The 57,671-nt window shown below is 55.1% G+C and carries 47 protein-coding genes (2 of these 47 only partly in view); 27 read left to right on the top strand and 20 right to left on the bottom strand.

Annotated features, from left to right (window positions below; translation table 11 throughout):
* A protein-coding gene (locus tag DZE2538_RS18230; protein ID WP_038916931.1) for an AbrB family transcriptional regulator crosses the window boundary here: on the top strand, positions 1-162 show its final stretch. The gene continues 897 nt to the left of window position 1, outside the view; only the last 162 of its 1,059 coding nucleotides appear in the window; its start codon lies beyond the left edge, outside the window; its stop codon occupies positions 160-162.
* Here the strand turns inward: DZE2538_RS18230 and rarD are convergent.
* Together rarD and DZE2538_RS18220 are read right to left on the bottom strand one after the other, a co-directional pair.
* Positions 118-1,041: an EamA family transporter RarD gene (gene rarD, locus DZE2538_RS18225; RefSeq protein WP_038916930.1), complete on the bottom strand. Its 924-nt coding sequence runs from the start codon at positions 1,039-1,041 to the stop codon at positions 118-120. The two genes, DZE2538_RS18230 and rarD, sit on opposite strands and share 45 nt — an antisense overlap.
* A 101-nt stretch (positions 1,042-1,142) precedes the next feature.
* Positions 1,143-1,613, bottom strand: coding sequence for a thioesterase family protein (locus DZE2538_RS18220; RefSeq protein WP_019845840.1), 471 nt, complete (start codon positions 1,611-1,613; stop codon positions 1,143-1,145).
* A 224-nt stretch (positions 1,614-1,837) separates the two neighbouring features.
* Here DZE2538_RS18220 and pldA point away from each other — a divergent pair, with 224 nt between their 5' ends.
* The 3 genes from pldA (at position 1,838) to rhtC (ending at position 5,454) form a co-directional block, all read left to right on the top strand.
* Positions 1,838-2,707: a phospholipase A gene (gene pldA / locus DZE2538_RS18215; RefSeq protein WP_023640955.1), complete on the top strand. Its 870-nt coding sequence runs from the start codon at positions 1,838-1,840 to the stop codon at positions 2,705-2,707.
* Positions 2,708-2,890: 183 nt separating this feature from the next.
* Positions 2,891-4,735: an ATP-dependent DNA helicase RecQ gene (recQ, locus tag DZE2538_RS18210; RefSeq protein ID WP_038917222.1), complete on the top strand. Its 1,845-nt coding sequence runs from the start codon at positions 2,891-2,893 to the stop codon at positions 4,733-4,735.
* 95 nt (positions 4,736-4,830) lie between these two features.
* Positions 4,831-5,454 (top strand): threonine export protein RhtC, encoded by a 624-nt coding sequence (gene rhtC, locus DZE2538_RS18205; protein WP_019845837.1) that lies wholly within the window; start codon positions 4,831-4,833, stop codon positions 5,452-5,454.
* 58 nt (positions 5,455-5,512) lie between these two features.
* Here the strand turns inward: rhtC and rhtB are convergent, their stop codons facing one another.
* Positions 5,513-6,133 (bottom strand): homoserine/homoserine lactone efflux protein, encoded by a 621-nt coding sequence (gene rhtB / locus DZE2538_RS18200; RefSeq protein WP_019845836.1) that lies wholly within the window; start codon positions 6,131-6,133, stop codon positions 5,513-5,515.
* A 113-nt stretch (positions 6,134-6,246) separates the two neighbouring features.
* Between rhtB and pldB the strand changes: the two genes are divergently transcribed.
* Both pldB and yigL read left to right on the top strand, forming a co-directional pair.
* Positions 6,247-7,239, top strand: coding sequence for a lysophospholipase L2 (pldB, locus tag DZE2538_RS18195; RefSeq protein WP_038916929.1), 993 nt, complete (start codon positions 6,247-6,249; stop codon positions 7,237-7,239).
* A 52-nt stretch (positions 7,240-7,291) separates the two neighbouring features.
* On the top strand, positions 7,292-8,101 hold the full coding sequence (yigL, locus tag DZE2538_RS18190) for a sugar/pyridoxal phosphate phosphatase YigL (protein ID WP_026358029.1): 810 nt from the start codon (positions 7,292-7,294) through the stop codon (positions 8,099-8,101).
* Here yigL and glpQ read toward each other — a convergent pair.
* Together glpQ and glpT are read right to left on the bottom strand one after the other, a co-directional pair.
* Entirely contained in the window at positions 8,080-9,168 is a 1,089-nt protein-coding gene (glpQ, locus tag DZE2538_RS18185) for a glycerophosphodiester phosphodiesterase (RefSeq protein ID WP_038916928.1), read from the bottom strand. The two genes, yigL and glpQ, sit on opposite strands and share 22 nt — an antisense overlap.
* A gap of 153 nt (positions 9,169-9,321) precedes the next feature.
* Complete coding sequence (gene glpT / locus DZE2538_RS18180; RefSeq protein WP_023640950.1) at positions 9,322-10,671, bottom strand: glycerol-3-phosphate transporter; 1,350 nt, start codon at positions 10,669-10,671, stop codon at positions 9,322-9,324.
* A 300-nt stretch (positions 10,672-10,971) separates the two neighbouring features.
* Here glpT and glpA point away from each other — a divergent pair, with 300 nt between their 5' ends.
* The 4 genes from glpA (at position 10,972) to DZE2538_RS18160 (ending at position 16,340) form a co-directional block, all read left to right on the top strand.
* Entirely contained in the window at positions 10,972-12,615 is a 1,644-nt protein-coding gene (glpA, locus tag DZE2538_RS18175; RefSeq protein WP_016942904.1) for an anaerobic glycerol-3-phosphate dehydrogenase subunit A, read from the top strand.
* Positions 12,605-13,855, top strand: a complete 1,251-nt coding sequence (gene glpB / locus DZE2538_RS18170; RefSeq protein WP_038916927.1) for a glycerol-3-phosphate dehydrogenase subunit GlpB — start codon at positions 12,605-12,607, stop codon at positions 13,853-13,855. The genes glpA and glpB overlap by 11 nt, the downstream gene beginning before the upstream one ends.
* The gene (glpC, locus tag DZE2538_RS18165) at positions 13,852-15,054 is read left to right on the top strand and encodes an anaerobic glycerol-3-phosphate dehydrogenase subunit GlpC (RefSeq protein WP_038916926.1); all 1,203 of its coding nucleotides are present in this window, start codon (positions 13,852-13,854) and stop codon (positions 15,052-15,054) included. The genes glpB and glpC overlap by 4 nt, the downstream gene beginning before the upstream one ends.
* A gap of 581 nt (positions 15,055-15,635) precedes the next feature.
* A complete protein-coding gene (locus tag DZE2538_RS18160) occupies positions 15,636-16,340 on the top strand; it encodes a pirin family protein (RefSeq protein WP_038916925.1) in 705 nt (234 codons plus the stop codon).
* 59 nt (positions 16,341-16,399) lie between these two features.
* Here the strand turns inward: DZE2538_RS18160 and DZE2538_RS18155 are convergent, their stop codons facing one another.
* The gene (locus tag DZE2538_RS18155) at positions 16,400-16,840 is read right to left on the bottom strand and encodes a hypothetical protein (RefSeq protein WP_023640946.1); all 441 of its coding nucleotides are present in this window, start codon (positions 16,838-16,840) and stop codon (positions 16,400-16,402) included.
* A gap of 536 nt (positions 16,841-17,376) precedes the next feature.
* Here DZE2538_RS18155 and gntR point away from each other — a divergent pair.
* Complete coding sequence (gene gntR, locus DZE2538_RS18150; protein ID WP_028085704.1) at positions 17,377-18,375, top strand: gluconate operon transcriptional repressor GntR; 999 nt, start codon at positions 17,377-17,379, stop codon at positions 18,373-18,375.
* Between the two features lie 8 nt (positions 18,376-18,383).
* Here gntR and DZE2538_RS18145 read toward each other — a convergent pair whose 3' ends face one another.
* Both DZE2538_RS18145 and DZE2538_RS21060 read right to left on the bottom strand, forming a co-directional pair.
* The gene (locus tag DZE2538_RS18145; protein WP_023640944.1) at positions 18,384-18,902 is read right to left on the bottom strand and encodes a gluconokinase; all 519 of its coding nucleotides are present in this window, start codon (positions 18,900-18,902) and stop codon (positions 18,384-18,386) included.
* A 107-nt stretch (positions 18,903-19,009) separates the two neighbouring features.
* The gene (locus tag DZE2538_RS21060; RefSeq protein ID WP_155242667.1) at positions 19,010-19,153 is read right to left on the bottom strand and encodes a hypothetical protein; all 144 of its coding nucleotides are present in this window, start codon (positions 19,151-19,153) and stop codon (positions 19,010-19,012) included.
* Between the two features lie 56 nt (positions 19,154-19,209).
* On the opposite strand from DZE2538_RS21060, the gene gntT reads away from it, so the two are divergent.
* Positions 19,210-20,526 (top strand): gluconate transporter, encoded by a 1,317-nt coding sequence (gntT, locus tag DZE2538_RS18140; RefSeq protein ID WP_019845826.1) that lies wholly within the window; start codon positions 19,210-19,212, stop codon positions 20,524-20,526.
* A gap of 107 nt (positions 20,527-20,633) precedes the next feature.
* On the opposite strand, the gene DZE2538_RS18135 is transcribed toward gntT, so the two are convergent.
* A complete protein-coding gene (locus DZE2538_RS18135) occupies positions 20,634-21,227 on the bottom strand; it encodes a YhgN family NAAT transporter (protein ID WP_019845825.1) in 594 nt (197 codons plus the stop codon).
* Between the two features lie 198 nt (positions 21,228-21,425).
* On the opposite strand from DZE2538_RS18135, the gene asd reads away from it, so the two are divergent.
* The 3 genes from asd (at position 21,426) to cspE (ending at position 23,774) form a co-directional block, all read left to right on the top strand.
* A complete protein-coding gene (asd, locus tag DZE2538_RS18130) occupies positions 21,426-22,526 on the top strand; it encodes an aspartate-semialdehyde dehydrogenase (protein WP_023640941.1) in 1,101 nt (366 codons plus the stop codon).
* Between the two features lie 243 nt (positions 22,527-22,769).
* Positions 22,770-23,189, top strand: a complete 420-nt coding sequence (gene nikR / locus DZE2538_RS18125) for a nickel-responsive transcriptional regulator NikR (protein WP_038916924.1) — start codon at positions 22,770-22,772, stop codon at positions 23,187-23,189.
* Between the two features lie 372 nt (positions 23,190-23,561).
* The gene (cspE, locus tag DZE2538_RS18120; RefSeq protein ID WP_012768004.1) at positions 23,562-23,774 is read left to right on the top strand and encodes a transcription antiterminator/RNA stability regulator CspE; all 213 of its coding nucleotides are present in this window, start codon (positions 23,562-23,564) and stop codon (positions 23,772-23,774) included.
* Positions 23,775-23,962: 188 nt separating this feature from the next.
* On the opposite strand, the gene DZE2538_RS18115 is transcribed toward cspE, so the two are convergent.
* On the bottom strand, positions 23,963-25,648 hold the full coding sequence (locus tag DZE2538_RS18115; RefSeq protein WP_038916923.1) for a sensor histidine kinase: 1,686 nt from the start codon (positions 25,646-25,648) through the stop codon (positions 23,963-23,965).
* A 380-nt stretch (positions 25,649-26,028) separates the two neighbouring features.
* Between DZE2538_RS18115 and glgB the strand changes: the two genes are divergently transcribed.
* The 5 genes from glgB (at position 26,029) to glgP (ending at position 35,470) form a co-directional block, all read left to right on the top strand.
* A complete protein-coding gene (glgB, locus tag DZE2538_RS18110) occupies positions 26,029-28,212 on the top strand; it encodes a 1,4-alpha-glucan branching protein GlgB (protein WP_023640938.1) in 2,184 nt (727 codons plus the stop codon).
* On the top strand, positions 28,212-30,182 hold the full coding sequence (glgX, locus tag DZE2538_RS18105; protein WP_038914774.1) for a glycogen debranching protein GlgX: 1,971 nt from the start codon (positions 28,212-28,214) through the stop codon (positions 30,180-30,182). The genes glgB and glgX overlap by 1 nt, the downstream gene beginning before the upstream one ends.
* 14 nt (positions 30,183-30,196) lie before the next feature.
* Positions 30,197-31,483 (top strand): glucose-1-phosphate adenylyltransferase, encoded by a 1,287-nt coding sequence (glgC, locus tag DZE2538_RS18100; protein WP_023640936.1) that lies wholly within the window; start codon positions 30,197-30,199, stop codon positions 31,481-31,483.
* An 82-nt stretch (positions 31,484-31,565) separates the two neighbouring features.
* Positions 31,566-32,999 carry a glycogen synthase GlgA gene (glgA, locus tag DZE2538_RS18095; protein ID WP_016942920.1) on the top strand — a complete coding sequence of 478 codons (1,434 nt, stop codon included), beginning with the start codon at positions 31,566-31,568 and terminating at the stop codon, positions 32,997-32,999.
* 23 nt (positions 33,000-33,022) lie between these two features.
* Positions 33,023-35,470, top strand: coding sequence for a glycogen phosphorylase (gene glgP / locus DZE2538_RS18090; protein ID WP_019845126.1), 2,448 nt, complete (start codon positions 33,023-33,025; stop codon positions 35,468-35,470).
* An 87-nt stretch (positions 35,471-35,557) separates the two neighbouring features.
* On the opposite strand, the gene glpD is transcribed toward glgP, so the two are convergent.
* The gene (gene glpD / locus DZE2538_RS18085) at positions 35,558-37,057 is read right to left on the bottom strand and encodes a glycerol-3-phosphate dehydrogenase (RefSeq protein WP_038916922.1); all 1,500 of its coding nucleotides are present in this window, start codon (positions 37,055-37,057) and stop codon (positions 35,558-35,560) included.
* Between the two features lie 343 nt (positions 37,058-37,400).
* On the opposite strand from glpD, the gene glpE reads away from it, so the two are divergent.
* Positions 37,401-37,721: a thiosulfate sulfurtransferase GlpE gene (gene glpE, locus DZE2538_RS18080; RefSeq protein WP_019845128.1), complete on the top strand. Its 321-nt coding sequence runs from the start codon at positions 37,401-37,403 to the stop codon at positions 37,719-37,721.
* An 81-nt stretch (positions 37,722-37,802) separates the two neighbouring features.
* Here glpE and DZE2538_RS18075 read toward each other — a convergent pair whose 3' ends face one another.
* From DZE2538_RS18075 to rbsK, 4 genes are all read right to left on the bottom strand, one after another.
* Positions 37,803-39,098: an MFS transporter gene (locus DZE2538_RS18075; RefSeq protein WP_038916921.1), complete on the bottom strand. Its 1,296-nt coding sequence runs from the start codon at positions 39,096-39,098 to the stop codon at positions 37,803-37,805.
* A gap of 5 nt (positions 39,099-39,103) precedes the next feature.
* Positions 39,104-39,583: a NanQ anomerase/TabA/YiaL family protein gene (locus DZE2538_RS18070; RefSeq protein WP_038916920.1), complete on the bottom strand. Its 480-nt coding sequence runs from the start codon at positions 39,581-39,583 to the stop codon at positions 39,104-39,106.
* A gap of 101 nt (positions 39,584-39,684) precedes the next feature.
* A complete protein-coding gene (locus DZE2538_RS18065) occupies positions 39,685-40,605 on the bottom strand; it encodes a dihydrodipicolinate synthase family protein (protein WP_038914770.1) in 921 nt (306 codons plus the stop codon).
* A 55-nt stretch (positions 40,606-40,660) separates the two neighbouring features.
* The gene (gene rbsK, locus DZE2538_RS18060) at positions 40,661-41,872 is read right to left on the bottom strand and encodes a ribokinase (protein WP_019845132.1); all 1,212 of its coding nucleotides are present in this window, start codon (positions 41,870-41,872) and stop codon (positions 40,661-40,663) included.
* Between the two features lie 278 nt (positions 41,873-42,150).
* Between rbsK and glpG the strand changes: the two genes are divergently transcribed.
* The 4 genes from glpG to malQ all read left to right on the top strand — a co-directional run bounded on the left by glpG (position 42,151) and on the right by malQ (position 48,492).
* On the top strand, positions 42,151-42,975 hold the full coding sequence (gene glpG, locus DZE2538_RS18055; protein ID WP_019845133.1) for a rhomboid family intramembrane serine protease GlpG: 825 nt from the start codon (positions 42,151-42,153) through the stop codon (positions 42,973-42,975).
* A gap of 130 nt (positions 42,976-43,105) precedes the next feature.
* A complete protein-coding gene (locus tag DZE2538_RS18050; RefSeq protein ID WP_012768014.1) occupies positions 43,106-43,864 on the top strand; it encodes a DeoR/GlpR family transcriptional regulator in 759 nt (252 codons plus the stop codon).
* A 44-nt stretch (positions 43,865-43,908) separates the two neighbouring features.
* On the top strand, positions 43,909-46,326 hold the full coding sequence (gene malP / locus DZE2538_RS18045; RefSeq protein ID WP_038916919.1) for a maltodextrin phosphorylase: 2,418 nt from the start codon (positions 43,909-43,911) through the stop codon (positions 46,324-46,326).
* 12 nt (positions 46,327-46,338) lie between these two features.
* Complete coding sequence (gene malQ, locus DZE2538_RS18040; RefSeq protein ID WP_038916918.1) at positions 46,339-48,492, top strand: 4-alpha-glucanotransferase; 2,154 nt, start codon at positions 46,339-46,341, stop codon at positions 48,490-48,492.
* A 104-nt stretch (positions 48,493-48,596) separates the two neighbouring features.
* On the opposite strand, the gene nfuA is transcribed toward malQ, so the two are convergent.
* Both nfuA and gntX read right to left on the bottom strand, forming a co-directional pair.
* On the bottom strand, positions 48,597-49,172 hold the full coding sequence (nfuA, locus tag DZE2538_RS18035; protein ID WP_023640930.1) for a Fe-S biogenesis protein NfuA: 576 nt from the start codon (positions 49,170-49,172) through the stop codon (positions 48,597-48,599).
* Positions 49,173-49,228: 56 nt separating this feature from the next.
* Complete coding sequence (gntX, locus tag DZE2538_RS18030; RefSeq protein WP_038916917.1) at positions 49,229-49,948, bottom strand: DNA utilization protein GntX; 720 nt, start codon at positions 49,946-49,948, stop codon at positions 49,229-49,231.
* A 94-nt stretch (positions 49,949-50,042) separates the two neighbouring features.
* On the opposite strand from gntX, the gene bioH reads away from it, so the two are divergent.
* A complete protein-coding gene (gene bioH, locus DZE2538_RS18025; protein ID WP_038916916.1) occupies positions 50,043-50,816 on the top strand; it encodes a pimeloyl-ACP methyl ester esterase BioH in 774 nt (257 codons plus the stop codon).
* Positions 50,817-51,434: 618 nt separating this feature from the next.
* Positions 51,435-51,917: a hypothetical protein gene (locus DZE2538_RS20965; protein ID WP_152486149.1), complete on the top strand. Its 483-nt coding sequence runs from the start codon at positions 51,435-51,437 to the stop codon at positions 51,915-51,917.
* 104 nt (positions 51,918-52,021) lie between these two features.
* Here the strand turns inward: DZE2538_RS20965 and DZE2538_RS18015 are convergent, their stop codons facing one another.
* The 3 genes from DZE2538_RS18015 to DZE2538_RS18005 all read right to left on the bottom strand — a co-directional run.
* The gene (locus DZE2538_RS18015) at positions 52,022-54,361 is read right to left on the bottom strand and encodes a Tex family protein (protein WP_038916914.1); all 2,340 of its coding nucleotides are present in this window, start codon (positions 54,359-54,361) and stop codon (positions 52,022-52,024) included.
* A gap of 168 nt (positions 54,362-54,529) precedes the next feature.
* Positions 54,530-56,239 carry a bifunctional ornithine lipid synthase OlsF gene (gene olsF, locus DZE2538_RS18010; RefSeq protein ID WP_023640924.1) on the bottom strand — a complete coding sequence of 570 codons (1,710 nt, stop codon included), beginning with the start codon at positions 56,237-56,239 and terminating at the stop codon, positions 54,530-54,532.
* A gap of 149 nt (positions 56,240-56,388) precedes the next feature.
* A protein-coding gene (locus DZE2538_RS18005; RefSeq protein WP_038916913.1) for an LTA synthase family protein crosses the window boundary here: on the bottom strand, positions 56,389-57,671 show its 3' portion. Its footprint extends 751 nt past the window's final position; 1,283 of the gene's 2,034 nt are visible here — the last part of the coding sequence; the start codon falls outside the window, past its right edge; the stop codon is at positions 56,389-56,391.

Here is a 57,671-nt window from a genome sequence, read left to right as displayed (position 1 = left end):
AGCCCCGGCGGGCTGGATTCTATCGCTATTATTGCCGCCGGTAGCCGGGTGGATATCGCGTTTGTGATGGCGCTGCAGACGATGCGCCTGTTCACCACCCTGATTTTCAGCCCGATCTTATCGCGTTACATCTCGCGTCACGCGGAGGCTGGTGCGGCGTAGCCGCCGCTGCGTATAGAGCGCATCGAGCGTAAACACGCCGAGTGCCAGCCAGATGAACGCAAAGGTGACCAGCCTGTCTGGTGTGATGGTTTCACCGTAGACCAGTATCGCCAGCAGGAAGGTCAGCGTCGGTGCCAGATACTGAAAAAAGCCTAGGGTAGACAACCGCAGGCGTACGGCGGCGGCGGTAAACAGCAGCAGCGGCACCGTAGTCACCACGCCTGACGCCATCAACAGCAGATTGAGCGATAACGGATTTTGACTGAATTGGCTGGTGGGGGAATCGGCCAGCCATTCCAGATAAACCAGAGCCGCAGGCAACAGCCATAGCGTTTCAAACAGCATCCCGGTCTGGCCGTCGATGGCGATCTTTTTACGCAATAAGCCGTAAACGCCGAAGCTGAAGGCCAGGGTGAGCGCAATTACCGGCAGTGAGCCGAGCACCCACAACTGTACCAGTACCCCGCACACCGCCAGCAGCATCGCCAGCCATTGTGTCGGACGAAAGCGTTCGCCAAGGAATAGCATTCCCAGTAGCACGCTGACCAACGGGTTGATGAAATAGCCTAAGCTCGCTTCCAGCATGTGGTTATGGTTGACTGCCCAGATATACGTCAGCCAGTTACAGGCGACCAGTATGGCGGTAATCGCCAGCAGCAATAGCTGACGCGGCTGACGGCAGGCATTACGCACCGCACCCCAGTTACGGCACAGGGTCAGCAGCAACAGCATGAAAAAGAATGACCAGATAATCCGGTGGCCCAGAATTTCATTAGCCGGTACTTGCCTGATTTGTTTGAAATAAATTGGGGCAACTCCCCAGAGGATATAGGCACCAAGGGCGAACAGAACCCCCTGGCGGTGTTGTGGCATGCTCATTGATAAGAAACCAGTCACCCGCGAATGAAAAATCCAGTGTACCGGAGCACAACGCGGGTGTCTTGTTACCGTGCGCCGCTGAGTCTCCTGTCACGGTGTGTTTAACCCACAATATAGGTGGCGATAGCACTGGCGATATGCGAGTGTTTTTCATTGTGCAGCTCAGCCCGCGCGACGGCGATTTTATTTCCGCCACGTAGCAAATGACTGGTCAGGGTAAAGTGTTCGCCACGACCAGGCCGCAGGTAATCCACCCGCAGGTCGATGGTGCCCATGCGTGAAAGCCGATGCTGTAACTCCTGTTCGCTCAGGGTGTCATGGCGCAATAACGCGCTGCCCACACACACCAGCCCTGCCGCCACATCCAGACCGGCGGCGATCACGCCACCGTGCAGGATCTGCTGCAATGCGTTACCCACCAGCTTGTTCTGATGGTTAAAACGCAGTGTCACTGCGTCCGGCGAAAAGGCGTCCAGCGTGAGGCCCAGTTCCTGATTGAACGGCATCTGATAGATAAAAATGTCGCTGACACGCTGACGTATCCTATCCTGAGTGAGCGGTGTAGTAGGCATGTGTGAGTCCTTAATAACGATAACACCGGTAGGGTGGTTAATTTTTATGTCTTTATTGGTTAATAAGTTGTTATTTTAGGCGGCGTTATGGTTTCTTGCTACTGGCGGTGATTATAAGAACAGGATAACTGCGCAAACCGGATGCGCTGTGTACACTATCCGCCGCGAATTCAGTTCGTTATTGGGGCCACTTATCTATCACGATCCTTTGGGAGATGACGTACATGTATAAATCAGGCGGGGTGGTGGTTGCGCTGATGCTGGCGGCGACGGCGCAGGCGCAGGAGGCTCGCGTTCAGGAAATTCATGATGCGCCAGCCGTACCGGGCAGTATTATCGCCGGTTTGCTGCAACAGCATGATACGCCGTTTATTCTCTACCCGTATGAAAGCAACTACCTGCTTTATACCTACACCAGCGATATCAATAAGCAGGCGATTGAGAGTTACAACTGGGCTGAGCATGCCCGTAAGGACGAAGTGAATTTCCAGATAAGCCTCGGTTTTCCGCTGTGGCGTGGCATCGCCGGTGATAACTCACTGTTGGGTGCATCCTATACTCAGCGCTCCTGGTGGCAGATGTCCAATAAAAGCGAGTCTTCCCCGTTTCGTGAAACCAACTACGAACCGCAATTATTTCTTGGCTGGGCGACCGATTATCGCTTTGCTGGCTGGACGCTGCGCGATGTGGAATGGGGATTTAATCATCAGTCCAATGGACGTGCTGACCCGACTTCGCGGAGCTGGAACCGGGTCTATGCCCGCCTGATGGCGCAAAATGGCAACTGGCAGGTTGATGTGAAACCCTGGATTCGTTTGCACGATAGCGAAGATGATAACCCGGACATCATCCGCTACATGGGCCATTACCGGGTGCGTGTCGGCTACCGTTGGGGCGATAGCGTTTTCAGCGCCGAAGGGCGTTATAACTGGAACAGCGGTTACGGCAGCGGCGAGATAGGCTGGAGTTATCCGATCACCGATCATGTGCGTTTTTATACCAAGGTGTTCAGTGGTTACGGCGAGTCGCTGATCGATTACAACCACCGCCAGACCCGCTACGGCATTGGTGTGACGCTCAATGACATGTTGTAGTCAGGCCAGTCTGCTTGCGAGTATCGCTGCGGGCCGTTACAGAAAACCCGGCAACAAACGTTGCAGTTTTAGCGGGTGGCGCTGAAAATAGCGGCGGTTTGTTTTTCCCGGCTTGTTTTCCAGCCTGTGTTTTTCCCAAAGCAGTGACTAACTTTTTTCAAGGCAGTGAATAACGGTGAAGGCGTGTCTACGGCAGATGTATTGAATGCGGACGTATTGAGTAAAGAAATGCTGGCGATGCAGGTACTGCGCGAAACCTTCGGCTACCAGCAATTCCGACCGGGCCAGCAAGACATTATCAATGCCGCCATCAACGGGCGCGATTGCCTGGTTATTATGCCGACTGGCGGAGGGAAGTCGCTGTGTTATCAGATCCCGGCGCTGGTGCTGGATGGGCTGACGCTGGTGGTATCGCCGCTGATTTCCCTGATGAAAGATCAGGTCGATCAATTGCAGGCCTACGGCGTGGCGGCGGCGTGCCTCAACTCGACCCAGAGTCGTGAACAGCAACAGGCGGTGTTTAACGCCTGTCGTTGTGGTGAGCTGAAGCTGTTGTACATTGCGCCGGAACGCCTCTCGACCGACGGTTTTCTGGACCAACTGGCGCACTGGAATACGTCGCTTATCGCCATTGATGAAGCACACTGTATTTCCCAGTGGGGGCATGACTTCCGCCCGGAATACCGCGCACTGGGGCAGATTAAGCAACAATGCCCTACACTGCCGATTGTGGCGTTGACCGCGACCGCCGACGACACCACCCGTCAGGATATCGCGCGGTTGCTGGATTTACGCGACCCGCTGGTCAATGTCAGTAGTTTTGACCGACCCAATATCCGTTATACGCTGGTGGAAAAATTCAAACCGCTCGATCAACTGTGGCTATTTATACATGGGCAGCGTGGTAAAAGCGGCATCGTGTATTGCAACAGCCGGGCGAAAGTCGAAGACCTGTGTGCCCGGTTGCAAAACCGTGGGCTGAGTGTCGGCGCCTATCACGCCGGGCTGGAGAACGAGCGCCGCGCGCAGGTGCAGGAGGCGTTTTTGCGCGATGACCTGCAGGTGGTGGTAGCTACCGTCGCATTCGGGATGGGGATCAATAAGCCTAATGTCCGTTTTGTGGTGCATTTCGATATTCCGCGCAATATCGAGTCCTATTATCAGGAAACCGGTCGCGCGGGTCGCGATGGGTTGCCCGCTGAAGCCGCACTGTTTTATGACCCGGCGGATATGGCCTGGTTGCGCCGTTGTCTGGAAGAGAAACCGGCGGGGATGCAACTGGATATTGAACGGCACAAGCTGAATGCGATGGGGGCGTTTGCCGAAGCGCAAACCTGCCGTCGTCTGGTGCTGCTCAATTATTTTGGCGAAAACCGCCAGCAGTCGTGCGGTAACTGCGATATTTGCCTTGATCCGCCACGGCGTTATGACGGACTGGTGGATGCGCAGAAAGCCTTGTCCTGTGTTTACCGGGTGGGGCAACGGTTTGGTATCGGGTACATCGCCGAAGTGCTGCGTGGTGCCAATAATCAGCGTATCCGCGAATTCGGTCACGATAAATTGCCGGTGTATGGCCTGGGGAAAGACAAAACCCAGGAGCAGTGGGTCAGTATTTTGCGTCAGTTGATTCATCTGGGCCTGCTGGCGCAAAACATTGCCCATCATTCCGCGCTGCAACTGACCGAGTCAGCGCGGCCGGTATTGCGCGGTGAAGTGCCGTTGCAACTGGCGGTCCCAAGGGTGAGTAGCCTGAGTAAGCCGCGTGCCAGCCAGAAAAGCTACGGCGGCAATTACGACCGCAAGCTGTTCGCCAAGCTGCGTAAATTGCGTAAATCCATTGCGGATGAAGACAATATTCCGCCATACGTGGTGTTCAGTGACGCCACGCTGTTGGAAATGGCTGAACTGTTGCCGGTGACCGCCAGTGAGTTGCTGGCGGTCAATGGTGTCGGGCAGCGAAAACTGGAGCGATTTGGCGTCCCCTTTATGACGCTGATTCGGGATCATCTCGATAACGGCGACGACTGATATGTGTCGGGTTTGCCTGTCGGCAGCGTTATTGGCCGGGGCATCGCCTTTTTCTGCATCTGAACGTTTTCTGTCTCTGAAAAAAAGGATTGCTCATGTTGATGTTGTTTCTCACGGTGGCGTTGGTGCATTTGATTGCACTGATGAGCCCAGGGCCGGATTTCTTTTTTGTCTCCCAGACGGCGATGAGTCGTTCTCGTCGCGAAGCGCTGATGGGCGTACTGGGGATTACGCTGGGCGTACTGGTATGGGCCGCTATCGCCTTGCTGGGGTTGCACCTGTTACTGGAGCGCATGGCGTGGCTGCACCGCATTGTCACCGTCGGCGGTGGCTTGTATCTGTGCTGGATGGGCTGGCAACTGCTGCGCTCGGCGTTGCGTAAGCGTGCTCATCAGGAGGATGACACCGTCGAGGTGGCATTGCCGCAGCGGGGTAAGACCTTTATGCGCGGGCTGTTAACCAACTTGTCTAACCCTAAAGCGCTGATTTATTTCGGTAGTGTGTTTTCGTTGTTTGTCGGTGATGACGTGGGGGCGGCGGCACGCTGGGGCCTGTTCACGCTCATTTCACTGGAAACCTTGCTGTGGTTTAGCGTGGTAGCGCTGGTGTTTGCCTTGCCAGTCATGCGTCGAGGTTATCAGCGGCTGGCGAAATGGGTGGACGGTCTGGCGGGCGCGTTGTTTACCGGCTTTGGCATCCATCTGATTATTTCGCGTTGACGCACACTTACGGGGAGAAACTCGCCGCAGCATGCGCGGCGAGTCGGTAATACGGGATTCAGGCTTTACGCGCTGTAGCCAGCAGCGCGCCGACCAGAATGAACAGTGAGCCAAAGGTGCGGTTGAGCTGCTTGAGTTGGCGCGGGCCTTTCAGCCACCGTGCGATGCGTCGCGCCAGTGTGGCATAACCAATCATCACTATCACATCCACGACCACGGTGGTGACGCCCAGCACCAGATACTGCATCGCCTGGGGTTGGTGCGGAATAATAAACTGAGGGAACAGTGCCGCCAGAAACACGATGCTTTTCGGGTTGGTCAGGTTGACTAATATCGCCCGTTTGAACAGGCGGCGACGCGGCATACTGTTTGCCAGCGTCTGCAAATCCAGCGACCCGGCGCTACGCCATTGCTGAATACCCAGCCAGATCAGGTAAGCGGCACCGAGCCATTTCAGGGCATCAAACGCCAGTACCGACTGCGATAACAGCGCTCCAAGACCAATCCCCACCAGCACGATGTGAATAGTCAGACCCAGTTGCAGCCCGGCAATAGAGGCAACCGCGCCCCGGTAGCCGTGGCTGATGCTGGTGCTCATGGTGTTGATAGCGCCGGAACCGGGCGACAGACTTAAAATAAGCGTGGTGAGAAGGTAGGTTAGCCACCAGTCTTGGGTCATGGGTGAATGCTCCCTGATTGCGGTTTTTTATGCCACAATACGCTAACGCCTGTCTTTGTGCTACCGCTCACAAAAATCAAACTGCTCGGCATGATTGACCTCGGGAGAGCCTGATGAATCCGTATCCGGAATGCCTGCTGACCAGAGAGTGGCAGTACGCCGCATTTGTTACTGGTCCCTTGCTGGATTTCTGGCGACAGCGTCAGGAGGGTATGTTCATCGGGGTGGATGACGTGCCTGTACGTTTCGTGCGTTTTACCTCATCGTTGCATCACCATGTGGTGGTGGTATTGCCCGGGCGTACCGACAGCTATGTAAAATACGCCGAGGTGGCCTATGACCTGTTCCAGTGCGGCTATGACGTTCTGATGATGGACCATCGTGGTCAGGGGCGTTCCGGTCGGTTGCTGAAAGACGGCCATCGTGGGCATGTTAACCGCTTTAGCGATTATGTGGACGACGTAGCGACGCTGTGGCAGCAACAGGTCGCGCCGGGGCCGTATACCCGGCGGTTTGCGCTGGCCCATTCGATGGGCGGTGCGATTCTGGCGCAGTTCCTGGCACGTCAGCCACAGGCGTTTGATGCGGCGGCGTTGTGCGCGCCGATGTGCGGCATCCTGTTGCCGATGCCACGCTGGCTTGCCTGGCGCATTCTGGCGTGGGCTGAACGTCGTCCCAGGATCAGGGATTACTATGCGATTGGTACCAGTCCGTGGCGGCCGTTGCCGTTTATGACTAACGAGCTAACGCACAGCCGTGAGCGCTACCGCCGTCATGTCCGTTTTTATGCCGATGACCCGGATTTACGCATCGGCGGCCCGACCTATCATTGGGTACGGGAAGCGTTACTGGTAGAAGAACAGTTACTGCAACAAGCACCCGCCATCACCACACCGTTACTGCTGTTGCAGGCGCAAGAGGAGCAGGTGGTGGATAACCGCAGCCAGGACGCCTTTTGTCAGGCGTTGGCGGCAGCCGGTCACCCGTGTGTGGGAGGCCGTCCTTACGTCGTTCGCGGTGCCCGTCACGACATTCTGTCAGAAAAGGATGCGATGCGGGCCGATGCCTTCGGGCAGATTTTGCAACATTTCAGCGATTATGATTAATACGTCTGTGCGGCCCGGCCGCCCGGCACCAGCGGAGGTTGAATTTCAACGTATGTACCCGATTGTTGCTTCCGATCTGGATGGCACACTGCTGTCACCCGATCACACCCTGTCACCCTATGCCAAGGAAACCCTGCGTCTGATGACGGAACAGGGGATTCATTTTGTGTTTGCCACCGGTCGTCACCATATGGATGTGGCGCAGCTTCGCGATAATCTGGCGATTAGCGCTTACATGATTACGTCGAATGGCGCTCGAGTGCATAACACCGACGGTGAACTGATTTTCAGCCATAATCTGGACCGCGATATCGCCCAGGAGCTGTATGGCATGGTGTATCACCACCCGGAAATCATGACGCATGTTTATCGCGATGATGAGTGGTTTCTGTGCCGCTCTCGTCCTGAGGAAGAGCGCTTTTTTACCGAGACGGTGTTCCGCTACAAACTGTTCGACCCAGATACGTTGGGTACAGATGGCGTCGGCAAGGTGTTCTTCACCTGTGAGGATCACGACAAACTGCTGCCGCTGGAAGAAGCGCTTAACGCTCGCTGGGGCGACCGGGTGAATGTCAGTTTCTCCACCCTGAGCTGTCTGGAAGTGATGGCGGGCGGCGTTTCCAAAGGCCATGCGCTGGAACAGGTCGCTAAAATTCTCGGTCACACCATCAAGGACTGTATCGCCTTTGGTGATGGCATGAACGATTATGAAATGTTGTCGATGGCGGGCAAGGGCTGCATCATGAACAATGCCCACCAGCGACTGAAAGACATGCTGCCGGATAACGAAGTGATCGGCACCAACATCGAACAGGCGGTGCCTCGGTACCTGCGGCGTCTTTATCTCGGTGATGAAGCCTGAGACACCGGTTGCGTGTTATGAAGGAAAGCGACGGCCTTGTCCGGGAAGTCGGTGAACAGGCCATCGACATCGGCTTGCCGGTAAAGCAGGGCGTAGAGTGCGTTGACGTCGCTTGCGTATTTCGGCAGCCGGTCGGCGCGCACGGTATAAGGGTGTACCACCATGCCGCTGGCGTGTGCCTCTTTTACCAGCGGGCTGATGGTGACCTTGCCTGTGTCGCCGCTTAGCAACATGTGATAGTCGGGACCAACACCATCGGCATAGCGGGCGATTTTTTGCATGGCACCCGGCTTGAGCATCCAGTCGTAGTCATAGTTGACCCAGCGCCCGTCCGGTTGTTGCTGTTGGGTTTCCTGCCAGCGCGTTTCGGCGATCAGTTGCACCAGCTTCAGGTTCATCCCCAGCGCGGGCTCCAGTTCCGTTTTGATGCGCTGTAGCTCGTTGGCGTCAAAGCATTGCAGATAAACCCGATCGCTTTTTTGGGTGTAGCCGTACTGCTTCAGCACCTCCAGCACCGCGCGTGAAATATCCTTTCCTTCCTGGCGGTGAAACCACGGTGCTTTGATCTCTGGATAAATCCCGATGTTTTTGCCGGTCGAGTGATTCAGCCCCTGAATAAACTCGATTTCGTCCTGAAAGGTATGAACACGAAAATCCGATTTACCCATTGGGAAGCGGTTGGGGTAGCTCTGTACCGGTTTGCCGTCTTTCAGGTCAAACCCTTCGGTGAATTTAAGTGAGCGGATTTCTGCCAGCGTAAAATCGATGGCGTAGTAACGGCCATCGGCTCGCGCCCGGTTGGGGAAGCGGCTGGCGACGTCGGTCACCCGGTCGAGGTAGTGATCGTGCAGCACCACCAGCGCATTATCTTTGGTCATCACCAGGTCCTGCTCCAGATAGTCCGCCCCTTGTGCATACGCCATCGCTTTGGCGGGCAAGGTGTGTTCCGGCAGGTAACCGCTGGCCCCCCGGTGAGCAATCACAATTTTATCGTCGGTTTGCGCCAGTGCGCCGAGGGATATCGCCAGTGCGACACCGGCTAATAATGGTTTGAACAGAGGAATCATGTCAGCGTCCTTTTTCAGTGGGAGAAAGAAAAGCTGTGTGAGTGGTGGTGATGAAAACGAACAGGTCGTTGATAACTCCCCGCCAGTCCGGTATGGACCGGCGGGGATAATGCTCATGGCTTATGGTAAGTAAACCATGACGAGATGACAGAATCAGGCGCGTTTCGCCAGTTCTGCTTTGTGTTTAGTCTCGTTAATCATGGTCAGCACCAGCAGCAATACCGCCAGCACACTACCGCCGATCATGACCATAAAGCCGCCGTTCCAGCCAAAGAAATCGACGGTGTAGCCGACGATGGCGCTGGCAGCGACCGAACCGCCCAGATAACCGAACAGGCCGGTGAAGCCCGCGGCGGTACCGGCGGCTTTCTTCGGTGCCAGTTCCAGCGCGTGCAGGCCAATCAGCATCACCGGGCCGTAAATCAGGAAGCCGATGACGATCATGCAGATCATATCCACGTTGGGGTTGCCGGCCGGGTTCAGCCAGTACACCACGGTGGCGATGGTCACCAGTGTCATGAAGAACACCCCGGTCGCGCCACGGTTACCCTTGAACACTTTGTCGGACATCCAGCCGCACAACAAGGTGCCTGGAATACCGGCGTATTCGTACAGGAAGTAAGCGATGGACGATTTATCCAGTGCGAAGTGCTTCACTTCTTTAAGGTAGGTTGGCGACCAGTCGAGAATGCCGTAACGCAGCAGGTAGACGAACACGTTGGCGAAAGCGATGTACCACAACAGTTTGTTGGGGAACACATACTGCATGAAGATTTCTTTCGCGGTCAGTTCCTGTTCATCTTTCTCGCTGTAATCCACCGGGTAATCGTTTTTGTATTCTTCGATCGGCGGCAGACCGCAGGATTGCGGGGTGTCACGCATCATGGCGAAAGCGAACAGCGCGACCAGAATGGCGGCGAAGGCCGGCATATAGAGTGCGGCTTTCCAGTCGTTGAACCAGGCCATCCCCAGCAGGAACAGTAACGGCGGAATGCCGCCACCCACGTTATGGGCGCAGTTCCAGATAGACACGATGCCGCCACGCTCTTTCTGTGACCACCAGTGCACCATAGTACGGCCACACGGCGGCCAGCCCATGCCCTGGAACCAGCCACAGACGAACAACAGCACAAACATCACCATGATGCTGGATGTCGCCCACGGCACGAAGCCCATAAACAGCATGACCACGGCGGCCAGAATCAGACCGGCAGGCAGAAAGACTCGCGGATTGGAGCGGTCGGATACCGACCCCATAATAAATTTGGAAAACCCGTAGGCGATGGAAATACCGGACAAGGCAAACCCGAGATCACCTTTGGAAAAACCCTGTTCGACCAGATAGGGCATCGCCAGCGCGAAGTTCTTTCTGACCAGATAGTAGGCGGCGTAGCCAAAAAAGATCCCCAGAAAAATCTGCCAGCGTAACCGGCGGTAGAGCGGGTCTACCTGATGTTCCGCCACGCGCGGGCGATGTGCCGCAGGCTTGAAAATACTCAGCATAAATAAACGATCCCCGATAGTTATTTTCTATAACGCTCGTCAGCGTAGCGAATGCGCGCCATCGTCAATGTGAGTCAGTACGCAATTGTTACACTTTTATGACGGCGGGCGCTATTTTGAGCTTTAAGTAACACAAATGAAATAATGATTTTCCATTTTTGGGTGATTTGAATCACATATCTGCGGTTGTCTCCGGGTTTTATTTTCGTTTTTTGAGTGTTTTTGTTCTTTATCAATCATTGCGGCGTTGATTTATGTCCCACTACAGACAGGCATGATCCGGACTGAGGTAAAACGGCAATGGCAAACAACGGTTTGCGGCGAGAAACGGATGTAGTGATTATCGGCGGCGGCGCCACGGGGGCGGGAACAGCCCGCGACTGCGCGTTGCGCGGGTTGCGCTGTCTGTTGCTGGAACGGCATGACATCGCCACCGGTGCCACTGGACGCAATCATGGATTGCTGCACAGCGGTGCGCGCTATGCGGTTACCGATGCGGAGTCTGCCCGTGAATGTATTGAGGAAAACCAGATTCTGCGGCGCATCGCCCGTCACTGTATCGAGCCGACCGATGGGCTGTTTTTGACCTTGCCGCAGGATGATATCGACTATCAAACCCGGTTTATCGCCGCTTGTCAGCGCGCGGGTATCCGGGCGCAGGCCATCGACCCACAGGAAGCATTGCGACTGGAACCCGCCGCGAATCCAGCGTTGATCGGTGCTGTGCGCGTGCCGGACGGTACGGTTGACCCCTTCCGGTTAACCGCCGCCAATATGATCGATGCCTGTGAACACGGTGCGGAAGTGCTGACGTATCACGAGGTCATTGGGTTACTCCGTCAGGGCGATCGTGTCGTTGGCGTGCGCGTTTTCGACCATAAGCGTCAGGTAGCCAGCGAAATTTATGCACAGGTGGTGGTGAATGCGGGCGGCATCTGGGGGCAACGTATCGCTGAATATGCCGACCTGAATGTGCGTATGTTCCCGGCCAAAGGCGCGTTGCTGATTTTGGGGCACCGCATCAATAACCGGGTGATTAACCGCTGTCGTCCACCGGCTGATGCCGACATTCTGGTACCTGGCGACACTATCTCGCTGATTGGTACCACCTCGACCCGCATCGACTACGACCAGATTGACCACATGACGGTGACGCCAGAGGAAGTGGATACGCTGATTCGTGAAGGCAGCATGCTGGCACCGCAACTGGCGCAGACCCGTATTTTGCGTGCTTACGCCGGGGTGCGACCATTGGTGGCTAGCGATAACGACCCCTCCGGGCGCAGCGTCAGCCGCGGCATCGTGTTGCTCGACCATGCCAGCCGTGACGGACTGGAAGGCTTTGTGACCATCACCGGCGGCAAGCTGATGACCTACCGGCTGATGGCGGAATGGGTAACCAACAAAGTCTGCGAAAAACTCGGTCACCGCGCCGAATGTACGACGGCGTCTCGCCCGTTGCCGGGATCGGAAACCACGGAACCGGACAGACCGCAGGCCACCTCGTCGCTTTCAGCACCGCTGCGTGGTTCGGCGATTTACCGCCACGGGCATCGTGCCGCGCCGCTGGTCTCCGGTCATCGGGTGGACAGCAGTCTGGTGTGCGAATGTGAAGCCGTGACGGCAGGCGAGGTGCGTTACGCGGTTGAGTCGCTGCAGGTGAACAACCTGACTGACCTGCGCCGACGTACCCGCGTCGGCATGGGAACCTGTCAGGGGGAATTGTGTGCTTGCCGCGCCGCTGGCCTGTTGTGCCGACTGGGGCAATCCACGCCGCAACAGGCGGTGTCGCAATTGAGCCAGTTCCTTAACGAGCGCTGGAAAGGCATGCGGCCCATCGCCTGGGGAAACACGTTGCGGGAAAGCGAATTTACCAGTTGGATTTATCAGGGCTTGTGCGGACTGACCGAACGCCCGGAGCAGGAGAACGGCGATGCATTATGACGTGGTGATCATTGGCGGTGGGCTGGCAGGGTTAACCTGCGGCATTCGCCTGCAAGAGCAGGGCAAACGCTGCGCTGTGGTCAGCGTCGGGCAAAGTGCGTTGACCTTCGCCTCCGGTGCACTGGACCTGCTGGCGACATTGCCGGATGGCACGGCGGTCGAGCAGCCGCTGACTGCGCTGGATGAACTGGCCGCGCAGGCGCCCTACCACCCCTATACCCTGATGGGCAAAGCACGAGTCAGCCAGCTGGCAGCGGATGCCGAAGCCTTGCTGGCGCGCTGTGGTCTGTGGTTGCGCGGTGATAGCGGCGGCAACCATCAGCGCCTGACACCGTTGGGCAAATGGCACCCCTGCTGGTTAAGCCCGTCAGATAGCGTTACGCGCGGCCTGTCGGGGTCACCCGCGTGGCGGCAGCCGTTGGTTGCCGGTATTGAAGGGTTTATGGATTTTCAGTCCCGACTGGTCGCCGGAGAATTGCAGGCACAGGGGATTGCGGCACGCGCCGATGATCTGCGCTTACCACTGCTGGATGCGCAGCGGCAGAACGCCAGTGAGTTCCGTTCACTGGCTATCGCCCGTGTGCTGGACACCCCGGCCGGTATCGCGGCGCTGGCGGAAGAGCTGATGACGCGGGCGAGCGGCAATGATGCCGTTATATTGCCTGCCTGTCTGGGGCTGGACGCTCAGGCACAACTGAATGCTGCACTGGGTAAACCGGTAGGACTGTTGGCGACGTTGCCGCCCTCGTTGCCGGGGATGCGCTTGCATCAGGCGCTGCTGGGGCGTTTTCGCCAGACCGGCGGGACGCTGATGCCGGGAGATAAAGTGTTGTCAGCGCAAGCACGCGAAGCGGGAGTCGCCTTGTATACCCGCAGCCACGGTGAGGTACCGCTGCGTGCCGATCATGTGGTACTGGCCAGCGGGAGTTTTTTCAGCAACGGTCTGGTGGCGGAACGCGATCGGGTGGTGGAGCCGGTGTTTGGTCTGGATGTCGATTTCCTGCCGACCCACGAGGACTGGAGTCAGCCTAACCTGTTTGCTGCTCAGCCTTATCTGCAATTTGGGGTCATCGCGGACGAGCAGTTACACCCGGCTATCGACGGCCACACCCAACACCGTTTGTATGCGATTGGCTCGGTATTGCGGGGGTATGACCCGTTACGGCAGGGGTGTGGCGGCGGGGTTTCACTGCTGAGCGCGCTATACGCCGCCGAGATGATCACAAGGGAGAACAGATGATGAGCCGGTCTGACACCAGTTTTGAGAATTGCATCAAATGTACCGTTTGTACTACTGCCTGCCCGGTCGCACGCGTCAATCCGTTCTACCCAGGGCCAAAACAAGCGGGGCCAGATGGCGAGCGGTTACGGCGCAAGGACCCGGCATTATTTGATGAGGCGTTGAAGTACTGCACCAACTGCAAACGCTGCGAGGTGGCGTGCCCATCGGATGTCAAAATTGGCGACATCATTCAGCGTGCCAAAGCCAGCCATAGCCAGCATCGTCCGACGTTGCGTGATGCTATTCTCAGTCACACGGATTTGATGGGGTCTGTCGCGACGCCGTTTGCGCCACTGGTGAATACGCTGACCGGGCTGAAACCCATGCGTCAGTTGCTGGATAAAGCGCTGAAAATTGACCATCGTCGCCAGTTGCCGCGCTATTCACACGGTACTTTCCGCAGTTGGTACCGTCGGCAGGCGGCACAGCAGTTGCAGTTTGCCGAACAAGTGGCTTATTTCCACGGGTGCTACGTTAACTACAATCATCCACAACTGGGCCGTGACCTGATCCGTGTGTTTAACGCGATGGGCGTCGGGGTTCAGTTGCTCACCAAAGAGAAGTGCTGCGGTGTGGCGCTTATCGCCAACCGTTTTCTCGATAAAGCCCGCAAGCAGGCGAACTTCAATCTGGCCTCTCTGGATGAGGCTATCAACAGTCGCGGTCTGCCGGTTATTGCAACGTCGTCCAGTTGCACCTTTACGCTGCGCGATGAATACCCCCATCTATTGGGGGTGGACAACCATCACGTGCGTGATGGCATAGAACTGGCGACTCGCCACCTTTATCGCTTGCTGGATCAAGGTCGAACATTGCCGTTGCAACCGTTGCCGCTGCGGGTGGTGTATCACACGCCCTGTCATCTGGAACGAATGGGGTGGACAGCGTATACCCTGGAATTACTGCGACGCATTCCGGGTCTGGAGTTGCAGGTACTGGATTCTCAGTGCTGCGGTATCGCCGGAACTTACGGTTTTAAAAAGGAAAACTATGACACCGCGCAGGGGATTGGCGCGCCGTTGTTCCGACAGATCGAAGCCAGTGGTGCTGATCTGGTGATTACCGATTGTGAGACCTGCAAATGGCAGATTGAAATGTCGACCAGTAAAGCCTGCGAACACCCCTTCAGCTTGCTGGCCAGAGCGTTGCCCGCGTAAAGCACTGCTCACGTAAAGTACTGCCCGTGTAAAGCACCCATGTTGAACCTCGCCTTCCCGGTTATTGGCTCCGGGAGGGCACACTGCGCTATTTCCCTTCCTTTTCAATGGTTAAACATCAACCACTTGATTCTGAAAAATAATTTTTTTGGGATACTGGCAGAAATAACCAGCATGTCAGCCGGAGCAGGCTGCCCGGCGAACATTTTCTTTAAATTGAACAAAAAATCGCTTTACAGATGCAAATGATAATGATTATTATTGCCATGCGTTCCGGGAAAGCCTAATGAATCCATCTCTGTGACTCATCGCGGTTTTGCTGTGAAGGCACGACATTGCTCACATTGCTTCCAGTATTACTTAGCCAGCTCGGGTGCTGGCTTTTTTTTATCCTGAATTTATTGGAATCCAGTTTCCAATAATTATTCCTGTTAACGCTGTTGCTGCCATCCCCTTAAGTGCTATCGCGTTGCGATATCAAAAATTTCTCCCGGAAATTTTTTGAATAGAGCGGTGAGTTTTTTAGGCTTTCTTATTCCCGGCTGGTCGCTAGACTGAAAAAAACATTCGAGGAGCGCAACATGATTTATTTACGCAAAGCACACGATCGCGGCCATGCTAACCACGGCTGGCTGGATAGCTGGCACACGTTTTCGTTTGCCGATTACTACGATCCGGATTTTATGGGGTTTTCCGCACTGCGGGTGATCAATGAAGACTATATCGAAGGTGGGCAGGGTTTTGGAACCCACCCGCACCGGGATATGGAAATTCTCACCTATGTGCTGGAAGGCACCGTGGAACATCAGGACAGTATGGGCAACAAGGAACAGATCCCGGCGGGTGAGTTCCAAATAATGAGCGCTGGCACCGGGATCCGCCACTCCGAGTACAACGCCAGCCAGGACAAACTGCTGCATTTGTACCAGATTTGGGTGATCCCGGAAAAAACCGGCCTGACGCCGCGTTATGAGCAGCGCCGTTTCGATGCGCCGCAGGGGCGCCAACTGGTGCTGTCACCGGATGCCCGCGACGGATCGCTGAAAGTATTTCAGGACATGACGTTGTGGCGCTGGGCGCTGAAGGCGCAGGAAGCGTCGTCCTACCAGACTCAACAGGGCCGTGTGTTATGGATTCAGGTGGTGCGAGGCACGATTGAGATCAACGGTCAGCAGGCGACCACCAGCGATGCACTGGCTATCTGGGATGAGGATTCTATTAGCGTGCGCGCCAGCGAAGACAGCGAAATCCTGCTGTTTGATTTGCCGCCGGTAAAGCAACAGTAACCGGCGCATGTCAGTAAAGGCGAGCCCATCGGGCTCGCCTTTACTTTTGATGACAAGACTTACGATGGCTGAGTGGTCGGAGTATCAGTTTCGCTGCTGGTTGTCACCGGTGTCGACTGGATGGGAACGATTTCGATGGTGGTGCCCGGTGTATAGGTATAGTCCGGCGTATAAACGACGCTGCCTGCCGTGGTCGTGACCGGATTATCGGTACTGGTTGCTTTTTTTGACAAGTCGCCGTAGGTCACGGTGACGGGCTTGCCTTCTGAAATGGTCACTTGGGCAGACTGGGGCGGCTCGGTGCCTGCTTTTTGTGCCTCAAGATGGGCCATCAGTCTACGCACGGCTTCCTCGCCGCTTTCGGGCGTAATATCCGGGTTAACTGATATTGAATCTATATTGATATTATATCCGCCTGTTTCTTCAGATTTGGTGACCGTAATTTTCGGACTCAATCCTACGGTTGGGACGTGCGTTCCAAGTTGAGAAATGCTAGTCATCGTATTGTCTCCAGAGTGTTATTAATGCTGCCAGTGGCAGCCAGATTTATAAGCCTCGATACCCGTCATACTTCACGTTATAGGTGTGTTGACGTTATAGCTGCGTTGGCCGTATTACTCGCCCTGCAAGGGCGCAACGCATTGCGCGGTGCAACACGCGAGCGTGTTGTCCTGCAACTCGACTTATTGAGAGTATCTATTCAGGTTTATTCGTTTTCACTGAGAGAAAGCCAAATTTCTGTATCCCGACATTTTTTATGGCATGTAATGATGGGTGCCATTCCGGCAAGAATACAATAATCGTATGTGAAACGGCTTATAATAAAAAATCATTTATGACCGTGTTACTTCATTAAAAATTAATTAATTTATTGGTGTGTCTATTTATTGAAAAATTAATTAATAATAAATGAATAATATAACTAAGTTAGTTTCGGGATGCCGTCATGCAGTTGTTATCATCGGTGTTCAGATAGATATTCTGCTAACCATTTCTTTAGTACAATCGGCGTTTTGAGTCGCGGGGATGTCAACGGATGATAAAGAAAAAAAGACCGGTATTGCAGGATGTCGCCGACCGGGTTGGGGTGACTAAAATGACGGTCAGCCGCTATTTGCGTAACCCGGAGCAGGTCTCTGAAGCATTGCGAGGCAAGATCGCCGCTGTGCTGGATGAATTGGGTTACATTCCCAACCGAACGCCGCATATTCTCGCTAATTCTACCAGCCGGGCCATCGGCGTGTTGCTGCCATCGCTCACCAACCAGGTGTTTGCTGAGGTGTTGCGTGGCATTGAAAAAGTGGCGGAATCGCAGGGCTATCAAACCATGCTGGCGCATTACGGCTACCAGCCGGAAGTGGAAGAACGGCGTCTGATGTCGCTGCTGGCTTATAACATTGATGGGCTGATTCTTGCTGAGCGCAACCATACGGCGCGTACCCGTCAGATGATTGCGGTAGCCGGGATCCCGGTGGTGGAGTTGATGGACTCGGTATCCCCTTGTCTCGATATGGCGGTGGGGTTTGATAATGTGGACGCCGCGCGCCAGATGACGCGTTATATGATTGCGCGTGGTCGCCGCCGCGTGGTGTACCTCGGCGCGCGTCAGGATGAGCGCACGTTATTAAAGCAGCGGGGTTATGAACAAGCGATGTCGGAGGCCGGGCTTGCCAGTTACAGCGTGATGAGTGAAAGCCCCTCGTCTTATACGTTGGGCGGCGAGCTGTTGCGTCGTGCGCAGGCGGAATACCCACAGCTCGATAGCCTGTTCTGTACCAATGATGACCTGGCGATTGGTGCCATGTTCGAATGCCAGCGGCAGGGGTTACGCGTTCCCGAACAGATGGGGATTGCCGGTTTCCACGGCCATGATATCGGACAAACCACGGTGCCACGGCTCACCAGCATACTGACACCGCGTAAGCGCATTGGCGAGATCGGTGCGGCACAGTTGCTGGCTCGTCTGCATGGCGAAACCTTGCCGACACCCCGTGTGGATGTCGGCTTTACCGTGCAAGTGGGCGAAAGCGTTTAAGGCCGGGGTCAGCGTGGCAGGCGAGCGCGCAATGCCTCGATACACCGCGCTACCACCTGGTCCATCGGGCCGTTGATATCCACGGTGATGACATCGGCTTCGGTTTCGTCCGGTTCCTCCAGCGCATCAAATTGACTTTGCAGCAGACCCGTCGGCATAAAATGGCCGGCGCGTGCCTGATGGCGTTGCAAAATGACGTCAAAACTGCCTTTCAGGTAGAGAAAGACCATACCGTCGTTGCCGTCGCGTAGCCGATCGCGGTAGCGCCTTTTCAGGGCGGAGCAGACGATAATGCCGGTTTCATTTTTATGCAGCAGACTGTAGGCGGCATCATTCAGGCGCTCCAGCCAGGGGGCGCGGTCATCGTCATTGAGCGGCTGGCCGTTGGCCATTTTCTGGATATTGGCCCTGGGATGCAGATCGTCGCCATCAATAAACTTGGCGTGAATGGCTTGTGCCAACTGGGCTCCCACGCTGGATTTCCCGCTGCCGGAAACCCCCATCAGAATAATACTTTGTCCTGACATAATTTGATCTCTATCCCAAACTGTAAATTAAATGCGTCGCGCAGGTTTCGTACTTTAACATGTTACCGGTATCATGATACCGGTAACATCGTGCATTGTGATAGTTGTCACGCGATAGTCGCCACATGACAGCCATCACATTGGGTGAATGCGCTCCCGACGGGATGCAACGATGCATGCCTGTCACGACGCAGGTACGCCACTACTGTAGCGAAGGCGTCGATGTCACACCGGGAGCCTTCGCAAAACATAAGAAAATCCCCTGTCGTTGCCCGGCTCGCGCAGGCAGGGGTTGCCGGAGAGAGTTATGCCACTCGTGATTGTCGCTGTGGGTGTCGCACTGCTGTTGGTGCTGATGATCCGCTTTAAACTGAATGGTTTTATCGCACTGATTCTGGTTGCACTGGCTGTGGGCGTCATGCAGGGAATGCCGGTGCAAAAAGTGATGACCTCCATCAAAAACGGGGTGGGCGGTACACTGGGTAGCCTGGCGCTGATCATGGGATTTGGCGCTATGCTGGGGAAATTGCTGGCGGACTGCGGCGGTGCACAGCGGATCGCCACCACGCTGATTCAGCGCTTTGGTCGTAAACATATCCAGTGGGCGATAGTACTGACCGGGTTTACCGTCGGTTTCGCGCTGTTCTATGAAGTGGGGTTTGTGCTGCTGTTGCCGCTGGTGTTCAGCATTGTGGCTTCCGCCCGTATTCCGCTGCTGTATGCCGGTGTGCCAATGGCAGCGGCGTTATCCGTCACTCACGGTTTTCTGCCGCCGCATCCGGGGCCGACAGCGATTGCCTCGCTATTCCATGCCGACATGGGTAAAACCCTGCTCTACGGTACGTTGCTGGGGATCCCGACGGTGATTCTGGCGGGGCCGGTTTACGCCCGTTTTCTGAAAAAGATCGATAAGCCGATCCCGGAAGGGCTGTATAACCCGAAACAGTTCACCGAAGAGGAAATGCCGGGCTTTGCCGTCAGCGTAATGACTGCACTGGTGCCGGTTATCCTGATGGCGCTGCGCGCCGTGGCAGAAATGATATTACCGAAGGGACATGCATTGTTGTCGTATGCCGAGTTCTTCGGCGACCCGGTGATGGCGACCCTGATTGCGGTGCTGATCGCGATTTTTACCTTCGGCCTGAACCGTGGCCGCAGCATGGATGAGGTGATGGGCACCATTACCGACTCGATTAAAATCATCGCCATGATGTTGCTGATCCTCGGCGGCGGCGGCGCGTTTAAACAGGTGCTGGTCGACAGCGGCGTAGACAAGTACATCGCCAGTATGATGCACGGTAGTAGCGTGTCACCGTTGCTGCTGGGTTGGCTTATCGCCGCCGTGCTACGCCTGGCATTAGGGTCTGCCACCGTGGCCGCGCTGACCGCGGGCGGGATTGTGGCGCCGATTATTGCCACCAGCGGCGTCAGCCCGGAATTGATGGTGATCGCGGTCGGTTCCGGCAGCGTGATTTTTTCTCACGTCAACGACCCCGGTTTCTGGCTGTTCAAGGAGTATTTCAACCTGAGCATTCCGGAAACACTGAAGTCATGGTCAGCGCTGGAAACCATTATCGCGGTGTGTGGCCTGGTCGGCACCCTGCTGTTGAGCTACATGGTGTGATGAAGACAGAGGGTGTGATTAAGACAGACAGGCGGTAACCCTATTCTCTCAGTCTCCGCAACGCGCGGGAGACTGAGAGAGCGGTCTGAGACAACAACGACCAGATGCTACAGTTTCAGGTAGGCCCGAATACCGTCCAGGAACATCTGGGTGGAGAGCATGACCAACACCAGCCCCATCAGCCGTTCCAACGCATTGACGCCTTTGTCGCCCAACAACCGCAGGAACAGATTTGATAGCAGCAGCACGACTACGGTAATGGCCCAGGCAATCAGCAGCGCCAGTGTCAGATGCGGCAATTGATTCGGGTACTGGTGGGAAAGCAGCATCAGTGCGGCCAGAATCGATGGCCCGGCCACCATCGGAATAGCTAACGGCACCAGAAACGGCTCATCACCGGCGGGTAAGCCACTGGTAAAGCCTTCCTGCGTTGGGAAAATCATGCGGATGGCAATCAAAAACAGCACGATGCCGCCGGAAATGGACACGGTTTCGGTACGCAGATTCAGTATGGCCAGAATCTTCTCGCCAGCGAACAGGAATACCAGCATCACCCCCAGTGCGATGATCATCTCCCGAATCAGCACCACACGTCGCCGTTTGGGATCCAGGTGTTTCAGAACAGACATAAACACCGGCAGGTTGCCGAGCGGATCCATAATTAACAGCAACAGAACGGTTGCCGAGATCATTTCAGTCATGGTGGCGGTAAGCTCCTTTCATCCCCGTCTTCTGGCAGGCACATTAGGCCTGCTGCTGAAAACGTCTGAGTCATCGAATAAATTCACTTGCGACTTCTGATACATTTTGTAAGGTTGACAGACATCACTTAAAACTATGCTCCCTGCCTGAAACGGCAGTCGGATTGCTTTTTGTCACCCCCAGGCAGGACGGTTACCATGAAAAATGTTGGTTTTGTTGGCTGGCGCGGAATGGTCGGTTCGGTACTCATGCAGCGCATGGTGGAAGAACGCGATTTTGATTTAATCCGCCCGGTATTCTTTTCTACGTCACAGCACGGTCAGCCAGCACCGGCGTTGGGCGGCCAGCAGGGTGTCCTGCAGGATGCCTACAATCTCGACGCGCTGCGCGCGCTGGATATTATCATCACCTGTCAGGGCGGCGATTATACCAATGAAATTTACCCAAAGCTGCGTGAAAGTGGCTGGCAAGGGTACTGGATCGACGCAGCATCTTCTCTGCGCATGAAAGATGATGCGATTATTATTCTGGACCCGGTTAACCACGGTGTTATCCAGTCAGGTCTGGATAAAGGCATCAAAACGTTTGTCGGTGGTAACTGTACCGTCAGCCTGATGTTGATGTCGCTGGGTGGCCTGTTCGCCAACGATCTGGTGGAGTGGGCATCCGTTGCCACCTATCAGGCAGCGTCCGGCGCGGGTGCGCGCAATATGCGTGAGTTGCTGATTCAGATGGGCCAGTTGAACGCCGAAGTCGCCGCTGAACTGAGCGACCCGGCTTCCGCCATTCTGGATATCGAGCGCAAAGTGACGGCATTGTCACGCGGCGGTCTGGATGTGGAAAACTTCGGTGTGCCGTTGGCGGGTAGCCTGATCCCGTGGATCGACAAACAACTGGAAAACGGTCAGAGCCGTGAAGAGTGGAAAGGCCAGGCCGAAACCAACAAGATTCTGAATACCGCCAGCACCATTCCGGTGGATGGGTTGTGCGTGCGTATCGGCGCGCTGCGCTGCCACAGCCAGGCGTTCACGCTGAAGCTGAAAAAAGATGTGTCGATTCCGGAAATCGAGCACATGCTGGCTACCCACAATGATTGGGTGAAAGTGGTGCCGAATGACCGCGAAATCACCATGCGTGAACTGACTCCGGCAGCGGTGACCGGTACGTTGTCTACCCCGGTGGGTCGTCTGCGTAAACTGAATATGGGGCCGCAGTACCTGTCCGCTTTCACCGTCGGTGACCAGCTGTTGTGGGGCGCTGCCGAACCGCTGCGCCGCATGCTGCGTATCCTGTTGTAATCTCCTTCCTGCTAAAACGCGCCCGTTGGGCGCGTTTTACTGTTATCCCTCGGTCACCCGCCTCAGGCGGCGATGATCTTTTTCTGGCAATGGTGTGCGGTCTTGTCCATTCTTATTTGTCCATCAGGGATTTGAGCGCCGTTTTGCGCTGAATCACGATCATCATGATGAACCCCGGCATAATGGAACGGCCTGCGTGACACCACGTCGGAGGATTTTTTTCGCTTTTTTTGTGAGGCTGACATGCAACGATTGACGATTTCTCTGGATGACCCGCTGGCTGAGGCGTTGGATGCACTGATGCTGCGAAAAGGCTATGCCAACCGGTCGGAAGCGTTTCGCGATATGTTGCGGCGTGAATTGGGCGAAATGACGGTAGCGCAGGATAAAGACGCCGAGTGCGTGGCGGTGCTGAGCTATGTGTATGACCATCATGAGCGTCAGTTGTCGAGCCGACTGGCCGGTATGCAGCATGAACATCATCACCTGACGGTGTCCACCATGCACACCCACCTCAGTCATGACGAATGTGTGGAAACCGTGATTTTGCGTGGCCCCACCGAGCGTGTAGAGCTGTTTGCCGCGTCGGTCATCGCTCAGACAGGGGTGCGTCACGGGCAGCTGAATCTGATCCCGATGGAGCAGGCCGCCGCTAAGGAATAACGGAATACATGCAGCAACACCGGTGTATTGTTAAGCCAGTTTGCGGGTCGGCTGGCGTTAGCGGTGGTTGGCACAAGGTGAAAAATCGCCGAGGCCGACTCATTAACTGCATGAATTATAAATAATATAAAATATTTTCCCGCCGAAATAATATATAACGCTTGCTTTCATGCCTGATGAATGCGTTAATAGCCGCACGGTTTGTTAGTCAGACCTATTTATGCAAAGCATTTTACTAAAGTAGTCCTCAGTCCAAGCGTTATCCCTGATATCACTTCCCCTGAATCTCTTTTTTTCTTGCTCATAAGTATTTCCTGCATTGCAGACCCCTGTTGCCCTCAAATGGGCTGGAAAAAATTACGAGGTAATATGATGTCTAATAAAATGACTGGTTCAGTAAAATGGTTTAACGAATCTAAAGGTTTTGGCTTTATCAGCCCGGCTGATGGCAGCAAAGACGTATTCGTACACTTCTCTGCAATTCAGAGCGACAGCTTCAAAACGCTGTACGAAGGCCAGAAAGTAGAATTCGTTATCGGCAACGGTCCGAAAGGTCCTTCTGCTGAGAACGTAGTCGGGCTGTAATTTCCCGGGTCATCCTCACCGACGATAGCGAAGATGGCGTTAGCCGGAGCAGTGAGGTGATGTGATGCCGAGATCAGCCTAAGAACGGCTTCCCCCAGGGGAAGCCGTTTTTTATTTCAGGCGTGAGTTTTATTTCGGTATGTGTTTTATTTCAGGTATGAGTATGACTGCACCCGCCTGACACGCTCTTATCCCACCCTCAGCGGCACCCGTACCCGAACGCGGGTAAAGCGTTCCGGCTCGCTGGTAACCGTGATGCCGTAATGATGGCCGTAGCGCGCCTTGATGCGCCGGTCTACCAGATTCATCCCCAGCCCGTCGCTACCGTTGCGGGGGTAATAAGCCCCGGCGTTATCCTCTATCGTGAGCTCCAGCATATTGGCGTGAGTACGGGCATCAATGCGCAAATAACCGTTATCCAGCATGTGGGCGATGCCGTGCTTGATGGCGTTTTCCACCAGCGGTTGCAGGGAAAAGGCGGGTAATCTGGCGGCCTTGAGCGATGTTGGAACGGCGATGTCCACCGTCAGCAGATTGGCGAAACGGGCCTTTTCAATATCAAGATAGGCGTTGATGTGCTCCAGCTCATCACTGAGCGCGACTTCATCACCGCTGCGTTTGAGGTTCTTACGAAAAAAGGTTGAGAGCGATAACACCAACTGACGGGCCTGATCCGGATTGCGGCGGATAATCGACGATAAGGTATTGAGGGTGTTAAACAGGAAATGGGGGTTCACCTGCGCATGCAGAAGTTTAATTTCGGATTGTGCCAGCAACTGCTTTTGCTGCTCGAAACGACCCGCGAAAATTTGAGCCGACAGCAAATGGCCGATACCTTCCCCCAGCGTGCGGTTTATGCTGGAGAATAACTTGTTTTTCGGTTCATACAGTTTGATGGTGCCGATAACCCGCTGCTCTTCGCCACGCAGTGGGATAACCAGCGTAGACCCCAGTTTGCAGTGTGACGACAGCGGGCAGCAAAAAGGTACTTCGTTACCGTCAGCATACACCACTTGATTACTGTCGATAGCCTGATGGGTATAGGACGATGTAATCAGCGAACCGGCGGTGTGGTGATCATCGCCTGTGCCGACAAAAGCCAGCAGCTTTTCCCGATCGGTGATGGCGACGGCACCAACCCCCAGTTCTTCATACAAGATCCTGGCCACCCGCAGGCTGGTATCCGGATTAAACCCTTCCCGTAATACCCCTTCCGCCCTTGCCGCAATCTGCAAAGCACGCGCAGAAAACGCCGAGGTGTATTTCTCAAACATGGCTCGCCTGTCCAGCAGGATCCGCATGAACATGGCCGCCCCGATACTGTTGGTGATGATCATCGGCAACGCGATGCTCTTAACCAGCGTCAGCGCTTCGCCAAATGGGCGCGACAACAGCAGGATGATGCTCATCTGCACTATTTCCACCAGCAAAGTGACAGCCGCGATAACCAACGGCTGAAACAACAGATCGATACGGTGGCGACGCAGCATATAACGGTGTAGCAGGCCACCGGCCAATCCTTCCATGATGGTGGACACCATGCATGCCAGTGCGGTCATACCGCCTAATGAATAACGGTGCAGGCCACCGGTTAACCCCACCAGTACGCCGACCGTCGGCCCTCCCAGTACGCCGCCCAATAGCGCGCCGATGGCGCGGGTATTGGCGATGGAGTCGTCAATATGCAGGCCGAAGTAGGTGCCGAGAATGCAAAACATGGAAAACGTCAGATAGCAGATCAATTTATGCGGCAGATGAAGGGTAACCTGCGTCAACGGAATGAACAGCGGTGTTTTGCTCAGCAAATATGCGATAACCAGATAGACGCACGTTTGTTGTAGCAATGACAGAATCAAATCAACCTGGCTGACCATCTCCACACACCTCCCTGTTGGATCAAGCAATTCTACGTGTTGTACACCAAGGTAACCCGAACAAGATCAATATTCGCTAACGCTATGATTAATTATTTTTTCTTATGGTTGTTGGAAGTAAAAATTTATCCAATATCTCAAATATTTTCTCTTTTCTTGACTAAGCTGAATCTTAGGCTTACCTGAAGAATACTTTTCAGCATCAACTATTACGGTGCTGTTGCACCTTCTCAGGTCGGCTCTCTTTTTATGGGGGTCAGGCTGGTTCCTTTTCTGTTATTGACTCAGGGCATTCGCATACCAATAAGAGTGCTGAAGAAGTGACCTGTCTCTTTAACATCTTTACTTTATTCAGATGGTTAATTCAGAGGACGGATGCCATGTCAGGATTTTCCGATCGGAACATCATTAATCTCCTTTTTTCCGGCCATTACGCCGATCCTTTTGCAGTATTGGGTATGCACGTCACATCGTCAGGGCTGGAAGTACGCGCACTGCTTCCAGACGCCAGTGAGGTTCACGTGGTGGATGCACACAGCGGACGCAAAGTGGCGCACTTACAGTGTCGGGACCCACGCGGTTTTTTCGCTTCAGTGATTCCTCGTCGCAAAAAGCCATTCAGCTATCGGCTGGCGGTCACCTGGCAGCAGGAGACGTATGTCATTGATGACCCTTATCGGTTTGGCCCGTTATTGCAGGAGTTGGATATTTGGTTACTGGCGGAGGGGCGCCATTTACGACCGTTTGAAACACTGGGTGCACATCCGTCCACGCTGGATGGCGTTGAGGGCACCTGTTTTGCCGTCTGGGCACCGAATGCCCAGCGGGTATCAGTGGTGGGCGATTTCAATTTTTGGGATGGGCGTCGCCATCCGATGCGTTTGCGGCGTGAGAACGGCGTGTGGGAGCTGTTTGTCCCAGGCGTTGGGGTGGGGCAACTGTACAAATTCGAAATTATCGATTGCTACGGCAATGTGCTGGTGAAATCCGACCCGTATGCCTTTGCCTCACAGATGCGCCCGGATACCGCCTCGGTGGTGAGTGGGCTGCCGCCTGCGCTGCCGGTGGATGAGGCGCGGCAATCCGCCAACGATTTGCAGTCGCCGATTTCCATTTACGAGGTGCATCTGGGGTCATGGCGGCGGCATACCGACAACAATTTCTGGCTCAGCTACCGTGAACTGGCGGACCAACTGGTGCCTTATGTGAAAGAAATGGGCTTTACCCATGTTGAGCTGATGCCGGTGCATGAACATCCGTTTGACGGCAGTTGGGGCTATCAACCATTGGGGCTGTATGCACCGACCCGCCGTTTCGGCTCACCGGAGGATTTCCGTTATCTGGTCAATGCGTTTCATGAAGCGGGCATCAATGTGCTGCTGGATTGGGTGTCCGGCCATTTCCCGACCGACAGTTACGGGCTGGCGCGGTTTGACGGCACCGCCTTGTACGAATATGCCGACCCGAAAGAGGGTTACCACCAGGACTGGAACACGCTGATTTATAACTTTGACCGCCACGAAGTGCGTAACTATCTGGCGGGTAACGCGCTGTACTGGACCGAACGGTTTGGCGTCGACGGGCTGCGGGTGGACGCGGTGGCGTCGATGATTTACCGGGACTACAGTCGCCGTGACGGCGAGTGGGTGCCGAACCACTACGGGGGTAAGGAAAACCTGGAGGCGATCGGTTTTCTGCGTTACACCAACCAGATGCTGGGTCAGCACCGTGCCGGTGCGGTCACCATCGCCGAAGAATCTACCGATTATGCCGGGGTGACACTGCCGCCGGAGCATGGCGGGTTAGGTTTTCACTACAAATGGAACATGGGCTGGATGCATGACTCGCTGGCCTACATGCAACAGGACCCGGTGCATCGCAAATACCACCACGACCTGCTGACCTTCGGCATGCTGTATGCCTACAGCGAGAACTTCGTCCTGCCGCTGTCACACGATGAGGTGGTGCACGGCAAGCGTTCTTTGCTGGACCGGATGCCGGGCGATGCCTGGCAGAAGTTCGCCAACCTGCGCGCCTATTACGGTTTTATGTGGGCGTATCCCGGCAAGAAACTGCTGTTTATGGGCAGCGAGTTTGCGCAAGGGCGAGAATGGAACCACGACACCAGCCTCGACTGGCATCTGTTGGATGAGCCTGAAGGCTGGCATGCCGGAGTACAGCAACTGGTGCGCGACCTCAACCATTGCTATCGCCAACACCCGCCGCTTTATCAATGCGATTACCTGCATCAGGGATTCGAATGGGTGGTGGTAGACGACCGCGAGAATTCGGTCTTTGCCTTTATCCGGCGCGATGCCGACGGCAATGAAATGCTGATTATCAGCAACTTTACGCCGGTGCCGAGGGACGGATATCGCGTCGGTATCAATCAGCCGGGGCAATGGCGTGAAGTGCTGAATACCGACTCCATGCATTATCACGGCAGCAATAGTGGCAATCAGGGATTGGTACGCAGTGAAGCGGTCGGCAGTCATTCCCGGCCACAATCGCTGGTATTAACACTGCCGCCGCTCTCCACCCTGTATCTGGTGAGGGAGGCGTAATGGTTGAACTGCTGGCGGGTCGTCCCCGACCGTTAGGCTCTTACTTCGATGGCGAAGGAGTGAACTTTGCGTTGTTCTCTTCCGGAGCCTCGAAGGTGGAATTGTGTATTTTTGACGGCCTGCGGGAACAACGCCTGCCGCTGACGGCCCGTACCGGCGATATTTGGCACGGTTATTTGCCGGATGCCCAGCCAGGCTTGTGTTACGGCTACCGTGTCGATGGTGTGTTCGACCCGAAACGCGGCCTGCGTTTCAATGCCCGGAAACTGTTGCTTGACCCCTGCGCCCGCCAGATGGATGGCTGGGTGGTGGATGATGAGCGACTGCACGGCGGTTATGACTACCCTGATGCCGCGGACAGCGCCGAAGTGATGCCACGCAGCGTGGTGGTGGATGAACGTTACGACTGGCAGGGCGATGCCTTTCCGCGCACGCCCTGGCATCACACCGTATTGTACGAAGCGCATGTGCGTGGGTTGACCCGACGTCACCCACGCATTCCGGCATCGATACGCGGCACCTACGCTGCGCTGGCGCACCCTGTGATGCTGGAGTACCTGACGCAACTGGGTGTGACCGCGCTGGAGTTGATGCCTGTCCAGCAGCATGCCGACGAGCCCCGTTTGCAATCGATGGGATTGCGCAATTACTGGGGTTACAACACGCTGCTGCCGTTCGCGGTGGACAGCAGCCTGGCGGCGGGGGATGACCCACTCAACGAATTCCGTGACGCGGTGCGGGCGCTGCATAAAGCCGGCATCGAGGTGATTTTGGATGTGGTGTTTAATCACAGCGCAGAGCTGGACGTAGACGGCCCGACGCTGTCGCTACGCGGCATTGATAATACCAGTTACTACTGGTTAACCGGGGAGGGCGATTATTACAACTGGGCGGGATGCGGCAACGTGTTGCGGCTGGAGAACCCGGCGGTATTGCAGTGGGTGATTGAGTGCCTGAAGTTCTGGCATGAAACCTGCCATGTGGATGGCTTCCGTTTTGATCTGGCGACGATTTTGGGGCGTTCGCCGGATTTTTCTTCTTCGGCCCCGTTCTTTACCGCGCTGCGTAACCACCGTTCGCTGCGCGAGTGCAAATTGATCGCCGAGCCTTGGGATATTGGTCCCGGCGGCTACCAACTGGGCCAGTTTCCTGCGTTGTTCGCCGAGTGGAACGACCGTTTTCGCGACGATATGCGCCGTTTCTGGTTGCTCGGCGATATGCCTGTCGGGGTATTTGCCCGACGTTTCGCCGCCTCCAGTGAGGTATTTGAGCGTAATGGGCGCTTGCCCTGGGCGTCGGTCAACATGTTGACCTCCCATGACGGTTTTACCCTGCGGGATCTGGTGTGCTTTAACCACAAGCATAACGAAGCCAACGGGGAACAAAACCGTGATGGCTCCAACAGCAATTTCAGCTTCAACCATGGGACGGAAGGGCTGGAGGCGGATGACGCCACACAGGCGCGGCGACGCGCCAGCCAACAGGCGCTGCTGACGACACTGCTGTTGTCGCAGGGCACGCCGATGCTGCTGGCTGGCGATGAATTCGGTAACAGCCAGCAGGGTAACAATAACGCGTATTGCCAGGATAACGCGCTGGCCTGGTTGCATTGGGATCAGGCGGATACCGATTTGCTCGCGTTTACCGCAGGCCTGATCCGCCTGCGCCGTGCTATTCCCGCGTTGCGCAAAGCCGCATGGTGGCGTGACGGTGGAAACGACGTTCAGTGGCTGAATGCGCAGGGAGAGCCGCTGACGCCATACGAGTGGGAGCAGGGGGCACATCAGTTACAAATCCAGCTTTCCGAACGCTGGTTGCTATTGCTCAACGCCACGACGCAGACGAGTGAGTTTTCGCTTCCCGCAGGGGAGTGGCGGGTTTCGCCCCCCTTTAGCGCGGCTGACCATCCGCTCAAAGGACGGGTTTGGCATGGGCAGGCGAATGCGGTGTGCGTACTGGTAAAACAATAAAAAAGGAGTCTGACATGGTGAGTACTGACAAACACGATCCCCTGATGCTGGCCAGACAGTTGCCCTTGAAATCTGTCGCGCTGATTTTGGCGGGCGGGCGTGGAACCCGGCTGAAAGACTTAACGGCGCACCGTGCCAAACCCGCGGTGCACTTTGGCGGTAAATATCGGATTATCGATTTTGCTCTGTCTAATTGCCTGAATTCCGGCATTCGCCGGATTGGCGTGATTACCCAGTATCAGTCGCATACGCTGGTGCAGCATATCCAGCGCGGCTGGTCGTTCCTGAATATCGAGATGAATGAATTTGTCGATTTGCTGCCCGCCCAGCAACGGCATGATGAAAACGATCACTGGTACCGCGGCACTGCTGATGCCGTATGCCATAACCTGGATATTATTCGGCGCTACGGGGCGGAATACGTCGTGATTCTGGCCGGTGACCATATCTATAAAATGGACTATTCCCGCATGCTGCTGGACCACGTGGAGAATGGCGCGGAGTGTTCGGTCGCGTGTATTCCGGTGCCTATCAAAGAAGCACACGCCTTTGGCGTGATGAGCGTGGATAAAGACAACCGCATTATCAGTTTCGACGAGAAGCCCGCCAACCCGGCACCGATGCCGGATAACCCCGATATGGCGCTGGCCAGTATGGGGATCTACGTTTTCAACGCCAAATACCTGTACCGGCGGTTGGAGGAGGATGTGTGCACCTCGGATTCCAGCCATGATTTCGGCAAGGACTTGATCCCAAAAATCGTGGCGGAAGGGAATGCCTGGGCGCATCCCTTCACCCTCTCCTGCGTGACGTCGTCAGAAAACGCGCCGCCGTACTGGCGGGATGTGGGCACGCTGGAAGCCTACTGGCGCGCCAACCTCGATCTGGCGTCGGTGATGCCGGAACTGGACATGTACGACCATAACTGGCCGATTCGCTCGGCGATGGCGGCGTTACCGCCTGCCAAGTTCGTCCAGGACCGCTCCGGCAGTCATGGCTTAACCATGAATTCGCTGGTGTCGGGTGGAAGTATTGTGTCCGGCTCGGTGGTCACACATTCGGTTCTGTTCCCTCGGGTACGTATCAACTCCTTTTGCAGCATCGATTCATCGGTGTTGTTGCCGGATGTCAACGTCGGACGCTCATGCCGCTTGCATCGTTGCATCATCGATCGCGCCTGCGACATTCCCGAAGGCATGGTGATTGGCGAGAACGCTGAGGATGACAGCCGTCGTTTTTATCGTTCCGAAGAAGGCATTGTGCTGGTGACGCGAGCCATGTTGGCGAAGCTCACGTCCTGACCTGATTGTGTACCCGGCCGTAACGGGCCGGCGGATTGATGCTGCCCACGTGTGGGGCGTGGGTGGTGGAATGGGAGACAAGATGCGGGTATTACACGTGTGTTCAGAGCTATTCCCCTTGCTGAAAACCGGGGGACTGGCGGATGTGGTGGGCGCGTTGCCCGGTGCGCAGATAGCGGCAGGGATGGATGTACGCGTGCTGTTGCCAGCGTTTCCCGACCTGAAAAAGGGTATCCCGGATGCGCAGGTGGTACGGGAACTGGATACGTTTGGTGGTCATGTCACGCTGCGTTATGGTCATTACAACGGGGTGGGCATCTACCTGATCGATGTCCCGCATCTGTATGAGCGGGCAGGCAGCCCGTATCACGATACGTCGTTATTCGCCTATACGGACAATGTCTTGCGCTTTGGTTTGCTGGGCTGGATGGGGGCGGAAATGGCCAACGGCGTGGATCCGTTCTGGCGACCAGACATCGTTCATGCCCATGACTGGCATGCCGGGCTTGCCTGTGCGTATCTGGCGGCGAAAGGTCGACCGGCAAAATCGGTATTTACCGTCCATAATCTGGCTTATCAGGGATTATTTGATGCCCGTCACATGTCAGAGTTGCGCTTGCCGCCGGAGTACTTCCACATGTACGGGTTGGAGTTTTACGGCCAAATCTCGTACCTCAAGGCCGGGCTGTATTATGCGGATCATGTCACCACCGTCAGCCCGACTTATGCCCATGAAATTACACAGGCTGAGTATGGGTATGGGCTGGAGGGGCTGCTCAAGTCGCGTGAAGAGCAGGGGCGTTTGTCTGGCATCCTCAATGGGGTGGATGATGAGATCTGGAACCCGTCACACGATGCGTTGCTAACCGCCACCTATAGCCGTGATGAGCTGGCGCGCAAAGCGGAAAACAAGCGGCATTTGCAAACGGCGATGGGACTTAAGGTGGATGATCGCGTGCCGGTGTTCGCCATCGTCAGTCGCCTGACCAGCCAAAAAGGGCTGGATATCGCCTTGCAGGCCGTGCCGGATTTGCTGGAGCAAGGTGGACAACTGGTGGTGTTGGGAGCAGGCGATGCCACCTTACAGGAAGGTTTTCTGGCGGCGGCGGCGGAGTATCACGGCCGCGTCGGCGTACAGATTGGTTATCACGAAGCGTTTTCGCACCGCATCATTGGCGGCGCGGATGTGATTATGGTTCCTAGTCGGTTCGAACCCTGCGGGTTGACCCAGTTGTACGGCCTGAAATACGGCACGTTACCGCTGGTCAGACGCACCGGTGGACTGGCGGATACCGTGGCAGATTGCTCGCTGGAAAATCTGGCTGATGGCCTGGCGAGCGGTTTTGTGTTCAGCGATTGTAATACCGCGTCGCTGTCGCGGGCGATTCGTCGGGTCTTTGTGTTGTGGTCGCGCCCTTCGCTTTGGCGTTATGTACAACGTCAGGCAATGGCAATGGATTTTAGTTGGCAGGTCGCTGCCCAGGCCTATCGTGCGCTTTATCAACGTCTTTGGTAGTACGCATCAGTGGGAATGACATTATGAACTCTCCATTTATCTACAACTCACCTACGCTCAGCGTAGACGCGTTGAAACACTCCATCGCTTATAAGCTGATGTTTACCGTCGGCAAGGATCCCAGCATCGCCAGCAAACATGACTGGCTGAATGCCGCGGTACTGGCGGTGCGGGACCGTATGGTCGAGCGCTGGCTGCGTTCTAATCGTGCACAGTTATCACAGGATGTCCGACAGGTTTATTACCTGTCGATGGAATTCCTGCTGGGGCGCACACTCTCCAACGCGTTGCTGGCGATGGGTATGTTTGACGACCTGCGTGATGCGCTGGAAGCGATGGGGCTGGACCTGAACGAATTGCTGGAAGAAGAAGACGACCCGGCATTAGGCAACGGGGGGCTTGGTCGTCTGGCCGCCTGTTTCCTCGACTCGCTCGCCACCATGGCGCTGCCGGGACGGGGTTACGGTATTCGTTATGAATACGGTATGTTCCGGCAAAATATCGTCGATGGAAAGCAAGCAGAGTCACCGGATTACTGGCTGGAATACGGTAATCCGTGGGAATTCGTGCGTCACAGCACCCGCTATAAAGTGCGGTTTGGCGGCCGAATTCAGCAGGAGGGGAGCAAAACCCGCTGGCTGGAAACGGAAGAAATCATCGCCTGCGCCTATGACCAGATAATCCCCGGCTTTGATACCGACGCCACCAACACCTTGCGGCTGTGGGCGGCGCAGGCCAGTAACGAAATCAATCTCGGTAAATTTAATCAGGGCGACTATTTCGCGGCGGTAGAAGATAAAAACCACTCCGAAAACGTGTCGCGTGTACTCTACCCTGATGACTCCACCTACTCCGGTCGCGAACTGCGTTTACGTCAGGAATACTTTTTGGTGTCTGCCACGGTACAGGACATCCTCAGCCGTCACTGGACGATGCATAAAACCTACGCCAATCTGGCGGAGAAATTTGCCATCCACCTTAACGATACCCATCCGGTATTGGCGATCCCTGAGTTAATGCGGCTGTTGATCGATGAGCACAAGTTCAAGTGGGACGTAGCCTGGGATGTAGTCACCAAGGTGTTCTCCTACACCAACCATACCCTGATGGGGGAAGCGCTGGAAACCTGGCCGGTCGACATGATGGGCAAAATCCTGCCGCGCCATCTGCAACTGATTTTCGAAATCAATGACCGTTTTCTGGACGAGGTGCAAGAGCGTTTCCCTAATGATGTCGACCTGCTCAAGCGGGTATCGATCATTGATGAAGAGCACGGGCGTAAGGTGCGCATGGCGTGGCTGGCGGTGATCTGTAGTCACAAGGTGAACGGGGTGTCCCAGTTGCACACCGACCTGATGGTGCAATCGCTGTTCGCTGATTTCGCCCGGGTTTATCCAGAGCGCTTCTGCAACAAAACCAATGGCGTGACGCCGCGGCGCTGGCTGGCGCTGGCAAACCGCCCACTGTCGAAAGTGCTGGATGAAACCATCGGTAAGACCTGGCGCACCGATTTGAGCCAACTGGCCGACCTGAAACCGCACATCGATTACCCGGCTTTCCTGCAGAAAGTGCGTAAAGCCAAGCAGGAAAACAAATTACGGCTGGCGGTCTACATTGCCCAGCATCTGGATATCGTGGTTGACCCTAACGCGCTGTTTGACGTGCAGATCAAGCGTATTCATGAGTATAAGCGCCAGTTGCTCAACGTGTTGCACCTGATAACGCTCTATAACCGCATCAAGGATGACCCGAGTCTGGATCGCGTACCGCGTGTCGCCATTTTCGCCGGTAAGGCAGCCTCGGCGTACTACATGGCTAAACACATTATTCATTTGATTAATGATGTGGCCAACGTGGTCAACAACGATCCAGCGGTAAAAGACAAACTGAAGATTGTGTTCATCCCTAACTATGGCGTTAGTCTGGCGCAAATCATTATTCCGGCGGCGGACCTGTCGGAGCAGATCTCGTTGGCCGGTACCGAGGCCTCTGGCACCAGTAACATGAAGTTTGCGCTCAACGGTGCACTGACCATCGGTACGCTGGACGGTGCCAACGTCGAAATGCGTGAGCGGGTTGGGGAAGAGAATATCTTTATCTTCGGTAATACGACGGAGCAGGTAGAGGAATTACGTCGCAACGGTTACAACCCGCGCGAGTTCTACAATCAGGATGAGGAGTTGCACCGGGTACTGACACAGATAGCGACCGGGGTATTCAGCCCGGACGATCCGCGCCGTTATGCTGACCTGTTCGATTCACTGGTTAATTTCGGCGATCACTATCAGTTGCTGGCGGATTACCGCAGTTATGTGGACAGTCAGGATCGGGTAGATGAAGTGTATTGCGATGAGGATGAATGGACGCGTCGCACATTGCACAACATCGCCAATATGGGCTATTTCTCTTCCGATCGTACGATTCAGGAGTACGCCGACGAGATTTGGCACATCAAGCCAATACGGTTGTAGGTCGCTTCTCTGAATGGCATAGGCAGTGACAGTAAAACGGCTTCCGTGAGGAAGCCGTTTTTCTTTAGTATTAACCAACGTGGAGTATTAACCCGCTTTAGCTAACTGGCTGCGGTAGCTGACCAGCCAGTCGGCGACACGCTGGCGTTGTACGTCGTCCAGCCACATGCCGAGCTTGGTACGACGCCAGATAGCGTCTTCCAGCGTGACAACCCACTCATGCTCCACCAGATAACGTAACTCGGCTTCGTACAGGTTATGGCCGAAATGTTCGCCCAGGTCGCTTAAGGATTGGGCGTTGCCGAGGATTTTCTCGCTCTGGCTACCGTAAGTGCGGCTGTAACGACGTGCCAGCGCTTCCGGCAGATTGTAACGGCGGCGCAATGTCGCGGCGTAATCTTCGCGGCTGCCGCTGATATCACCACCGGGCAGAATGGCGTTACGGGTCCACGCTTGTCCGGCTTGCGGGTAGTATTTCACCAGTTTTTCCAGTGCGTGTTCCGCTAACTTACGGTAGGTGGTTAGCTTGCCGCCGAATACGGACAGCAGCGGTGCCTTACCATTTTCATCGGCAACCGACAAGGTGTAGTCGCGGGTGATAGCCTGCGGTGAATCGGATTCGTCGTCGCACAACGGGCGTACACCCGAATACGTCCAGACGATATCGTCACGTGTCAGCTGCTTTTTGAAATGGTCGTTATACACATCCAGCAGGTAACGAATTTCGTTGTCGTCGATCTTCACCTGATGCGGATCGCCGTGGTATTCCACATCGGTGGTACCGATGATGGAGAATTCATCCTGCCACGGAATCACAAACACAATACGGTTGTCTTTATTTTGCAGAATGTAGGCCTGCTCTTCCTGATGGACGCGCGGCACAACGATATGACTGCCTTTAATCAGACGGATGCCATACGGCGATGGCAGCGCCAGTCCGTCGTCAAAGAACTGGCGTACCCACGGGCCGGTGGCGTTAACCAGGCCTTTCGCCTGCCAGCGGTGGGTTTCACCACTGAGGGTATCTTCGGCTTCGACGATCCACAGGCCGTTTTCGCGATGGGCGCGGGTCACTTTCATGCGGGTTTTCACCTCGCCGCCACGGCGCACCACTTCCTGCGCGTTCAGCACCACCAGACGGGCATCGTCCACCCAGCAGTCGGAATATTCGAAACCGCGCGTCAGCTCGGGTTTTAACACCGATTCACGGCCGAATCGCAGCCCGTGGCTGGACGGCAGACTGACACGTTTGCCCAGATGGTCATACATAAACAGACCGGCGCGGATCATCCAGGCCGGGCGCAAATGCGGCTGGTGCGGCAGGCGAAAACGCATCGGGAAAATGATGTGTGGTGCCATTTTCAGCAACACTTCGCGTTCGGACAAGGCTTCGCCCACCAGCCGGAACTCGTAGTGTTCCAGATAGCGCAGGCCGCCGTGAATCAGCTTGGAACTGGCGGAAGAGGTGGCACAGGCCAGATCCTGCGCTTCCAGCAGCAGGACGGACAGCCCGCGCCCGGCGGCATCTGCTGCGATGCCCGTGCCGTTAATGCCTCCGCCGATCACGATCAGATCTTGGGTTTCCACGTTTTCTCCTCCGCTACGTCAAACGCCGCCATGGTCGGCCGTTGAAAGTTAAAATGTTCGTTTTCGCTCACGATATTAATCGAAAACAAACATGTTAGCCAAGCGTTAACCAATTAAAAACATTTGCGCGTGATACAGCTAACAGTTTCGCGCCTGATTTCATTGAGAATAGTCCTTCTGCGTCGGCTTATGCCGACACGATGCCTGCGCGATCGGGCGATATCCCTGTGCTTTGTCCGGTCTATCCGTGCGGTGGGTGAGTTACAATGCTGACAATGTCAGGTAAAGCCGTTGATAACCCTTTTTTAACCCCGAGTTTTCACCACGAACCATGAGGCAGGCAATGGAGCAGTTTGAGGCAATCGATATTGAGCAGGCGTATCAGCGCTGGCAACAAGGCCAGTCGTTGGTTGATATTCGTGACCCGCAGAGTTTTGGTGCAGCGCATGTACCGGGGTCAACCCACCTGACCAATGAAACCTTGTCAGATTTTGTGCGCGGTGCGGATTTTGAACAGCCGGTGATGGTGATGTGCTATCACGGCATCAGTAGCCGTAATGCGGCGAATTACCTGATAAGCCTGGGTTTTGAGGCGGTATACAGCGTGGATGGTGGTTTCGATGCCTGGCAAAAACGCTTCCCGCAGGATGTCGCGGCAGGGTAATGCTGAACCGGTATGGTGCCTGATGCGCCATACCGGTTGTTGTCATCTCTATAAGCCCGACGGTCTATAAACTTTCAGGTTTCAAACGGTTATCGGTTTCTTCACGAACAAGCCGTAGCTCAGCGCACCCAGCATCAGCAAGCCTGCACCCAGAAAGAAAACATTGGTGAACACCCCTGTGGCATCCAAAATCATGCCGGTGATGATGGGAGCACTGGCCGCGCCGAGAAAACCGCCGAAGTTCTGAATGGCCCCGAGTGATGCCACCTGCTCTTTAGGCGCGATGTCGGTCGCCAGTGTCCAGATAACGCCGGAAGGCAACTGCGAGCAGAAATACCCCAACGACAGCAGCAGGATAGACAGCGAGGTGTTGCTGACAAACGGGATCGGTGCAACAAAGCAAGCCGCCAGTGCCGCCCCCATGACGATCGGAATTTTACGGGCGGTAATGGTGTTGACGCCGCGACGAATCAGACGATCAGAGATAGCTCCGCCGCACAGCACGCCGAGAATACCGGCGAGGAACGGAATCGAGGCGATCCAACCGGTTTGTTTCAGCGTAAAGCCAAGGGATTTTTCCAGATAACCCGGCAGCCAGGTCAAGTAAACCCAGATGGTGAACATGATGGAGAAATTACCCAGAATCATGAACCAGGTGGTTTTATGGCGGAACAGGGCACCCCAGCCTTGCTGGTTTTTTGCCGCTTCATGGCTGGGCGCTGCTGTCGCTGCGGTGTCGGCGTGGATGTCACGCTCTTCGGCTGCGGTCGGTTCGCGATAAAACTTCAGCCAGACCAACAGTAACGGAATGCCAGCCAGACCAATGGCGATAAACATGCCGCGCCAGCCCATAGTCAGCAGCAACACGGTCAGGATCGGCGGTGCAACGGCGTTAGCAATTTGCGAGCCGGTATTGATGATGGCGGTTGGCAGGCCGCGTTCGCGGGCGGAAAACCAGCGATGGGTAATTTTAATGCCTGAGGTAAAGAAGGGCGACTCGGCTATCCCCAGCAACATGCGCAATCCATAAAACATGGAGTAACCGTTGATGAACCCGGCCAGCACGGTAAAGGTAGACCATAGCCCGACTGCGCCGGAGAACATCTTTTTCGGCCCCAGTTTATCCACCAGCCAGCCGGCCGGCAGGTTAGCCAGTGCGTAAGGCCACAGGAAGGCCGACAGCAGCATCCCCATCTGGGTAGCGCTAAAACCGAATTCTTTGGCGATGGTGGTATTGGCAATACTTAAGTTGGCGCGATCAAGGTAATTGATGACCGCCGCCATCAACAGAATGAAAATGATCCCCCAGCGTAAGCGGGTAATCGGCGAGGCAGGGATAACCCTATTGTCTTGTAAGGCAGAAGTGGTATTTTTCATAATAATCAGCAATCCGTAAATAAACTGATGTGAATTTTAATAACTGCTTTTCGAATAAAAGAGGGGCCATTACTTTGGCAACATGGCCGATGTAGATCTTCTGGAAAGAAAATGGCAAACATGCCTGGTGTTAGTGAAATAAAACTTTCGTTTTGAGTCTCACGATAAAAAACAATATCGTGCTGCTCGCTTTTATCTTCAATCACGGTATTACGACGGCTACCTCGTGCAACGCCGATAGTTTCTTCTCCCTGTAATAAATATTGAATATCGACATACTGGAAATGCGATTCTGCCAGCCTGTCCGCGGCTGGTTCGGTGGTGAACTCCTGTAATAGACAGAACATCTTTCCGGGGATAATGTCATATTTACCGGTCGCCATAACGGCGAAATCGGTGGTAGAGATATAATCGATGGCCTGGTGAATAATCGGATGTAACGCGTATTTTTCCTGAGCCCAGTCTTGTTGATCGCAAATAATCATAGTGGGTTATTCCTGGTGAGCGACAAGGTTGTGTCATTAAACCGGCAGGGGGATATTTCCACCTGCCGGACAATACGCCGGTAAAAAAAGTGACGTTATCGTTATTGGATTTTTTGTTGGTAATGCTCTGTTCCCTGACGGATCTGATCGAGGATCACCGACAAGGCCCAGAATTTTTCCAGCACATTATCGCTGGTGACCCGGCAGTTATCGTGCTCGAAAGTCCCCAAACGCTGGTGGTAAATCTTGGCGTTTTTGGGGTAGCCCAACGTTTCGGTCACTGCCGCCAGTGACAGGAAAGTCGCCAGTTCCTGCGCCAGTTCTGGTTGCTGCTGGCTTTGGGAGTAGAGCCACTGATAGAGCTCCGGGTGGAAATTGGTGAACACACCGCTAAAGCCTTTGGAACCGGCGCGCATTGCCGGAAACGCGATGGCGGCGTTGGCGTTGATGATGTTCAGCGGTGTGCCTGCCGTGAGTTTCACCCGGCGTTCTACCGTTGGCAGGTCGCAGCTCACGTCTTTGAGTACCACAAAGCGGCCGCTGTTGGCGCAGTGCATCAACTCGTCATCGGTTAACAGACGGCGATAAGGGGCCGGGCATTCGTACAGGCCGAGCGGCAGCGTCACAGGCAGGGATGCCAGCAAGGTCTCCAGCGTCTCAAAGAACGTTGCCGAGCCCTGATTTTTCGGGTCCAGATGGTTGGTGACCAACACCAGTGCATCGATGCCGGTGTCCGCCATCGCCTGCAATTCGGCTATCTGGTCATTGATGTCGTCGCTGATGTGACCGGATGCGATAACCGGTATGCGCCCTGCAACCTGTTCTACCACGAAACGCGCCAGATTCACGCGCTCCTCCAGGCTGAGAAACAGCATTTCGCTGGACTGACAGACGGCGAACAGTGCGTCCACGCCTTTGTCCAGATACCAGTCGATCAGCTTCGCCAGACCGGGGTAGTCTATTTCGTTTCTGGTGTTAAACGGGGTCAGCATGACGGGAACGATGCCTTCGATGCTTTTCATTCTCTTTCTCCTTGCCCGAAAACCGCTTCGGGGTGTTTAAAATAGGGTGTGGGGATTAGCGTTGTGCCAACCGGTTCGTCACTTGCTGATGCGTTGGCATATTGGCCGCGCCTTCCCGTTCGACCGCCAGAGAGGCAAACGCATTCGCGTACGTGGCAGCCTGCGCCACGCTCTGCCCGGCGGCGACGGCGGCAGCAAACGCGCCGTTGAACGCATCGCCAGCGCCGGTGGTATCCACGCTGACGGCAGGAAAGGCCGGGATATGCTGAAATTGCTGGCCGTCAAATAGCAGGGCACCATTGGCACCCATGGTGATTATCACCCGTGCGGCACCAAGCGCATGGATTTTTTGCGCGGCTTGTCTGGCGCTCTCAAGGTTACTGATTTCAATACCGGATAAGAGCGACGCTTCCGTTTCATTTGGGGTGATGATATCCACATAATCGAGACAGGATACGACGTCATCGGAATACGGTGCCGGGTTCAGGATAATTCGGGTGTCGAGCGCTCTGGCTAATTTCATGGCGCTCAAGGTCGCCGGGAAGTTATTTTCCATTTGCAGCAATAACACATCTGCGTCTTCCAGGTCGGGCATAATCTCAGCGATTTCTTCGTCGGTCAGTGTTTTATTCGCCCCGGAATAAATGGCAATCATATTTTCGCCGTTTTGTTGCGAGACATAAATAATCGCATTACCGGTAGGTTCTGTTTCTGACTGGTATAATTTAAAGGAATGAATAGGGGATTTTGACAAATGCTCATATGCGAAGTGACTGAATTGGTCTTTTCCTACTTTAGACACGAAATGTACTTTTGCGCCGGCCATACTGGCTGCCATCGCCTGATTCGCGCCTTTTCCTCCCGGCCCCAATGCACTGCCTTGCGCCAGCAATGACTCTCCACCTTTAGGAAAACGGGCGACCCTGGCAACAATATCCACATTAAACGAACCAAGAATACAGACTTTACCTTTCATGGTTTTATCCTTTTTTCGGGTACTTCTATTTCTGACCTGATTCTTTATTTTTTTTAACAGGACTTCGAAGTCTTTCCCGGTTTCGGTAATCAGCTGAGATTGCAGACTGCGCCGAATAATAATGGCACCGCCGTGACAGCGTTGAACTAATCGCTGTCGGGCCAGCGCATTCAGATCACTGCGGATGGTTTCTCTGGTGACAGAAAAAACCTCGGCCAGATACTCCACGCTGACGCGATCATGTTGATCCAGATAGTCCAGAATCTTGTTTCTGCGTTCTTCAAGAAACATACCGTTAACACCTCTTGAATGAGAGTAATGGAGCCGTCCTGGTTGAAAAGTGACCGTGATCATAGGATGTCGGATAAAACGGAAGTAAACAAAAATCCCCACTACATCTACCGGGCAACACGAGAGGCTGTCAGTACGCAGGGTGGCGAGATGTGAAAGCCGTCACACTGATATTGAAATAGGCAAGATAATCAGCGGTTATTGCGCTGCGTTCCGGGTTGCAAATGTTTTAGAATCGGAAACATACATTCATTGGCGGGAAGCGTTGGGCTATTGTCATGATTCGAATTGTTGCGCTATCCAATCCGCGTCTGGCGCAGGCGTTTGTCGACTATATGCACACGCAGCAGATCCGGCTGGTGGCCCGTATTAACGGGAATGAAGTCGATATCTGGCTGCCGGACGAAAGCCAGCAGGCGCGGGTCAAGCAGGAACTGGAGCGTTTTCTGCAAGAGCCGTGGCATGAACGCTATCAGGCCGCCAGCTGGCAGAGCGGCACCACCAACAGTGGGCTGCGTTACCCGTCGTATTCCTATCTGCAAACCTTACGTCAGCGTGCCGGGCCACTGACACTGGGCATGCTGGTGGTCGCCATTGCGGTTTACCTGTTGATGCAGGTGTATGGTGTTAATCGCATGATGACGCTGCTGGCCTTCCCGGATAGCACCCAGACCCTGCAACTCTGGCGCTGGTTCAGCCATGCGTTGTTGCATTTTTCGCTGTTGCACCTGCTGTTTAATCTGATGTGGTGGTGGTACCTCGGCGGTCCGGTGGAACGTGTCTTGGGTACCCGGCGATTGTGTGTGATTTTACTGCTGTCATCCGCGATTAGCGGGTGGGTGCAGTCCTGGTTTAGCGGCGTCTATTTCGGCGGTTTGTCCGGCGTGGTGTACGCCCTGATGGGGTATGTCTGGTTACGTGGCGAGCGTGAGCCGGGCGGGCCACTGCACCTTCAACGCGGCCTGATGGCGTTCGCGCTGGTGTGGCTGGTGGCCGGGTATTTCGATATTTTGGGCATGTCTATCGCGAATGCGGCGCATGTCTCGGGGTTAGTCATTGGCGTGCTGATGGCATGGTGGGATACGCGCCAGCGCCGCCGTTAACGCTATCATACCGTTACCGCAGCCTGATACGTGGTGTATCGCCGCGTGGCTACTACCGTGTGCATTTTACAATGAGCGCGGTTTCTTAGTTGGCCGACATGACGTCATGTCGGCGTTTGAGGGGATTAATGTGAAGCAAACACAGCGGCACGACGCCATTATCGATCTGGTGCGTCGGCAGGGATACGTCAGTACCGAAGAGCTGGTGGAACATTTTGCAGTCAGCCCGCAGACCATTCGTCGTGATCTGAACGATCTGGCGGAACAAAACAAGATCCATCGCCACCACGGTGGCGCGGCGTTGCCCTCCAGTTCAGTGAATACGGCTTACCATGATCGAAAAATGATGTGGTCTGATGAAAAAGCCAGGATTGCGAGGCAGGTCGCCAGTCAAATTCCGGATGGTGCTACGCTTTTTATAGATATCGGTACGACACCGGAAGCGGTGGCTCACGCGCTGATGAATCATAAGGATTTACGCGTGGTCACCAATAACCTGAATGTGGCAACGTTACTGACCGCCAAAGAAGACTTCCGCCTGATACTGGCGGGAGGCGAGGTGCGCAGCCGCGATGGCGGCATCATTGGCGAGGCCACGCTGGATTTTATTTCTCAGTTCAGGCTCGATTTCGGCATTTTGGGCATCAGTGGCATTGATATGGATGGCTCGTTGCTGGAGTTTGACTACCACGAGGTTCGCACCAAGCGTGCAATCATCGAAAACTCCCGTTGCGTGATGCTGGTGACAGACCATTCCAAGTTCGGCCGTAATGCGATGGTCAATTTGGGCAACATGGATTTGATCGACTATCTTTTTACCGATCAGTTACCGCCACCCAGTGTGCTGAAAATCATCGAACAACATAAGGTACAGTTGGAGTTGTGCTGATCCCGACGTGCCTTTTTCCATCACCCGCAAAGGAGAGAGGCACGATGTCACCCTTATTCAATCCTTCCCAGTTTACTGTGGCGTTGCAACGCCAGTTGCAGGCTCTCGCTCAGCCGTCGTTACAGGCACTGTCGTTACGCCAGTGCTGGCAAGTGGTGAGTGCGGCGCTGACGGAGCAACTGGATGTGTTGATAGCTGCCGAGTCGTCTCCACCTGATGACGCCACGTCGGTATCGCGGCATGTGAACTATCTGTCGATGGAGTTCCTGCCGGGTCGCCTGACTGGCAACAATCTACTCAATCTGGGGTGGTATGACGCGGTGGCGGAGGTGCTGGCCGGGCACGGGCTGGCGTTGAGTGATGTGCTGGAGCAGGAAACGGACCCGGCGCTGGGTAATGGTGGGTTGGGGCGATTGGCCTCTTGTTATCTGGACGCGATGGCGACAGTGGGACAACCGGCGATAGGCTACGGCCTGCATTACCAGTATGGCTTGTTCCGCCAGCATTTTGACGCCGGTTTCCAGCGTGAAACCCCGGATGACTGGTTGCGCGACGTTTACCCCTGGGCGCGCCCGCGCCCGGAGCTGGCGGTAGAAGTCGGTTTCGGCGGTGAGTTGGTCATCCAGCCGGATGGCCGCGAGCGTTGGATTCCGGATCAGGTCGTTATCGGCGAAGCCACCGATATCCCGGTTATCGGTTATCTCAATGGTCGTGTACAGCCGTTGCGGCTATGGCAGGCTACCCACAGCGAGCCATTTGATCTTGAACAGTTTAATGCGGGCCATTATCTGAAAGCCGAGCAGCAGGGTATCGCTGCCGCCAGCCTGACTAAAGTGCTGTACCCGAACGACAATCATGCGGCAGGTAAAAGACTGCGTTTGATGCAGCAATATTTCCAATGTGCCTGCGCGGTCGCGGATATCTTCCGGCGGCATGAGCGTGCCGGACGGCCGCTGGCGACATTACCCGATTATGAGGTGGTGCAGCTAAACGATACCCACCCGACGTTGGCGATTCCCGAAACCCTGCGCCTGTTACTGGATGAATACGATCTATCGTGGGAGCAGGCCTGGCAACTGACCGGGCGCTTATTTGCCTACACCAACCATACCCTGATGCCGGAAGCGCTGGAGTGCTGGGATGAACGGCTGTTCGGTCGGCTGTTACCGCGCCATCTGTCGATAATCAAAACCATTAATACGCATCTGCGCCAGCAGGTGGAGGCTCGCTGGCCGGGTGATAAGCCTGTCTGGGCGCGACTGGCGGTGGTGTATCGTCGTCAGGTGAGGATGGCGAACCTGTGCGTGGTGGCGTGTTTTGCGGTGAACGGCGTCGCGCAGATGCACTCGGACCTGGTGGTACGCGACTTGTTCCCGGAATATCACCAGTTATGGCCGACGAAATTTCATAACGTCACCAACGGTATTACGCCGCGTCGTTGGCTAAAACAGTGTAATCCGGCACTGTCTTCACTGATAGATGACACCCTGCGTACCGAATGGGGTAACCGGCTTACGCTGTTGGAGGGGCTGGCTCCCTACGCACAGGATAGTGCGTTTCAGGCGCGCTATCGCCGCATCAAACAGGACAATAAAACGCAACTGGCACAATTCTTACGGCGCGATTACGGCATCGCTATCGATCCGAACGCGTTGTTTGATGTGCAAATCAAACGGTTGCATGAATATAAGCGGCAACATCTGAATTTACTGCATATTTTATCGTTATATAAGCGATTGCTTACCGACCCTGGATTGGATATCGTGCCGCGCCTTTTCCTGTTTGGCGCCAAGGCAGCCCCGGGTTATGTCCTGGCCAAAAATATTATTTACGCCATCAACTGTGTGGCGGAACACATTAACCGGGACAAACGGGTCAACGATCGCCTGAAAGTGGTTTTTTTACCGGATTACCGTGTCTCGCTGGCGGAGAGGATTATTCCGGCGGCCGATGTATCAGAGCAGATTTCCACCGCAGGCAAGGAAGCGTCTGGGACGGGGAATATGAAACTGGCGTTGAATGGCGCCTTGACGGTGGGGACGCTGGATGGCGCCAATGTGGAGATGGCGCAGGAAGTCGGTGCGGAGAATCTGTTCATTTTCGGGCATACCGTCGAGCAGGTAAAAGCGTTGATTGCCGGCGGCTATAAACCCACCCGTTATATTGCCGAGAATCCACTATTAAAGGAAATCCTGACTGAGCTGCGGGAAGGTAAGTTCAGTCATGGAGATAAAACGGCGTTCGCCCCTTTGCTCGATAGCCTGCTAAAACTGGGTGATCCCTATCTGGTGTTAGCTGATTTCGCCCCTTACTGCCAGGCTCAACAGCGTGTGGATGAACTGTATCGTGAACCTGATGAATGGACGCGTCGCTGCATTCTGAACACGGCTCATATGGGCATGTTCAGTGCTGATCGGGCAATTCATGATTATCAGAAACGCATCTGGACGATGCGTGATTAAGGAATCAATACCATGGCGTTGAAAGCAAAAAAATCTGTACCCCACCATCAGGGGATCGCTGATACCTATAAAGATGCTTACGGTAATGAACAGGCAATCGATAGCGACACCCGTAAAGCGTTGCTGCAATTGCTGGATGTGGCGGAACCGGCTACAGCCCCCTTGCCTTCAGTCTATGTGTTTCGTCAGGGGCAGCAGCACAGGCTGCCGTTGCATGGCGAGGGCGACTATATCTGGACGCTCATGTTTGAAAAAGGCGGCGTTATCGAAGGCCGTTCCGGTGGTCAGGCAACGTTGGTGCTGCCTGATAATCTGCCGCTCGGCTACCACCAGTTAATGCTTACGCAGGGTGAGCAACAGTGGTCTTGTCGGGTGATTGTCGCGCCGACACGTTGCTACGAGCCGGACCCGCTGACACAGGGGAAGCGTTGGTGGGGCGTCATGGTACAGCTGTATACCCTGCGCTCGTCCGATAACTGGGGAGTCGGCGACTTTGGCGATCTCAAAACGCTGGTGGAACAGGTGGCGCGCCGTGGGGGCGCTTTTGTCGGCCTTAATCCGCTGCATGCGCTGTATCCGGCAGAGCCGGAAGCCGCCAGTCCGTACAGTCCTTCTTCACGTAACTGGCTGAATATTATCTATATTGATGTGAATCAGGTGGATGATTTTCATCAGAGTCAGGCGGCCCAGGCCTGGTGGATGCAAGACGACATTCAACGACAACTGACGGCGGTCCGCGCCAGCCGATGGGTGGATTACACCGCTGTTACCCACCTGAAACTGACCGCATTGCGTCTGGCATTTGGTCACTTCACCGGCCGTAGCGCGCTGGATCCGCGCAAAACCGCTTTTTTGCAGTTCCTGAAAACCCACGATGAAAGTCTGCTACAGCAGGCCACCTATGATGCGTTACAGGACTGGATGAAGCTGCAAGGCAAACCGGCTGCTGACTGGCTGCAATGGCCGCAGGAATACCACGATGCCCGCAGCGAGGCCACTCTGCGTTTTCGACAGGAACACGCCGATGATGTGCAGTTCTATTGCTGGTTGCAGTGGCTGGCACATGAACAGCTGGCATCCTGTTTTTCCCATAGTAAACAGCTGGGTATGCCGATAGGTCTCTATCGTGATTTGGCAGTGGGCGTCGCGCAGGGCGGCGTCGATACCTGGAGCGACCAGCAGTTGCATTGCCTGTCGGTAACCATCGGCGCCCCGCCCGATCCGCTGGGGCCGGGCGGGCAAAACTGGAACCTGACGCCGATGCACCCGACGCGTTTGCGCCAGCGTGGGTATCAGCCGTTTATCGATTTGCTACGCAGCAATATGGCGCACAGTGGCGCATTGCGTATCGACCACGTAATGGGGCTGCTGCGTCTGTGGTGGATTCTGAATGGCGGCACGGCGAACCGTGGTGCCTACGTGCTTTACCCGGTGGATGACTTGCTGGGGATCCTGGCGTTAGAAAGCCATCGTCACCGCTGTCTGGTGATCGGTGAGGATCTGGGCACCGTACCGGAGGAGATCGTCAACAAGCTGCGCGACAACAGTATCTATTCTTATAAAGTCCTGTTTTTTGAAAAGGATCAGCACGATCGTTTTCGTACCCCGGATGAATACCCAACCCGCTCGATGGCAACCATCACCACACACGATCTGGCGACGCTGCGCGGCTACTGGCAAGGGGTCGATCTGACGTTGGGCAAAGATCTTGGGTTATATCCCTCAGAGGCGTTGTTGAAGCAGCAGCACGATGCGCGTGAACGCGCCAAGCAAGGGCTGTTGGATGCACTGCATGAACAGGGACTGCTACCCCAGCGTGTGGGACGTAATGCATCGCTGACCACCATGAGCGCCCAGCTTAACCGGGGTGTGCAGCGTTATCTGGCGGACAGCGCCAGTGCATTATTAGGGTTGCAGCTTGAAGACTGGCTGGACATGGCGACGCCGGTGAATGTACCTGGTACTAACCAGGAATACCCCAACTGGCGACGTAAGCTGAGTCGTCCGCTGGATTCCATTTTCACTGACCGCTATCTGGAACGGCTGATTCGGGATATTGATTTGCGCCGTGGCGGCCCGGTGCCGTCTCGAACCAAAAAGACAGTCAAACCGGCGGATAATCCGATGGATAATGGAAAGCAGGAACAGGCAAAAAAGCCTGAGTGACGAGAGTACGCGTCGGCAGGGTTAACCGATAGCAGAAACGATGAGCGGCCAGATGACTGACCGCTCATGACAATCAAAACCACAGTGGCTGAATTGGCACCCGCTTAATAATAGGAGTGCTCACCGCGCTGATGTTCAGTCAGGTCGCGTACCCCTTTCAGCTCCGGGAATTTTTCCAGCAACTCTTTCTCGATGCCTTCTTTCAGCGTGTAATCCACCATCGAACAGCCGTTGCAACCACCACCGAACTGCAAAATGGCGTAGCCTTCTTCGGTGATTTCCATCAGTGATACGCGGCCACCGTGGCCCGCCAGTTGCGGGTTAATCTGAGACTGCAACACATATTCCACCCGTTCCATCAGTGGAGCATTATCATCGACTTTGCGCATCTTGGCGTTCGGTGCCTTTAGGGTCAGTTGCGAACCCAATTGGTCGGTCACGAAGTCGATCTCGGCGTCTTCCAGATACGGTGCGCTGAGTTCGTCCACATAGGCGGACAATTTCTCAAACTTCAGCACGGTATCGTTCGGCTCGACGGCATCGGGCGGGCAGTAAGACACCCCACACTCTGCATTAGGTGTACCGGGATTGATAACGAAGACACGAATCTGGGTGCCTTCCTCCTGTTTTGCCAGCAGTTTGGCAAAATGCTCCTGAGCAGCGTCGGTAATACGAATCATAATGTTAACTCAATAGTTGACTACGCTAGTTGGTTATAATACGCCCATCCCGGCGGTTACGACAAGGTGCGACATACACACCATACCTGAACGTGTTGCGCACCGGCACGCAATAGCGTGCGGCTGACCTCCGCCGCCGTGCTGCCAGTGGTCACCACATCGTCCAGTAACACTAACCGTTTGCCAGCAACGCGCTGGCTGATGACATCCTGTCGGCATCGAAACGCGCCGCGCAGGTTGCGACGCCGTGAACGGGCTCCCAGCGATTGCTGGGGAACGGTATGACGCACGCGAATCAAGGTATCAGGGTCATAGGCGCACCCCAGCCAGTGTGCCAGCCAGCGCGCGATCAGGTCGGTTTGGTTGAATCCTCGACGCCAGTGACGCCGTCGGTGTAGCGGAACCGTGACGATAGCATCAGGACGGGGATAAGCGTCGGGCAGGCGCAGAACCGTATCCCGGCGACATCCCTGCCAGTGTAACAGCACCAGCCGCGCCAGCGTCGGAGCCAGCTCACTACGTCCCTGAAGTTTGAAGCGCTTAATGAGGCGGCTGAGCGGTGGCTGGTAGTCGCTGACAAACAGGAGCGACTGCCATGGTGGCGGCTGTTGCAGACAACGTCCACACTGCAGGATATCTGAGGCCGAAGGCAATCCGCATCGTGGGCAACAGACAAGTGGTTGGGGCAGATGACGGCGGCAGTGACTGCAAATTCCGTGATGACTATGATAGAGCGGCTGCTGGCAGAGCCAGCACTGTGCCATGATCGTCAACATTGTCTCGTTCCCTGAGTTATCAGGCCGCGGGAAGCATGGCCTGAACTATTCTACTTCTGAGCTACTCTACTTCCGACGGAGGACACAATAACTCATGGAATCATTGCACTGGCACACGCAAGGAGAAGGCGCATGCGAACTTGTGATGCTGCATGGCTGGGGAATGAATTCGCAGGTGTGGAACAACATCGTTGTGCGACTGGCCCCGCATTTCCGCCTGCATTGTGTGGATTTACCGGGTTACGGCCAGAGTCAGGGATTTCCCGCTATGTCGCTGGAGGCGATGACCGAAACGGTACTGGCAGGCGCACCCGCGCGAGCTGTCTGGTTGGGGTGGTCGCTGGGCGGATTGGTCGCAAGCCTGGCGGCGATCCGCGCACCAGAGCGGGTAAGTGCGCTGATTACCGTGGCCTCTTCACCCCGCTTTGAGGCCGCAGATGAATGGCCCGGTATCAAACCGCTAGTGTTGTCCGGTTTCCAGCAACTACTGAGCGAGGATTTTTCCGGCACTATCGAGCGGTTTCTGGCGTTGCAAACGCTAGGTACTGAAAGCGCCAGAAAAGACGCACGTCTATTGAAGGCGGTCGTCACGACGCAACCGTCGCCGACAGTGGAAGTGCTGGACGGCGGGCTGGAGATTCTACGTCGGGTGGATTTACGTCAGGAACTGGCCGGGCTGACGACGCCATTCCTGCGCATGTATGGCGCACTCGATGGGTTGGTGCCGCGTAAAGTTGCCGCGCTGATGGACGAACTGTACCCGCATTCCACTTCGGTCGTGATACCGAAAGCCTCCCACGCCCCGTTTATTTCCCACCCGGAGGCGTTTGTGGAGCATGTGGTGGAGTTTGTGAAACTGCATGTGTGAGACAGGATTTGATAGCCTGGTTGTAACGAGATAGCCTGACAGGCTTATATACAAAAGGAGCTATCCCATCAGGGTAATGCTTGTCAGTTAAGAACCTGTCCCAATAGGACTATTTCACTTGCCATTTTGGGCCTGGGCAGTGCTCGAAATCCTCACGTACTACGTGTACGCTCCGGTTTACTCGCTGCGCTCGCCCGTTGGGCCGGACAATAACGTTGCCTGTTCAATATGCGTTGCATATTGTCTGCGGGCTGTCCGTGTCCAAACAGGCTCCGCCAATGACGCCTATTGGGATAGGTTCTAAGTATCACTGTAAGCGGAACGATCGCTAGGGGAGGCGTTCCGCTGGGAATTCTCTCCGGCGTTTATTATTGAGTTCTTTGCTATATTTTTGAAAATGAATGCATCGATGCCTGCCAATAACTAACCAGAGCCAATAATACAGCCCGATTTTTTCCGATTAATTTTTTCTTTTATAGTGGTATGTTCTGTAAATAAAGAAATCCAATCAAATTATGTCATAAATAATTTTGGTTGCAGGAAGGAAATATACTCATCACTTAAAAGGTGAAGGATATATATTTAATAACAGTGAAACCATTGATAAGGAGTTATGCTATGCCAAATCTTGTTATTGTTATTCCATTTGACGCTGATGTGAATTGCGATCTCGATAGCGGTGCGGAAGATATGCGGAATTTTTTTAATAGTATAGCTAACCACAATTTGGGAGAAAATGTTGGTGCTCAGATAAATCAAATCGACATTGTCTATAGAAATACAGCTTATAATTGTGCTAATGGAGATTATGTAATCGTATTTGCACATGGTGGAGATAACAACACAGATCTTGCTAATAATCAGGGGCAAGTTATTACAATGAATAACGCGATAACTCTTCTTGAAAATATTGGTGTTCATAATACGGTAAGAGTATTATTCATGTGCTGTTTCTCTGGGGTTCAAGGACATATTGCGCGTGTCTGGAAAGCACAATATCCAGCACAGCAAACTTATGGCGGGAATGGCGTTATAGCCAATCTATATTCATCAACAAGAACCCAGATTCGTGCCGTATGTGCAGCGTTAGGCCCACTGTAATATGTCGCTGAAAGTGGATAAAACCGCTGATGATTCAGCGGTTTTATCTTATGGAATTTTCCTCATATTTTCCGAAGTGCGTTTTAGAGAGAAACGGATATGTCTTAACGTTTCTTAAACGCCGCCGCCAGTGCGTCGCTCATGGCGCTGTTACCGGCTGGGGTGCTGCTGGTCTGGCGTGGGCGTGCCTTGTTGCCCGCCTGCGACGATGGGCGGGCGGCATTCGCGTTGTCGCGCTCGCGTCCGCCGCCACGACGGCTATTGCCTTCGCCCGGTTGTTCGTCCAGCCGCATGGTCAGCGCGATGCGCTTGCGTTGCAGGTCGACCTCCAGCACTTTCACCTTAACGATGTCACCGGCTTTCACCACCTGATGTGGGTCTTCCACGAAGCGATCCGACAGTGAAGAGATGTGCACCAACCCATCCTGATGTACGCCGATATCCACAAACGCACCAAAGTTGGTGACGTTGGTGACAGCACCTTCCAGAATCATGCCCGGCATCAGGTCGTTGAGGGTTTCCACCCCGTCGGCGAAGCTGGCGGTTTTGAATTCCGGGCGCGGGTCGCGACCCGGTTTTTCCAGCTCTTTGATGATGTCGGTCACCGTCGGCACACCGAAGCGATCGTCGGTGAAGCTGGCCGGTTTCAGGTTGCGCAGCGCGCTGGCGTTGCCCATCAGATCCTGCAACTTCTGCTCGGTTGCTGCCAGAATACGCTCCACCACCGGGTAGGCTTCCGGGTGGACGGTGGAGGCATCGAGCGGGTTATCGCCGTGGTTAATACGCAGGAAGCCCGCGCATTGTTCGAAGGCTTTCGGGCCGAGGCGGCTGACTTTCAGCAACTGCGCACGGTTGTTGAAACGGCCGTTTTCATCACGCCAATTGACGATGTTTTGCGCCATCATCCGGGTGAGGCCCGCCACACGGGTCAACAGCGGCACCGAGGCGGTGTTCAGATCGACGCCGACGGCGTTCACGCAGTCTTCCACCACCGCATCGAGTTTTTTCGCCAGTTGAGTCTGGCTGACGTCATGCTGGTACTGGCCGACACCGATGGATTTCGGGTCGATCTTGACCAGTTCGGACAGCGGGTCTTGCAGGCGGCGAGCGATAGATACCGCGCCGCGCAGCGATACGTCCAGACCTGGGAACTCCAGCGCCGCCAGTTCCGAGGCCGAATAGACTGAAGCCCCCGCTTCGCTGACGATCACCTTCTGCGCTTTCACTTCCGGGAACTGCTTCTGGGTATCAAGGAAGAAGCGTTCGGTTTCACGCGATGCGGTGCCATTGCCGATAGCGACCAGCTCGACCTGATGCTTGATGCATAACGCGGCGACGATGGCGGCGGCTTTGGCTGCCTGACCGGTGTGCGGATAGATAGTGTCGGTGGCTACCAGTTTACCGGTCGCATCCACCACGGCCACTTTCACACCGGTGCGAAGACCGGGGTCCAGCCCCATAGTGGCACGCATACCGGCAGGTGCTGCCATCAGCAGGTCGTGCAGGTTGCGGGCGAAGACGTTGATGGCTTCGTCTTCGGCTTTCTCACGCACGCTGCCCATCAATTCGGTTTCCAGATGCAGCAGCACCTTGATACGCCAGGTCCAGTTCACCACGGCACGTCGCCAACTGTCTGCTGGTGCATTACCAAGGCGTAGACTCAGATGGTCGATGATGATCTGCTCGCAGTGGCTCTCTTTGGGCGGTTCATCAAACTGCGGGTCGGCATTCAATGCGAGTTGCAACACGCCTTCGTTGCGGCCACGGAACATCGCCAGCGCACGGTGCGACGGCACTTGCGACAGCGGTTCGTGGTGGTCGAAATAGTCGCGGAATTTGGCACCGTCTTCCTCTTTGCCTTCCACCACACGAGACACCAGATGGGCGTTTTTCCACAAATAATCACGCACCTTGGCCAGCAGCGCGGCGTCCTCGGCAAAGCGTTCCATCAGAATGTAACGTGCACCGTCGAGCGCCGCTTTGACGTCGGCCACCCCGTTTTCGGCGTTGACGTAAGTCTCTGCCGCCTGTTCCGGTGTCTGCGTTGGGTCGTTCCACAGGCTGTCTGCCAGCGGCTCCAGCCCGGCCTCAATGGCGATTTGTCCTCGGGTGCGGCGTTTCGGTTTGTAAGGCAGGTAGAGGTCTTCCAGCTCGGTTTTGCTCAGCGTACCGTTGATGGAGGTGGCCAGCGCATCGGTCAGCTTGCCCTGTTCTTCAATCGATTTGAGGATAGTCTGGCGGCGTTCTTCCAGTTCGCGCAGGTAGGACAGGCGGCTTTCCAACTGGCGTAGTTGGGTGTCATCCAGCCCGCCGGTTACTTCTTTACGGTAGCGAGCGATAAACGGGACTGTGTTGCCCTCGTCCAGCAGTTGAATGGCCGCGCTCACCTGCTCGGTACGCGCCTGCAATTCGCTGGCAATAATCTGGCTTAATGCGTTCGTCATAGTGGTATCAACAAAATAGTGTTATCAACAAGATAGTGTAATTAGCGAGATAATGAATGTTGTAAGGATAGACAACTGGGGGACAGTTATACGGATTGACGGCATAAAATGCCAGTCAGACAAATGGAGGGTTTGTGGCGGGTCGATGTATGCCGACCCGCAAACAGGTTACGCGTTGTCGCAGAACGGTGCGATATAGCGCTGATAGCGTGAAGGTTTCAGTTGCTGTAAGTCCACCAGTACCAGGCCATCGACACAGTTGTTGAAATCGGGATCGACGCCAAAGTCGATAAATTGTACGCCGCCTGGCTCGCACACTTCCGAGTATTGTTTATACAAGGTAGGAATGGAGCATCCCATGTTGCTGAGCATGCTTTTGAGTCGGGTCAGGTCCTGCTGGTAGTCGTCCCCTTCGAACTGTCGTAATACGTCCGGCAACGACGCCGGGTAAGGCCGACGCGAACGGGCCAGCATCTGACTGGGCGCGAAATGCAGGCGGTAGAAGGCAATCAGCAGGTCGCGTGCGGTAGACGGCAAGGTACTGGACAAGGAAACCGGGCCAAACAGATAACGGTACTCCGGGTAGCGGGCCAGATAGGCGCCAATGCCCAGCCACAGATAATCCAGACCGCGTTTTCCCCAGTACTTGGGTTGGATAAAGCTGCGGCCGAGTTCGATACCGCTGGCTAACACTGGTGCCATCTCTTCGCCATATTGGAACAGGCTGTGGCTGTACAGGCTACCGATGTCTTTTTCCGCCAGCAGGCGTGCGGTTGGCGTGAACCGGTAAGCGCCAACGATTTCCAGTTCACGCTCATCCCATAGCACCAGATGCAGGTAGTCGTCGTCGAAGCTATCGAGATCGCGGCGTTTGCCGGTGCCTTCCCCCACGGCGCGAAAGGCGATTTCCCGCAGGCGTCCCAGCTCACGCAAGATAGGCACATAATCTTCGCTGCCACGACGATAGAGATAAATTTTCTTGCCGTCCGGCGTGGTGCCGAGCGTTTCACAGCTTTCTAACGCGCGTTTAAGCAACGAGCGCTCTTCGGGAAGTGCAATCGGCTTTTCACCAGAGAAACAGCCGGGCTTACCGTGACCCAGCCGGTAGACATGACGACGGAAACGGGCAGCCAAATCATTGGGCTGCCACTCGCCCTGATTCCAGGTCGAGTAGGGGATCTGCGCACCAATGCGAAAACGCAGTCGGTTGCCGTGCTGGCGGAACATTTCCCGCACCAGCAACAGGGTGGATAACGGGCGGTAAATCAGCGACGAGAGATAGAACAGGTTGCTGTTACGGCCGCTGATGTGGATCGGGACTATCGGCGCACGCGCTTTGGCTGCCATGCGAATAAAGCCACTATGCCAGTGACCGTCGCGGATGCCTTTCAGGCTCATGCGGGAGACTTCACCGGCCGGGAACATAATGATTGCCCCCTCGGCGGCCAAATGTTCCTGGATAGCGGCGAGCTGGTGGCGTCGGGTACGATTGCTGAAGTTATCTACTGAGAAAAACAGTTGTTTCAGCGGCCCGATATAGGACAGTAATTGACTGGCGACGATACGCACGTCTGGGCGCACGCTGGCGACAGTACGCAGTAAGGCAAGTCCATCCAGCGAGCCAATCGGATGATTGGCCACCAGTACCACCGGCCCCTGGCTGGGAATGTTTTCCAGGTCGCCTTCTACCATTTCGCAGTTAAGGCTGAAGTGATCCAGAATCTGCTCTACCAGATCCAACCCTTTCAGGTGTGGGTAGCGCTGGGCAAAATCCTGTATTTCGGTTTCGAATAACATCGTGCGCAGAATGGAGCGCTGCCACTTCGGCGTGGGACGATGCGGTGCGAGATCTTGCAGAATGGTATCCAGGCTGAACATAGATTGGCCTCCGTAATCACCGTTGTCACGGTAAGGGAGGGAAGTGACATCTTTATTTCAGTCTTAGAATAAATTTTTCTTAATGTAATTGAGGTAAAGCAAAAGCAAGTGAGCGTAACGATGCCTGCGGGTGCAGGCATCGTAAGTGGTTACTTCTCGGTGAAGCCTTGCTCGCGGGCGTTAATCTGCCAATGCAGCAGGGCGGGGAAGGCCGCGATTCGCTGTTGCTGCTCGGTGCTGATGGGGTGAGCGGTCGTCTGGGTGAGCATCGGGTTGGCGGCATCCCAGGAGTAACGTCCGGTACTGCCGACAGGAGTCACGCCTTGTTCATCAATCCACAACACCTGGTTGTAGCCAAACGCACGCGAGGTGTCGTCCTGTTCTGCCAGCATATTGCGCCCGCCGAGTGCGTAATAAGGGGTATCGGCGAGACTGTAAGCGTAGAGCGTTGGGAAGATATCCTTGTGCGAACCGGGGCGTGATGGGTCAAAGCGCCAGGCGGTGTTCGCCAGAATGGTTTTTGGCACGTACAGGTAGAAGGGGACGGCACGATCCAGGAATTGCTCATGCGGATACTGTGCCTTCAGACGGCGCATCTGGTGGTCGCCGGTTGCCGCAATCAGGGTGGACTCTCCCACCGGGGAGGATTTCACCGCCGCGATAAATTCTCCCAGCGCGTTGGTGGCGTACTGGTAGGTGGCCGCGATGGATTCTTGTTCCTGTTGACTGACTTCGGCGTGCGCCATCATTTCCGGCCCGGCATGCACCGGCTGTGGGTGATAGCTGGCAGGCACCTTATAGGGAGGATGGTTGGTGACGGTCAGAATACTGATGAAGAGCGGCTGGTGCGCTTCTGTCAGCAAACGTTGCGCCAGGCGAAACGCAAACTCATCCGGTACGCCCCAGTCGGTCAGCATGGCGCGCGATTCGGGGTAGCGTTCCATCAGGGAGCTTTGGTCGTAAATCTCATCCACACCAAGTCGGGGTAAATAGTTGCCGAAGTTACGCCACATCCGGCTCCCGGAAGTGATGAATACCACTTTGTAGCCCGCTTTTTTGTACGTGGCGTAAGGTGTGTCATCCAGCGATTTATATTGTGCGGATGAATGGCTGAGGTTCTGGATAGGGCTTTGGAAAAACAGCGCAGCGAACGATGGTGCCGTACCATTGCCTTCTGATACGAAGCGACGGAAAACGAAATCCGACGCGAAATGAGGCCGCAGCGCACCCAGCATGTCGTTATCGGGCAGGTGGTCATACACCAGCATGTTACTGCCCATGCTTTCCATCAGCGCCATCACCACGTTGGGGCGATGCTGAGCCAGCCAGGGGTTAGCGGGGGTGCGGCTTTCCAGTGTGGCCAGCCCACTTTGGGTTCGCAACTGCTCTCCCGCTGCACGTGTTACCGGCTCGAAGTGGATATCGTCATCCC

Origin of the sequence: Dickeya zeae NCPPB 2538 (assembly GCF_000406165.1) — a bacterium.
GTDB lineage: Bacteria > Pseudomonadota > Gammaproteobacteria > Enterobacterales > Enterobacteriaceae > Dickeya > Dickeya zeae.
The sequence above is the reverse complement of the archived record's forward strand: the minus strand, read 5'-3'. Positions and strand labels throughout refer to the sequence as shown.

Excerpts from the sequence above, each read along its gene's own strand:
- rarD (WP_038916930.1), bottom strand. The coding sequence starts at position 1,041 with ATGAGCATGCCACAACACCGCCAGGGGGTTCTGTTCGCCCTTGGTGCC.
- DZE2538_RS18220 (WP_019845840.1), bottom strand. The coding sequence starts at position 1,613 with ATGCCTACTACACCGCTCACTCAGGATAGGATACGTCAGCGTGTCAGC.
- pldA (WP_023640955.1), top strand. The coding sequence starts at position 1,838 with ATGTATAAATCAGGCGGGGTGGTGGTTGCGCTGATGCTGGCGGCGACG.
- rhtC (WP_019845837.1), top strand. The coding sequence starts at position 4,831 with ATGTTGATGTTGTTTCTCACGGTGGCGTTGGTGCATTTGATTGCACTG.
- rhtB (WP_019845836.1), bottom strand. The coding sequence starts at position 6,133 with ATGACCCAAGACTGGTGGCTAACCTACCTTCTCACCACGCTTATTTTA.
- pldB (WP_038916929.1), top strand. The coding sequence starts at position 6,247 with ATGAATCCGTATCCGGAATGCCTGCTGACCAGAGAGTGGCAGTACGCC.
- yigL (WP_026358029.1), top strand. The coding sequence starts at position 7,292 with ATGTACCCGATTGTTGCTTCCGATCTGGATGGCACACTGCTGTCACCC.
- glpQ (WP_038916928.1), bottom strand. The coding sequence starts at position 9,168 with ATGATTCCTCTGTTCAAACCATTATTAGCCGGTGTCGCACTGGCGATA.
- glpT (WP_023640950.1), bottom strand. The coding sequence starts at position 10,671 with ATGCTGAGTATTTTCAAGCCTGCGGCACATCGCCCGCGCGTGGCGGAA.
- glpA (WP_016942904.1), top strand. The coding sequence starts at position 10,972 with ATGGCAAACAACGGTTTGCGGCGAGAAACGGATGTAGTGATTATCGGC.
- glpB (WP_038916927.1), top strand. The coding sequence starts at position 12,605 with ATGCATTATGACGTGGTGATCATTGGCGGTGGGCTGGCAGGGTTAACC.
- glpC (WP_038916926.1), top strand. The coding sequence starts at position 13,852 with ATGATGAGCCGGTCTGACACCAGTTTTGAGAATTGCATCAAATGTACC.
- DZE2538_RS18160 (WP_038916925.1), top strand. The coding sequence starts at position 15,636 with ATGATTTATTTACGCAAAGCACACGATCGCGGCCATGCTAACCACGGC.
- DZE2538_RS18155 (WP_023640946.1), bottom strand. The coding sequence starts at position 16,840 with ATGACTAGCATTTCTCAACTTGGAACGCACGTCCCAACCGTAGGATTG.
- gntR (WP_028085704.1), top strand. The coding sequence starts at position 17,377 with ATGATAAAGAAAAAAAGACCGGTATTGCAGGATGTCGCCGACCGGGTT.
- DZE2538_RS18145 (WP_023640944.1), bottom strand. The coding sequence starts at position 18,902 with ATGTCAGGACAAAGTATTATTCTGATGGGGGTTTCCGGCAGCGGGAAA.
- DZE2538_RS21060 (WP_155242667.1), bottom strand. The coding sequence starts at position 19,153 with ATGTTTTGCGAAGGCTCCCGGTGTGACATCGACGCCTTCGCTACAGTA.
- gntT (WP_019845826.1), top strand. The coding sequence starts at position 19,210 with ATGCCACTCGTGATTGTCGCTGTGGGTGTCGCACTGCTGTTGGTGCTG.
- DZE2538_RS18135 (WP_019845825.1), bottom strand. The coding sequence starts at position 21,227 with ATGACTGAAATGATCTCGGCAACCGTTCTGTTGCTGTTAATTATGGAT.
- asd (WP_023640941.1), top strand. The coding sequence starts at position 21,426 with ATGAAAAATGTTGGTTTTGTTGGCTGGCGCGGAATGGTCGGTTCGGTA.
- nikR (WP_038916924.1), top strand. The coding sequence starts at position 22,770 with ATGCAACGATTGACGATTTCTCTGGATGACCCGCTGGCTGAGGCGTTG.
- cspE (WP_012768004.1), top strand. The coding sequence starts at position 23,562 with ATGTCTAATAAAATGACTGGTTCAGTAAAATGGTTTAACGAATCTAAA.
- DZE2538_RS18115 (WP_038916923.1), bottom strand. The coding sequence starts at position 25,648 with ATGGTCAGCCAGGTTGATTTGATTCTGTCATTGCTACAACAAACGTGC.
- glgB (WP_023640938.1), top strand. The coding sequence starts at position 26,029 with ATGTCAGGATTTTCCGATCGGAACATCATTAATCTCCTTTTTTCCGGC.
- glgX (WP_038914774.1), top strand. The coding sequence starts at position 28,212 with ATGGTTGAACTGCTGGCGGGTCGTCCCCGACCGTTAGGCTCTTACTTC.
- glgC (WP_023640936.1), top strand. The coding sequence starts at position 30,197 with ATGGTGAGTACTGACAAACACGATCCCCTGATGCTGGCCAGACAGTTG.
- glgA (WP_016942920.1), top strand. The coding sequence starts at position 31,566 with ATGCGGGTATTACACGTGTGTTCAGAGCTATTCCCCTTGCTGAAAACC.
- glgP (WP_019845126.1), top strand. The coding sequence starts at position 33,023 with ATGAACTCTCCATTTATCTACAACTCACCTACGCTCAGCGTAGACGCG.
- glpE (WP_019845128.1), top strand. The coding sequence starts at position 37,401 with ATGGAGCAGTTTGAGGCAATCGATATTGAGCAGGCGTATCAGCGCTGG.
- DZE2538_RS18075 (WP_038916921.1), bottom strand. The coding sequence starts at position 39,098 with ATGAAAAATACCACTTCTGCCTTACAAGACAATAGGGTTATCCCTGCC.
- DZE2538_RS18070 (WP_038916920.1), bottom strand. The coding sequence starts at position 39,583 with ATGATTATTTGCGATCAACAAGACTGGGCTCAGGAAAAATACGCGTTA.
- DZE2538_RS18065 (WP_038914770.1), bottom strand. The coding sequence starts at position 40,605 with ATGAAAAGCATCGAAGGCATCGTTCCCGTCATGCTGACCCCGTTTAAC.
- rbsK (WP_019845132.1), bottom strand. The coding sequence starts at position 41,872 with ATGTTTCTTGAAGAACGCAGAAACAAGATTCTGGACTATCTGGATCAA.
- glpG (WP_019845133.1), top strand. The coding sequence starts at position 42,151 with ATGATTCGAATTGTTGCGCTATCCAATCCGCGTCTGGCGCAGGCGTTT.
- malP (WP_038916919.1), top strand. The coding sequence starts at position 43,909 with ATGTCACCCTTATTCAATCCTTCCCAGTTTACTGTGGCGTTGCAACGC.
- malQ (WP_038916918.1), top strand. The coding sequence starts at position 46,339 with ATGGCGTTGAAAGCAAAAAAATCTGTACCCCACCATCAGGGGATCGCT.
- nfuA (WP_023640930.1), bottom strand. The coding sequence starts at position 49,172 with ATGATTCGTATTACCGACGCTGCTCAGGAGCATTTTGCCAAACTGCTG.
- gntX (WP_038916917.1), bottom strand. The coding sequence starts at position 49,948 with ATGTTGACGATCATGGCACAGTGCTGGCTCTGCCAGCAGCCGCTCTAT.
- bioH (WP_038916916.1), top strand. The coding sequence starts at position 50,043 with ATGGAATCATTGCACTGGCACACGCAAGGAGAAGGCGCATGCGAACTT.
- DZE2538_RS20965 (WP_152486149.1), top strand. The coding sequence starts at position 51,435 with ATGCCAAATCTTGTTATTGTTATTCCATTTGACGCTGATGTGAATTGC.
- DZE2538_RS18015 (WP_038916914.1), bottom strand. The coding sequence starts at position 54,361 with ATGACGAACGCATTAAGCCAGATTATTGCCAGCGAATTGCAGGCGCGT.
- olsF (WP_023640924.1), bottom strand. The coding sequence starts at position 56,239 with ATGTTCAGCCTGGATACCATTCTGCAAGATCTCGCACCGCATCGTCCC.